We start from the raw sequence: 46,008 nt of genomic DNA, 5'->3' as shown, positions 1-46,008 counted from the left end.
CGTCACGGGATCGAGCGTCAATTCCGAGCCGGACGGCCGCGTGCTGCTCGGCCTGCGTTCGAAGTGACTCCGGCGCGGGGTAAGCGGAAGCCCTTGACGAGCGCATCGATCGCCGGAATGACGACGAGAGTCAGCACGGTCGAGGAGGCCATTCCGCCGATCATCGGCGCCGCGATGCGCTGCATGACCTCCGAGCCCGCGCCATGACTACAGAGGATCGGCAGCAGGCCGGCGATGATGGCCGTGACCGTCATCATCTTCGGACGCCCCCGCTCGACGGCGCCGAGCATGATCGCCTCATGCAGATCGGCGCGCGTGAAGGCGCGCCCCTGCGCGGCGAGCTCGGCGGCGATCTCCTTCAAGGCCTGATCCAGATAGATCAGCATGACGACGCCGGTCTCTGCGGCGACGCTGCGACGGTAATCGCAAAGGTTCGGCGCGAAACACATATTTGAGAAAATCCATCTGAATGTTCTTGCCGCAACTCCTGTCCGGCTGTCGATCGGCATCGCTGGTGTTCGCCCGGCAGAGCCGGCGCGGCAACTGTCCCCCCCGCTCGCGAAGGACGACGCAAACGCGCTGGCGGCGGCGCGACTTCTCGAAGCCTTCATCGGGGCGAAACCAAAATATAGCGCGATTGTCATCGGCGGGTCGCGGGCGGAGATTATCTCGCGAGCATTTTCAAAAAGGAGGCGACGTAAGGCCTCGATTGATGCGGAGTGTGTTTCGATGACGATCGACTCCAGCCGCGCGGCCCTGATCGACTTTCTTCTCGATCAGTACGACGATCTCAAGCGGCGTCTCGCCCGTCGATTGGGAGCGGAGGCTGCGGCGGATGCGTTGCAGGACACGTTTGTGCGGCTCAACGCGAATATCGAGATTGGACCTATTCGGAGTCCGCGAGCCTATCTCCTTCGCATCGCCGTGCGGCTCGCCGCCGAACGGCGCAAGAACGAAATCTCGAACATGCAATCCGACATGGATCTGCTGTCCGAGATCGTCGATGACGCGCCGGATCCCGAGCGCATCGTCGAGGCGCGTTCAGAAGTCGAAGCCTTGAAGGTCGCGATGAAGGAGATGCCGCAGCGGCGGCGCGACATATTGATCGCCGTCGCCATCGACGAGATTCCGGCTTCGGTCATCGCCGCACGTTTCGGGGTGACCAGACGAACCGTTCAAACGGAGCTGAAAGTCGCGCTGATCCATTGCGCGAAGCTGCTCGACCGCGAGCTTGCCATGCGCATGCCATCGAAGCGCGGCCGAACGGCGCCCCATCCGAACAATGGAAGTGAGGAGGGCCTTCTCGGCGGCGGATGATCTGTCCGATTCGATCGAACGGAGTCGTTCGATCGAATCGGAATTGGCTCCGACGAATGGAGGCTGAAGCGCTTTTTGATCCTACTGGATCGAATGGCGCTCCAGGGCGCGACCATTCGCGAATGGCGCGGCTATGCGCATGCTCACCCGCCGACGCTGGCGCGGCGCAGATCGCACCACTGGCTCCACAGACGCGACAATTCATTCGAGAGATTGTCTCCGAAGCGCGTTTGGTCATTGAGCGGCGACGCCGCGATTCGCATGCGCAGCCCCTCGCGCAGGACTGCGAGATCGCGAGGGCGCTTCGCCCAATCGACCGCCAATGCGACATAGTCGTCGATCGAATGGACGCAGAAGTCGGCAAGGCCCGCGGCGGTGAGATGCGTCGCCGAATGGCGGCCGGCGAACGTATCGCCGACGAAGGTGACCGTCGGCACGCCCATCCACATCGCCTCGAGCGTGGTGACGCCCGCGGAATAGGGAAAGGGATCGAGCGCGAGATCGACCCTCGTCGCATAGAACTCGAGCAGCTCACGCTGCTCGGTCCGGCCGACGAGCTCGACATGCTCGCGAGACAAGCCGCCTTTTTCGAGAACGGCGTAGAGCGCGTCCTGCGTGGCGCGCTCGTTCAGCCCGCCATAGACCATGAGAATGCGCGATCCGGGGAGCTGCTCGATGATCCGCGCCCAGGCGCGTCCGACCTCGGGATTGATCTTCGCCGGACGATTGAAGCAGCCGAAGGTGACGGCGCCAGTCTCGAGCGCCGGCAGCGGCGGCACGTCCGGAGCGTTGGTCGGCGGATGATAGCAGACGTAGCAGTCCGGCATGCGAATGACCGGCTCGACGTAGAACTCGTCGTCCTGCGGCGGAATCTCGACCGCGTCGGCGATGATTCCGTCATAGGTGTCGAGGCCGATGGTGCCGACATAGCCCGCCCAGCTCAATTGGATCGGCGCCGCGCGCTTGCCGAACACCGACAGGCGATTGCCGGCCGTATGTCCGGAGAGATCGAAGAGAATGTCGATCCGGTGCTCCTCGATGAGCGAAGCGAAGGCCTGATCGTCGAGCTCCGATACATCGGTCCATGATTTCGCCGCGGCCTTGTAGCGCGCGCTGAAATCATCGTCCTCGCGCCGCGCATCGGTCTTGTAGCAGTGGAGCTCATAGCCGAGGGCGGCGAGCTGCTCATAGGCGCGCAGCGTCAGGAAGGCGGCCGCATGGCGATGCATATCGCCCGAGACGAGGCCGATGCGGGGCTTGCGCGTCGGGTCCGGATCATTGGCGAAGTCGAGCCGACCGCGCGGCTGCGCCGGCCGGTAGAGCGCTGCCCAATTCTTATGCGCCTCGAGCAATTCGCGCTTGGTGACGCTCGGATAATGCTGCAGGGCGAACAGCAGAGTGCCGGCGGCGTCGGCGCTCTCGGGCGCGAGCTCGCAAGCGTGGCGATAGGCGGCGACGGCCTCGTCGATCCGTCCCTGGCCGAGCAGGCCGAAGCCGCGGCCGACATGATGCTCGGAGCGCAGCGGATCGAGCGCGATGGCGCGGTCGATATATTGCAGCCCATGCGCGAAGAAGCGCTGATTGATCAGGAACTGGCCGAACACATATTGCGGCAGGGCCACGTCGGGAGCGCTGTTCGCCGCCATCTCGAACAGCCGTCCGGCCTGCTGCTCGCGCCGCGCCGCGCCGAAATTCACGCCGAGATCGATCAGGGCGCGATAGTTCCGGCTGTCCAGCGCGGCCGCCGCCTGCATGTCGTCGATCGCCTTTTCGTGATCGCCCTCCATCACCCTGGCGAGGCCGCGCGTGCGATAGGCGTCCGCATAGGCGCCGTCCAATGTCAGCGCCGCATCGAGCGCCGCGATCGCCTCCTTGCGGCGATTTTCGCCGAGCAGCGCGAGGCCGAGGCTGTATTGCGCGAGCGGCAGATGCGGATTGCGGGACAGGCCGAGCTGCAAGAAGGGAATGCCCTGCTTGGCGCGCCCGGTCCGCGCGAGGCAGGTGCCGATCTCGGTCAGCGACGGCGGATGATTCGGCGTCACCGTCAGCTCGCGCTGGAAGGCGGCGATCGCCTCCTCGAAACGATCGAGCTGGCAGAGCGCGACGCCATGCGCATAATGAAAGCTCGGCTGATCGGGAGCGCGGCGCGCCGCGCTTTCGAACTCGCGCAAGGCTTGGCGCCACCGGTCGGCGCGCGCATGCTCCATTCCGCGCGCGTGAATTTTGCGCGCGCGCGCGAGCTGCTCAGGCGAGGCGGCGGCCTGCGCCGCGCCGGCGATGATCTGGGCGCCGCCGTTGATCTGGGGAGTCGCCGCGAGCTCCGACGGCGCGCGCGCGCCGTCGGCGGGCGGCTGAAAAAAGCCAATCGTATCGGCCATTTCTAAATTCTCCCGAGCGGGCAAATCGGCAAATGAGCGGCGCAACATAAAGAGTTTCGACGGCCGTTGCGACTCTATTTTTGGATGGAATTCAAATTTATTTTCTTCGCGATCGGCGAGAAATCGCCCTCTACCAAGTGTAGGGCGCCGTGACGGCGACAAATGGAGCGGCTGAAGTGGCTCGGTAAGCGTAGTTGTCGCGACTATAGCCATCTGTCTGTCGGATAATCGTTGCAGAACTGTCATTTTTGACAGGATCGACCCGACCTCCCTCGGGAGGCCGAGCCCTGTCGCGCGCCCTGCGAAGAGTGCTCAGGAGAAACTCATGTCTACTTTTTCTTTTGGCAAAACCCTGCGTGACGGCAGCTCGCTGCTCGCGCTGTCGACCGTTCTGATCATCGCCCAGCCGGCTCACGCCACCGACGGCCTCTTCGGCGGCGGCAGCACGCTCGCCTCGATCGCCCAGCGCCAGTCCGGCGACTGCTTCATCGGCGTCGGCATTGCTCCCAACACCGTGTCGACGCTCTGCGCGACGTACACGACTGTCACCACCCACGACCTGCTGGAACTCTATGCCGGCGCCGGCAGCGGCGCGGGCCTGCGCGGCTATATCTCCAACGACCCCAAGCAGCTGTTCCGCGGCAGCGTGAACACCGGAACGGCGTCGCAAAGCGTGCAGCTGCCCGCGGATCCGCCGAAATTCCTCGACAGCGCGCGCTCTGCTCCGTTCAACGCCTATCCCTATCCGCGCCTCGACTTCGGCGCCAGCGACTCGCCGCTGCCCTCAAATCTCGTGAGCACGACAGGGACCTACGGGACCTATACCTACAATGCGACGCCGGCTGCCAACTGGGCGCTGGGCACGACGACCACGTCGGTCGCCGTCACCCGCGCCAATACGACGTCGACGGTCGCCTTCAGCACCGCCAGCTTCGGCCAGCCGATCCAGCTGCCGCTGTTCGAGGCCGGCGTCGCCGTGGCGGTCAATCTGCCGGCGGTCAATGCGTCTACTGGCACGTTCACGAGCGGAACGACCACCTGGACCATCAAGTCGCAGTTCTCGACCACGGCCGCGGGCGGACGCATCCAGCTCTCGACCGCGCAAGTCTGCGCGATCTTCTCGGGCCTCGTGAAAAAGTGGGACTCCACCGACACCATCCCCTATCTCAAGAGCGACGGCACGACGGGCGTGGAAGACTTCCGGGCCGCCAACACTTGGCATAAGGATGCGGTGTCCCCGGCGGTCCCGGGCACGGGCGGCGGAACGGCCTACTTCGCCGACACCGCCACTCAACCCACCTCCGTGCCGATCACCATCGTCTATCGCTCGGACAGCAGCGGCACGAGCTATATCTTCACCAATTATCTGAAGACGGTCTGCCCGCTGCTCGATCCGGCCGACTATTATGGCTATAAGTCGATCTTCGGCACCACCGCGCTGCCCGACAACAGCTTCCAGAAGCTCATCGACAAGGTCACGAGCTTCGTTCCCGGCACTCGGCCGGCCCACAGCCTGACGCTCGTCGGCGCGTCCGGCAGCGACGCCGTCGCGGCGGCGGTCGGCCAAAGCGCCGCCAATTACGGCCGTATCGGCTATCTGAGCAACGACTTCGTCGCGCCCTATAATCCGGTCACGACGACGCGTCCGCACGCCGCGAGCATTCAGGACGACTTCCAGCGCTGGGCGGGCGTCTATCATCCCGGCCAGAGCGGCGTCACCAGCACCACCACCACTGTCACGGCGCCGCAGAACTTCATCGCGGCGATTCCGAGCAGCACCAATTTGGCCTTCGCGGTGCTCACCGCGCCGACCGTCAGCTCGACCTGGGTGGACTATAATATCTATGCCCAGGCCTTCCCGACGCTCACTTATCTGCCGGGCAGCGGAACGTCGGTCAGCATCACCGGTCTCTCCAAGCTTCCCTTGGCGCCGGCGGCGGGAGCCTATCCGATCGTCGGCACCGCCTATGGCTATGTCTATAGCTGCTACGGCAACGGCCGCGACGGCGTCGCCGCCGCGACCCGCGTCACCGATCTGGTGAACTACCTGAATTGGTATTACACCGACATCAAGTCTCAGAGCATCGTGACCACCAACGGCTTCAATCCTCTGCCGGCCGCCTGGACCACGCCCATCCGCAACGCCTATCTCGGGGTTGGGTCCACCTCTGGTCAGTGGATCACCGCTCGCAGCACGGGCGCGATCCAGGGCTGCACCAGCGTGACCGGCGGCGCGCAGTAAGCCGCGCTCGCCTTTCTCCCGACAATCATCGCCGGGCGCGTCGCAAGACGCGCCCGGATTTTCGATATCGCGGACGCGTATTTTTGGAGAATCTGATGTCTATTCTTTCCTTCAGCAAATCTCTGCGTGACAACGGCTCGCTGCTCGCGCTGTCGACAGTCCTGATCGCCGCCCAGCCGGCCCACGCCACCGATGGCCTCTTCGGCGGCGGCGGCACCCTCGCCTCGCTGGTCCAGCGCCAGGAGGGCGACTGTTTTTACGGCCACACCGTCACCGGCGACGGCTATAGCTTCAACACCAGCACCAGTTGGGCCCCTGGGCTCGGCTTGCTGCCGTCGCTCTGCACCACCCATACGACGGTCAGCACCTTCAACGTGCTGGAGCTCTATGCCGGCGTCGGCAGCGGCGCGGGTCTGCGTGGCTACATCTCCAACGATCCCAAGCAGCTGTTCCGCGGCAGAGTGAACACCGGAACGGCGGCGCAGCTCGTGCTCCTGCCTGCCGATCCGCCGAAGTTCCTGGAGAGCGCGGGCCCGGCTCCGTTCAACGCCTATCCCTATCCGCGCCTCGACTTCGGCGCCGGCGACTCGCCGCTGCCTGCGAACCTCGTGAACTACGGATACGGAACCTACGGAACCTACACCTACAACGCGACTCCGACGACCAATTGGCAGTCGGCTGCGTCGATCACCATCACGCGCGCCAATACGACGTCGACGGTCGCCTTCAGCACCGCCAGCTTCGGCCAGCCGATCCAGTTGCCGCTGTTCGCGGCCGGCGTCGCCGTCGGAGTCAATCTGCCAGCGGTCGATGCGTCGGGCTCCGCGACGAGCGGCGGGATCACCTGGAACATCAAATCGCAGTTCTCGACCACGGCGGCGGGCGGACGCATCCAGCTCTCGACCGCGCAGATCTGCGCGATCTTCTCGGGCCTCGTGAACGACTGGCGCTCCACCGCCACCATCCCCTATCTCCAGAGCAACGGCACGACCGGCACGGAAAGCTTCGCGGCCTCCAACACTTGGTACGCCGCGCACGCCAGCCATGGCATGGGCGGCGGCACGGCCTACGTCTACTCCTCCTCCTACTTCCCGATTAAAATCGTCTATCGCTCGGACAGCAGCGGCACGAGCTATATCTTCACCAATTATCTGAAGACGGTCTGCCCGCTGCTCGATCCGACCGATTATTACGGCTATCGGTCGATCTTCGGCACTACCGCGCTGCCCGACAACAGCTTCCAGAAGCTCATCGATCAGGTCACGAGCTTCGTTCCCGGCACTCGGCCCAGCCATAGCCTGAACACGATCGGCGCCGCCGGCGACGACGCCGTCGCGGCGGCGATCGGCCAAAGCGCCGCCAATTATGGTCGCATCGGCGTTCTGAGCAATAATTTCGTCGCGCCCTATAATCCGGTCACGACGACGCGTCCGCACGCCGCCAGCATTCAGAACGACTTTCAGCGCTGGGCGGGCGTCAAGCATCCCGGCGAGAGCGGCGTCACCACCACCACCACCACCACCACGGTCACGGCGCCGCAGAACTTCATTGCGGCCACGCCGGCGAGCGCCAATTTGGCCTGGGCGATCCTCACCCCGCCGACGTGGACCTCGACCTGGGCGGATTATGATATCTATGCTCAGCGCTACGCGGCAGGGGCGGATCTCAATTCGGGTAATTATGCTTCGACTGGGTGGGTCGACCGCTACACCACGACTGCGGCGTTTCTCAGCATCACCGGTCTCTCCAAGCTTCCGTTGGCGCCGGCCCCGGGGGCGTATCCGCTCGTCGGAACAGCCTATGCCTATGTCTATAGCTGCTACGGCAACGGCCGGGACGGCGTCGCCGCCGCGACCCGCGTCACCGATCTGGTGAACTACCTGAACTGGTATTACACTCGCATTGAGTCTGTAGCCACAGTGGTCTACAACGGCTTCAATTATCTGCCGGCCTCATGGACGGTGCCTATCCGGCAAGCCTATCTCGGGTTGGGGTCCACGAACGGTCAGTGGATCACCGCTCGCAGCGCGGGCGCGATCCAGGGCTGCACCGGCGTGACCGGCGGCGCGCAGTAAGCCGCGCTCGCCTTCACTCGCCAATCATCGCCGGGCGCGTCGCAAGACGCGCCCGGATTTTCGTTGCGCGGCGTCGACGAACGGTGATCGCGGCTGCGCGCTTCGGCGAGCCGGAGTGACCGACTTCGGCTAGGATGGCCGGGTCGCGCAAGACGAAGCGCCGGAGAGAGCGTTCCACCCTCCCCTCGACCGGGTCATACGGTTTCCGGCCGATCACTGCGTATCTCGGCAAAACCCAGAGTCCTCATCCTGAGGCGCTTTTTGCGGAACGCAAAAAGCCTCGAAGGATGCTCCAGAAGGCGGGGCGGCCCATCCTTCGAGACGGCCCCTTCGGGGCCTCCTCAGGATGAGGGGACTGGCTTTTCAAGCTGATCGCTCGCGAACCCCCGATGGGCGGCGTCATCCAATTCGAAGGTCCTCGTGAGCGAGCCTTCAGGCTCGCTCGTCAAAGGTTTCGAATTGAATTGATCCGCGCCGCGAGAAGCTCACCGTCTCCGGCGCTCTCTTTCGGTCTCGGCGCCGGCGTCGCTCGCCGGCGCGCCGCCGAGGCCTTCCGCGTCGCGCTCATTGCCGCCATAGCCCAGCACCTCCACGGTGATGATCGACGGCGCGTCGGAGGCGTTGTTGCCGGCGCGCGGCGTCTCCACCATTTTGGCGGCGGCGCCCGCCGTGTTGGAGGCCGAGGTCAGCGCGCCGACATTGGCGGCGGATGCAACATTGGGCAGGCCCGACACGCTGCCCTGCACCTGAATATTATAGGCGTTGTTGACGCGCGCCGCGACGATGGTGAGATTGCCGGCGACGCGAATGCCCGCCGCCCCCGCGTCCACCGTGCCATGCGGCGCCGACAGCACGGCGTTGGAGAGGCTCGGATCCTGCGTCGGCAGAGTGACGATGGCCCCGATGCCGGCGCCGGTGACGAGGCCCTGCGGATTGACCGCGCAATAGCCGGTCTGCGTTTCGCAGATCTCGCTCAGCACCGGATTGGAGGCATAGGTCTTCGGGCCCGAGCCGGCGTCGATATCGCCATTGCCGGAGAATATCTCCACATTGCCGCCCTGCTGGGTCATGATGCGGCTCTGATTCACCAGAACGGTCTGATCCGTGTAAATGCGGATCGAGCCGCCGCGCAAGGTCAAAATGCCTTCCTTGTTCGGCGGGAGCGTGTCGCGGCCGGCGGAGCCGACGCGTATGCCGCCGCTCGGCCCGAGAATATTGATGTCGCCGCCGTTCTGCGTCTCGACCAGGGAGAAGGGCATGACGAGGCGGCCGATCGCGGCGGGATCGGCGCCGCCGCTGCCGTCATTGGCATAGCCGAAGCTCGTCGGAAACAGCGTCCCGATCGCCTCATAGGCGCGGCCATATTTGCCGTAATAGACGCTCGCCGGGTCGCGGTAATCGAGCGAGACCTGCGTCAGGAAGGAGAGGAAGGCCTGATCGATCAGCAGATGCTGGCGCGTTTCCGAAAGCTGCTGAAAGCTCGCCCAGGCCGCGTCGCGCGGCTGGCCGAGCCTCTCGGCGATGAAGGAGAGGAAATCTATGCCATTGGCTCCGGCCGCGGTCGGATCGACATAGAGCGAGATCGCCGAGGCGTAATCGACGCCATTGGCGGCGCCATAGAGAAGATAAATATCGGCGCCCTTCTCGGGCAGATAATTGTGCGGAGTCGCGATGCCGCCTGCCGAGCCATTGCCGAAAGTGAGGACGTTGAACGCGGTGCTGAAATTGGACCCCACCGGCTTGCGCATGTTGCGTCCGGCTTCGAGCAGCAGGGCGCCGGGGCCATAGAGACGAAAATTCCCGTTGATGTCGCGTCCGGCGACGATGCTCGTCACATCGGCGTCGGTGAAATTGAGCCCTTCGAAGATGAAAGCGCTGTGGCTTCCGATGTCGCGGCCGACGCGAATCTGCGCCGGCCGCTCGACGATGTATTGGTCGTCGAGCTCCAGCCCTGCGCTGTCGAGGTCCAGCCCCGCGCTGATGACCACCGGCGTGGTGTTCGTCAGCGCCGTCGGAGCGTATGGAAGGGTCGAGAGGCCCAGCGGATCGAGGTACAGGGCATTGTCGTTGCCAGGGGCTCCGATATAGGACGTCGACGTCAGCGTCCTGATCGAGCCGCCGCCGCGGATGGAGCCGGCCGCCGCCAATGTGAGGCTCGCCGTATTGTGACCGCTGTCGTCGGTCGGAAAGCCGATGGCGGTGGCATTGAGCGCGATATCGCCCTGCGGCGCTGAGACGAACATGCTCGCGGCGGCGGCCTCCCCGCTTACGTCGCCGGCGACGCTGGTGAGAGAGAAGCCCGACTGCGAACCAATGCTGGTGAAGCGATTGCCCCAGAGGCCATTGCCGGCGAGATCGATGTCGCCTTGGCCTCCTGGCAAATATCCGGCGATCGACAGTGACTGCACATAGGAAGGAGCAGGGTTCTGATAGGGACCACCATTGCCTCCTTGCGCTGTCTTCGTCGGATCGAGCGTCGTCAGAGCAAGATCGCCCCGGGCGACCACGGAAATATAGCCCTGCTGCACCGCGAGCTGCAGCTGAGAGGGCGCCATATCCAGCCGATCGGTGATCGGATTGTCGGCGGTCTGCCGGGCGGCGCCGCCGACCTCGATGCGGCCCGCGCCGCGGCCGACGAGAAAGGCGCCGGAATTGAGATCGCCGCCCGCCTGCACGAGAAGATTGCCGCCGCCGAAATAGATCGCATGAGGAGGGTCCTCGGCGGTGACGCCGCCGGCCACGATCATCGTCTGCGGCAGGGCGGCGGCGATATCGGTGATGTCGCCGCCGGCGCGCAAGGTGATGTCGCCGCCGCCGAGCGCGCCGAAATTATGGAAGAAGGTGCCGTAATTGACCCAGGAGGCGGTTTGGCAGGTCGGGGCGTTGCTGCAATTGGCGAAGGGCGTGCGGCTGCCGTCCGAATAGCCGTAATGGATGAGCCAGTCGGCCCAGGTCGCGCTCGTCGCCACGCCGTCGACCGTCGCCGTGGCGCCGACGCCGATGATCGAGCCGCCGGCGCTCACCCGGACCGCGCCGCCGCCGGTTCCCCAGGCCGGAGTGGTGATGAGTCCGTTGGGATTGGCGAGATAGCCGGTCGTCAGAGTCGCTGCGGTGAAATCGGACGGCGTCGCTGCGGCGACGCCTGCCGTATAGACCGCGCCTTGAACGACCGTATCGACGAATTCGACATTGCCGGCGGCGGCGAGCGTGATCGATCCCGTCCCGGTGCGCACCAGAGTCGGAACATAAACCTTGAACGTGACGTTAAAAATGCTCCCGGTCTCCCAATCGAAATCCTGAAAGGGCGTCACGTATTCGTAGGTCGTATGCCCGTCGATCACCACGCTGCCGACCGGCGCCTTGGGATCGACCGCGTCGAGCGCGATCACCGCATCGGGATCGACCGAAGCCTTGCCGTCCGCGAGGAATTTCGCGCCGGCGACGAAATCATAGGAGAAGCTGCCGCCGAGGCTCGCCGGCATCAGATCCGCCGCCGAGGTGGTGTTGAACACGGGGACACCGCCATAGAACGCCGGATTATTGGCGATCATATCGGCGGGATGCTGCGGATCGCCGGCATTGTAGCGGACGAAGAAGCCGTCGGTGATCGTCGCATTGACATTGATATTATTGGCCGCGCGCAGCGCCAGGGTCCCCGGCTCGCCGCCATTGGCGGTGCGATAGGCGAGATTGATCCGGCCGGATGCGTCGACCGCGCCCGCGCCGAAATTCCAATTGCTGGCGACGGTGATATTGCCGCCATTCACGGCGGCGCTCGGATTATGAAGATCGATCTCCGGCCGCAGATGCAGCTTGCCGCGCACATTCTCGCCGAATTTGGCGGCGATCGCCGCGTTGTTGCCGCCGAACGGATTTTTGACGAAGCCGAGCAGCGTCTCCTGATAGAAGGCGACGTGATCGGCGTTCACATCGACGCTCGGCGTGAAGATGCCGGTGGCCGGATCGGTCGTTCCGTCGATCTTCGTCCCATCGGCGCGATACCAGCCGGCCGGATCGATGATTCCGTCGAAATGCTTCCCCGCTCCCGCGCTCGTCGGATCGGTCGTGCTCCAGACCTCATAGGCGTTCAGCGCCACGCTGCTCGCGCCGACGACGCTGTCGGAGGCGCCCTCGTAGAAGCTGACATTCACATTGCGCAGCCCGTTCACATCGGTGGTCACGGGGGCGCGGATCGACACGGTTCCGCCGACGCCGCCCTCGCCCGGGCTCACGTCGAGCACAGCGCCCGAAGCGACGCGAATCTTGCCCGAGCCTTCCGGCTTCACCTTCTCGCTGCCGTCGGCGTTGAGCGAGACGCCGTCCCAATGGCCGGTGACGCCGAGCGTGATCGACCCGCCGTTCGGGTTCAGCGCGGATTCGCCATTGGCATAGCCGGGATCATCGGCCGCCGCCGCCGCATAGCGGGCGAGCAGCTTCGCGCCCGCATTGATGGTGACGCCGCCGCTGGTGACGCCAGCCTTCGTCACGCCGGCGCCATAGAGCGCGATGCTGCCGCCGGTCGGCCCGCTGGCGTCGATGGTTCCGTTCACGATGACGCTGCCCAGATTGGCGACGAGCTTCGCCTCGATCGAATTGAGCGTCACCCCCGTCGGCACGACGAGATCGCCCGGCTGATAGATCGCCGCCTCGAAGCGCCGGGTGAAGCCGCCCCAGGGCAGCTCGCCGATGATCCGGCCCGTGCTCAGCACGAAGCTGCCGCCCGTGTCCTTATAGGCCGACGAGCCGTCGAGCGTTCCATGCAGCGTGGTCGCGCCATCCGCGCCCGTCGCGATGAGAATTCCGCCCGCATAGCCCCTGCCGGAGGCGGCGACGCTCACCCTGGCGCCCGCGGCGACGGTCACATCGCCATGTTGCGCGACCAGCTTCACCGTTCCGCCGGGCGTGTCCTGCACGACATCGCCGAGCGTGACCCGCGCGCCTCCGGCGTCGATCAGGGCGCCGTCCGACAGCGTGACATCGCCTTGCGTGGCGGTCAGCGACACTTTTCCCCCCAGCGCCCTGAGCGCGCCCGAGCTCGTTATGTCCGCCGCGGTCAGCGCCAGAGCGCCGCCGATCTCCGCCGCCGCCGCATCCGACGCGCCGGTCGAGCGGATCGTCAAAGCCCCGCTCGTCGTCAGCGCCTGCGTGCTTTTGGCCGCCGCAATGATGTCCGGCGCGGCAAAGGAGACATTGGCGGCGCCGGAGCCATTGCTCGCGGTCAGCGAGCCCTTGTCGACGAAGCGGATCGATTTTCTGGCCTCCAGCGCGATGCGCCCGAAGCCATTCGCCGTCATCGTCCCGGCGCCCTGCGTGATCGACTCGCCGGCGACGAGCGTCAGCGAGCCGTTCCGGCCCGAAAGCCCGTTCGCCGTCGTCGAGGCGCCGCGCGTGTTGGTGAGAACGATATTGGACGCGACGAGGCGCGTCGCGCCGCCGGCGCTGTAGAAGCCGCCGGCGTCGAGCGTCAGCGTGCCGATCGGATGGGCGGCGTCGCCGATCGCGAGGCCGCCGCCGTCGTAAAAATTGATCGCGGAAGCGCTGCGCAGGCCGACCGAGGCCGCGCCGGCGAAATTGGCGATGATGGCGTCGGTCAGCACGAGTCCGCCGGACGCGCCGTCGCCGCCGAAATCGATGATCTTGGCGGAAAGGTCGAAGGATTTGGCGATGAGCGCGACCTTGGCTGCGAGCCGGTTGGCGCCGCTCGAATCGAGGGTGATCGCCGCCGCCTCGATCCTCACGCCGGCCGCCTGGCCCGCGTCGACGAGCGTCGTCGTTCCCGGCGCGGTCCCGATGAGGATGCTGCCGTTCTGCGCCGTCGCGCCGCTGCGCGTGACGGCGACCGTCGCGCCGGTCGAGACGCGCAGCAGCGAGCCGTCGCCGGCCACGGCGATCTCCCGATCGTCCCCGCCCTGGATGGCTCCGACCGCGGCGATGGCCGAACCGTCGTCGACGACGATGCCGCCGCCGCCCGACTGGGTGACGACCAGAAGTTCCGGCGCCGAGAGCGGATGCGCGGCGTCGGTTTCGATCTCGACATCGGTGGCGATGGCGGTGACGGCGAGCCTGCCGGACGAATCGACGCTCGACGAGCCGCCGATCAGCAGAGTGGTCGCGCCGACGCGGCTGAGCTGATCGGCGTCGACGACGAGATAGCCGGACGAATCCGCAGGCGCGGTCCGATCCGCGGCGCGCACGAGAATCTTTGCGGCGCTGATCGCCAATTGGCCGCCGGTGCCGGAGAGATCCGCGGCGAGCGGGCTGGAGCCGCCGGAGAAGTCGAAGGAGCCCTCGACCGACAGCATGTTACGCGCGGCGAAGGTCAGCGCGCCGCCGTCGATCGGCAGAGCGGGAATGGCGGTTCCCGCTGTCAGCGCGCGATTGCGGATGAAGCTCGTTCCGGAGGTGATGTCGATCTGCGAATAGCGCGACCAGGTCGATTTCGACTGCAGCTGGAACAGAACCGTCTGCGACGAGCGCGTGCCGGCGATGACATTGGCGAAGCTGCCGGTCACATAATTGGAGCCGTCGGCGGTCGAGAAGCTCACCGCGGCCGCGGTCGGCGTCGAATTGGCCGCCACGGTGACGCGATAAGCGCCGGGCAGAGTGGCGTACATGCCGGGCATCAACGTATAATAGCCGGCCGGCACGCCATTGCCGCCGGTAATATAGATCGCAGTGCCGGCCGTGGCGTTCAGCAGGCTCGAATCGAAGACTGTGCCGGCGGATGCACCGGTGTAGGCGAAGGTCGGATCATAGGGGGCGACCTTGGCGGAAGAGGTCGGAACCAGCGCATAGACCGACGAGCCGGCGAGCACATTGTGGCTGCCGCCCGTGCCGGCGACGAATTCGCTGGCGTAGATGTCGCCGCCCCCGGACAGATCGAGCCGCGCGCCCTGCGCGGTGACGACATCGGCGCCATTGAGGGTGATCGCCTTCGCCGGGCTCGCCGTCAGCTGGAAGCCGTTATAGCTGCCGCTGCCATCGGCGGCGACGCTATAGAACGTATTACCGACGTACCAGACCTCGCCGTCGACCGTATAGCCATAGGGGACGACCGATCCGGCGCCCGAGACCGAGGTGAGGCTGCCGGCGCCGAGCGTCACTTTTTCGGTCGTCGTCGTATTGCCGAGCACGATCTGGCCGAAGGGCGCCCACAGCGTGCCGTTCTGGACGATCTCCGTCGCGTCGAGAATGAGCGTTCCGCCGGCCGACAAGGGCTGAGTGGCGACGCCAGTCTGCTCGATGGCGATCCTGCCGGTCGCCGCGAGCGTGAAGCTCGTGCCGCTGGTCGGATAGATTTCCGCCGCCTTCAGCGTCAGATCGCCCGCGACGGCGAGCGAGCCCACATAGTTATTGCCGGTCGACTGGGGATTGTCTCCGATCAGCCGGATCGCGTCGGCGCTGGCGATCGTGACAGAGCCGAAGTTTTGGAAGCTGACGTTGGCGCCCTGGTTATTAATCGAGGGATTCCCGACATCGATCCATTGCGCCGCGAGATTCAAGACGCTCGCGCCGGGCGTCGCATCCGGCGGAGGAACATTGGCGCCCTGCCGGAGCCAGATATAGCCGGCGGTCAGATTCACCGTCGCCGCGGCGCCGGGATCATCGCCGGCCGCCGGCAGCGACGTGACATTGCCGCCGAGGATCAACGAGCCGCGCAGATTGATCGACTGCGATCCGACGAAGGTGACGTTGCCCATCGTGATCGAATCGAAGCCGCTGTTGTTCAGCGTGTCGACGCCGATGAAAAAGCCGGCGCCCAGCGTCGAATTGTCGACGACGCCGACCACTCCCTCCGGCTCGACTGTCGCTCCGATGAGCACGAGCGAGCCATTGTTCGCCAGCGGCGAGCCGCCGCGGGCGCTGACCGTTCCGGCGAAATAGCCGCCCGCATCGATCGTCAGCGTGCCGCCGTCGCTCCAGATGTCCCGCCTCGCGAGCCGTTGCGACAGTCCTGCGCCCGAGGGAATATCGACGCTGGCCGTCGCGCCGTCGAGCAGGAGCGAAGCGCCGCGCTTCACATCGACGATGCCTTTCGCGTTCGTCAGGATGATCGATCCGCCGTCGATCACGCTGCCGGTTCGATAGGCGGTCTGCGTCGGATCGTCAACGAAGACGCCGCTCACATCCAGCACCGCCTCGGCGCCGATGGTGATGGCCGGCTTTATAGCTTCGGCGCCACCGTAGGTCCCGCGGTCCACGACCACGTCGATCTCGCCGCCGGGCGCGGTGACGCCGCCGAGCACCGTCACCGCGCCTTCCACGCCCTTCAGCGTGATCGTCGCCTGCCTGGCCGCATTCGCCTCCGCGACGATCCGGGCGCCGGAATCGACCAGCACGCCGGCCGCGAGGCCCGGCTCGTCGTAGATATAGGCGGTGTGCTGCAGGGCGAAGCTCACCGGATTGCGCAGCCCGTCCGGCGCGAGGCCGACGCGCGCGACGTCGCGCAGGCTCGCGCCGGTCGGCGCCGACAGCAGCGCCTCCGACGAGAGGTAATTCGCCTGCCGCAGCGCCACCGTCGTTCCGGCTGTCACCGTCGCGCTTCCATAAGTGCTGGTCAGCGAATAATTGGCGAATCCATTGTCGGTGAAGAAGCTCGCGGGCAGCACGATCTCGCCCGACCGCTCGCCGGACCTATAGGACGTGATCGCTCTCGTCTCGCCGTCGATCGTGATCGTCGGCGCCTGCAGCGTGAAGGTTCCGCCCGAGCTGAAGCCGTTGGAATAGATGGTCCCGCCGAGCACGACGGTCGCGGCGTTCGGTTGATTGCCGCCGCTCGGATAGTCGGTGCTGGATGGCGGAGCGCCGCGGGAGGGATCTGTCCAGACGCCCTGATAGGTGAGGAGAGAGAGGCTTCCGCCTTTGCCGACCGGCAATCCGTCCGATCCGCGCGCGAGCCGGCCGTTGGCGCCGATATAGCCGCCGCTCGATACGTCGATGACGCTGCCAAGCGACAAAATGATGCTCGATGTGGCGTCGATGCGGTCAGCGCCGGACGAGCCATTGCTCATCTTGACGGTGCTGATGCTGACCGATCCGCCATTCACAAAGGCCGAGCCCTGCAATCGATCGCCCACAGCGCCAGCGTCATTGATCCACAGCCCGCGAACATCGAGAACGGCATTTGTGCCGATAATGATATCCGGCGACGCCGAACCATCGGATGGCGGCAATAAATGGCCTGTGAGCGTGATCGCGCCGCTATGCGCGATGATCGAGCCGTCGATCGTCTCGACGCCGGCCAGGCTGACGGAGCCGCCCGGCGCGACTTTCAGCACCGCGCCTGTCGCCATGTTCACGGTCGGTTGAGTGTTGGCGTCACTGTCGGGGCCCTTGATCGTGATCGAGCCGAAGCCCGTCTCCGACAAGCGGTCGGTGAGCAGCGGCGTCGTCTCCGGCGCCGTATAGTCCGAGCCAAAGATGTAGGAGGCGAGACCAAAGGGATCCTCGCCCGCCTGCTCGCTCGATTCGAGCAAATATTTGCCGCCGCCGGTGATCGTCAGCGAGGCGGCGGCCGGCAATTGCTCGAGCGAGGTCTGCTGTTTCGACCCGCCGCCGATGGCGTTGGCGCGCTGGCGCAGGCCCGCCACCGTCTCCGCGACGATGGTTCCGCCCAGCAGCGGAGTCGCCGTGAACGACAGCGATCCGGCGCTGGCGCCGGCGAAATAGGACGCTTCGTAATAGGGCTTGCTCAGCAGCGGATTGGTGTAGGTCTCGCTCACGCTCCAGCGCGCATGATTGACCGTGAAGCCGCCCGCCGTGGCCGTGCCGACATAGCGGATGGTCGGATCGGCCGAGCCGATGTCGTAGAAGCGCCCGTCGGCGCCGATGAGGCGCGTCGTGTTGATCGCGCCGCCGGCATAGGAGACATAGCCGCCGGAGAGATCGACGATGGAGCCCTTCTGCTGAATGAAATATGTGCCGCCGACCGAGAGCGAGCCGCCGACCGTCAGCACCTCCTCGATCGTTTTCGGAATGAGGGCGGCGTAGCCGGACGCGTCGACAATCGGCGAGCCGACCCAGGACACGCCGTCCGCGCGCGTGCCGGACCGGCGCGTGTCGACCGTCACCGTCGTGCCGACGAGGGCGGCGGCCAGCGGCGAATCGGCGATCTCATTGGGCGTGACGATGAAGCTCACGAGGAATTTGGAGAGCGGAACCTCGACATCGGCGAGGCCGGAGAGATCGATCGTCGCGCCTGTCTCGAGCAGGACCGTGCTGGCGCCGCCGATGGTCACGGCGGCGCTCGGCGCCCGCAGCAGCGAGCCCGACTGGAAATCGACGTCGCCGTTGATTGTGATGCGCGGCTGCAGGCTCTCGGTGAAATAGGCGGATGTCGCGGTTCCCGACGGAACCGTTCCGCTCTCGTCGTCGGGCAGAATGGCGGTGACGCTGTCCGGGCCGAACACGGCGCTCCCGCTCATCGTGATCGAGCCCGGGCGCGTCACGCTGGTCGTCGCCGCCAGCACGCCGAGCTGCTCGATCTTCTCGCCGGAGACGGTCACCGCGCCGTTCGGCGACAGAAGCAGGCCGTCGTTTTTCGCCAGGTTCACGGCGCCGAGCGGCAGCGGCGTGAAGGTGGTGGCGGAGCCCGCGTCGATGGTGATGGCCGTATGCACGCCCGTCGAGGTCGGCAGCGGCTCGTGGAGCTCCACCGAGCCTTGCGCCGCGAGGATGATCTGCCCGTTCTTGGTCGTTATGCTGCCGGAATTGGCGACCTGCGCGCCGAGCAGCGCGACATAGCCGCCGTCGCCGGTCACATTGGTCGAGGTGGTGAGGGTCGCGCCCTTCTCGACGACGATCGCCGCGTTGCCCTCGCTCTCCGCGAAGCTCTGTCCGTCCTTCGACCCCAGGATGAAAACGGCCGAATTGCCCGTGGGGCTGGAGAATGCAGGTATTTTGGGAAACAGTCCCTGCCCCGCGGCGGCGCCGACGAAATTCTTATTCGCCGCTTCTTCATTCGGCGGCACATAGGCGGTCACCGCGCCGAGCCCGGCGACGTCGAGAGTGAGCTTGCTGTAGTCGGAAGCCCGGTTGAACACGCTCGCCGCCGCCGTCCCGTCGATGTCGAGCGAGGAGGCGATCAGCGAATGGACGTTGATCTGCGAGCCGGCGCCGAAGATGATCCCATTGGGATTGATGATCAGCACCGTGCCGTCGGCCTTGATCTGGCCGAGGATGCGGCTCGGGGCGCCGGTCGCGTCGATGCGATTGAGCGCCACCCAGCTCGTATTGCCGTGCTGATCATAGACGACGGTCGTGTCCTGCGAGACATTATAATAGAGCCAGGTCATCGCCGCCTGCGCGGCGGTCTGGTCGATGGTGACCGTCGTCTTGCCGTCCTTGGCGTTCTGCGTCGGCAGCTTCGCGTTGATCCAGAGATTGGGGTTGGTCGAAACGCGCGGATCGACCACGAGGCCCGGCAGCTTTCCGGCGCCGCCGAGCGACAGGCCGTCGGCGATCCCGACATGGGCCGCGCCGGCCGCCGCCGCGCGCGCCGCGGCCTGAGCGGCCTGCATCGACTGGATCGCCTGGCTCGCCCGCGTCAGCGTGCTCTGGCTCTGCCTGGCGATGGTCGCGGCCTGCCGCGCCGCCTCCGACGCCGCGTCGATCGCCACGCCCGGCGCCGGAGCCGCCGCTCCCGGGCCGAGCGGCCGCGCCGCCGCGCCGTCAAATCCATGAAAGACGATCAGCGTCAGAGCGAGCGCGCTCGTCCCCATCAGGAGACTCCGGCGCGAGGCGGCGCGGAATGCGGCCGCTCCGGCGGCGGCGTCGAGACGGGCGGCCGCGTCGCATCGACGTCCGCGCGATATCAGAGGGAAAGAGCAATGCTTCATGGCGCAGCCGCCTCTCTATGAAATATGGCCCGATCGGCGCGGGCGCGTCCGGGTTTGGCTTCGAATCGCGAATGCTCGGCGTCCTCGGCGCGCGCTGCGTCCTCATCGGCCGGCTTCGACTGTTCCGCCGTCCCGATCGGCGCGGCGACGCGCCGATCAGGCTGCTCCATCGCTTTACGATGCGGCTCCTCGAGCAGATGCGCTTTCGCCATCGCGGCCGCGATCTCGCCGTCGCGCCGCGCGCGCGCATGGTCCGCGGACGAGCACAGCGTCGCCGTCATGGCGATGCAAAACAATAGTGTGGCGAGGCGGAAGTCCCGACGGGCCAAGGCGCGCGCGAACGGAAGGCGGCGAGCGCAGCAGCGCAGGCGCGGGTCGATCACGACCGTCGTCATCGCCGGTCGCCTCCGGCGGGTGAATCCGGCCGCGACCATGCGAGAGGCGATGGCCCGGATCGCGTCGCGCTCGACGGAGCTCGCGGGAGTCGACGATCGCCGGCGGCGATTGCGGAAGGAAATGGATCCGCGCCGGCTGGCGCGCCCCTCCGGCCTCTCGACAAGCCCCGACACGAAATCATCCTACACCCCTAAATTACTGAAAAAACTTGGTGGCGATGTTTGGCTCGGCAGCGCCGAGCGAAGTCTCTGCTTGTAAGACGACTGCGCGACAGCCGACCCGAAAAATTTGTTCGGGAAATCTCGGAAATCGCGAGCAAGCCGAACGCGCGGCGATCCGACGCGTTCGCGCCCGGAGGAAAAATCATTTCGACATAGCCGGGCTCGCCGGCCGGGCTCGCCGGCCGGGCGCGCTGCGTCGCGCCGCGGATTACGGCGTCGCGCTTAGGTGAAGACGATCGCGGCATGCGGCGCGAAGCCGTGACAGGATGCGAATCGCCGAGCGATCGACCACGGATCTCATGAGACTGATTTTTCTGGCGACGGCAGCCCTGGCTTCGGCGGCGGCCGTTCGCGCTCCGCGCGCCGCCGAGCCGGCGCCCGCCTTCTCTTGGGAGGGCATGCATATCGGCGTGAACGCCGGCGCCGGATTTCCGGTTTCGAGCGGCGGCAGGCTCGACGGCTTCGGCGCCGACGCCTTCGGACTCGCCGCGCCGGCTCATGATCGCGCCGGCGCGAGCTTCGGCGCGCAGGTCGGCTATGACTGGCGCACGGGCGATATCGTCTATGGCGTCGAGACCGATTTGAATTTTCTCGGCCTGCGCCGCGCCGCGACCGGCCTGTTCGCGTCCCCCGCCGGTCCCTCCGGCCACGCCCTCGCCGCGGACGAGAACGGAAACTATTTCATGAGCCTGCGCGGCCGGCTCGGCTATGCGCTCGGCCCTTGGCTCGTCTATGGGACGGGCGGCGTCGCGACCGGCGGCTGGCGCGGGGCGTCCACCCTCCTGCGGCTTCCGTCCTTCGCCCTCTATCACGCGCCGGTCTCGCAATCCTCGCGCATGAAATTCGCGATCGGCGCCGGCGTGGAGCGCGCGCTCTCCGAACGATGGTCGGCGCGGCTCGAATATCTCTATCTGAACCAGCAATTGCAGACGCGGCTGTTCGAGAACGAAGCGGCGCCGCCGTTCACGGCGCGCCAGCGCAGCGAGGCCCATGTCCTGCGCTTCGGGCTGAACTGCCGATTTTCGCCGCGGGAGCAAATGAGCACGACCGAGCGCGGCGCCGGCGGCGCCGGCGCGCAGGCGCGTCGGAGCGACAATCCCGACGAAGCGCGGACGCAGGGCGGGGGCGAGAGCGAGCCGGCGGAAGCGAAAAAAGAGGAGGCGACGGCGACGGCGCCGGAGAATTTCAATTTTCACTGGCAGACGACGGCCGTTCTCCAGGGCTATCCGAAATTTCCGGCGCCCTATAGCGGATTTTTCAGCCTGCCGCCGAATGGCCGCGCCGATGTCGGCACGACGACGGATCTGTTCTTCGGCATGCGGCTCTGGGAGGGGGCGGCCGCCTATTTCAATCCGGAAATCAACGCCGGCCACGCGCTCGCCGATTCCGTCGGCCTCGCCGCCTATGCCGACGGCGCGGTCGCCAAGGTAGGAAGCTCCGCCCCTTATTTGCGTTTCCAGCGCTGGTTCCTGCGCCAGATCATCGGCCTCGGCGGCTCGGCGAGCGGGCAGGACCCCGAAACGGGCGGCTATGACGAGACGCTGCAGACCGCGCAAAATCAGCTCGCCGGCAAGGTCCCGAAGGATCGTCTGACCTTCACCATCGGCAAATTCGCCGTCCCGGATATTTTCGACGGCAATAAATACGCCCATGATTCGACCACGGGCTTTCTGAACAGCGCCGTGAATTCGATGGGCGCCTTCGACTATGGCTCCGACTGGTGGGGCTACACCTATGGCGCGGCGCTCGAATGGAAGCAGGACCGGTGGACCGCGCGGGCGGGGCTCTTCCAGCTCTCGCAATATCCCTCCTGGCCGGTGATCGAGCCGCGCATCGGCTATCAGTTCACCGCCGTCGCCGAGCTCGAACGGCGCTATGAGCTGTTCGGGCGTCCGGGCGCGATCCGGCTGCTCGGCTATGGCGACAATGGCTATTTCAACAGGCTCGACGAGGTCGTGAACGCCGCCCTCGCCTCTGGCGACCTGCCGCCCGACGCCTACGGCCCACGGCCGCGCAAGCGCCATTTCAAGCTCGGCGGCGGCGTCAATCTGGAGCAGGAGATTTCAAAGGACATCGGCTTCTTCCTGCGCGCCAGCATCGCCGATGGACGCTATCAGTCCATTGATTTCGCCGATATCGACCGATCTCTCGCCTTCGGCTTCACCGCCGAGGGCGGGCTCTGGGGCCGCGAGCAGGACGAAATCGGCGCCGCAATGGTGTTCTCGGGCCTCTCGAGCCCGCATATTCGCTATTTCGCGCTCGGCGGCATCGGAGTCTCCATCGGCGACGGCGCGATGACCTATGCTGGCGAGAAGGTGGTGGAGGGCTATTACCGATATCGCTTGCGCGACGGCGTCGACCTCTCGCTCGATTATCAGCTCGTCGGCAATCCCGCTCACAATGTCGCGCGCGGCCCGGTCAATATTTTTGGCGTGCGGCTGCGCGCGATGTTTTGACCGCGCGTCGTCATGAAACTGTTATCCCGTTCCAATGTAACGCTGGCGCTCGTCGTCGTGCAGGCGATACGACGCTCATGCAAGACGCTCATGCAAAATGTGATTCGCACCGACGATCGCCGACCTATGAAGCCTCATCATCTCATCACGGCGGCGCTGATAGCGGCCTCGAGCGTGATCGGCGCTCGGGCGGCGGAGCCGGCGCCGACCTCCACGCCGCCGGCTTTCACCTGGGCCGGGCTTCATATCGGCGTCAACGCCGGGGCCGGCTTTCCGGAGCCGAGCGGCGCCCGGGTGGAGGCCGCCGCCGGTTTCGCGCCCGCCGCCTATGGCCTCGTCGCGCCGAATCGCGATCGCCCGGGCGTGAGCTTCGGCGCGCAGATCGGCTATGACTGGCAGAAGGGACCATGGGTCTACGGCCTCGAGACCGAGCTGAATTTTTTGAAAATCCGCCGGGGCGACGACGGCGTCTTCGCCGGCTTCGGCCCCGCGACGCGCGCGCTGACGACCAATGAGAACGGCGATTATTTCGCGAGCGTGCGCGCGCGGTTCGGCTATGCCTTCGGCCGCTCGCTCGTCTATATGACCGGCGGCGTCGCCGCGGGCGGCTGGCGCGGCGCGTCGCTTCTCACCGTCTCGCCGGGAGCAGCCGGTCCGTTCCTTGCGCCGCTCTCGCAGTCCTCGCGCATGAAATTCGTGGTCGGCGCCGGAATCGAGCAAGCGCTGTTCGACCGCTGGTCGGCCCGTCTCGAATATACCTACGTCAATCAGCAGCTGCAGACGCGACTCTTCGACGACGGCGCCGCCTCCGCCTTCGCCGCGCGCCAGCGCAGCGAGGCGCATGTGCTGCGCCTCGGGCTGAATTATCGTTTCGACCCTCAGGAAGAGGCGGAGGCCCCCGCGCGCGACAGCGCGCGACACGTCGACGACGAGACCGGAAAAAACGGGAAGAAGACGGGACGCGAGAACGGACAAAGGAACGAGAAGCGGGACGAGGCATCGAAGGAGGAGCTCTACAGCTTCCACGGACAGACGACCGCCGTCGTTCAGGGCTATCCGAAATTCCCGGCGCTCTACAGCGGCGAGCGCAGCTTTCCGCCGAACGGGCTCGCCAACGCCGGCTCGACCAGCAATCTCTTCTTCGGCCTGCGCCTCTGGGACGGCGGCGCCGTCTATCTCAATCCCGAGATCGATGTCGGCTATGGACTCGCCAATTCGGTCGGCGCCGCGGCCTATGTGGACGGGGCGGTCGCCAAGGTCGGGCGGGCCGCGCCCTATATGCGCTTCCAGCGCTATTTCCTGCGCCAGATCATCGGGCTCGACGGCGGCGGCAAGGTGAGCGATCCGGAGACGGGCTCCTTCAACGAGGTGCTCGAATCGACGCAGAACCAGCTGTCGGGCAAGGTCGACAAGGACCGCATCATCCTCACCATCGGCAAATTCGCCGTGCCGGACGTGTTCGACGACAATAAATATGCGCACGATCCCACCACCGGCTTCCTCAACTTCGGCGTCAATTCGATGGGCGCGTTCGATTACGCCGCCGACTCCTGGGGCTATACCCATGGCCTCGCGATCGAGTGGAAGCAGGATTGGTGGACCGCGCGCGCCGGCGCCTTTCAGCTCTCCGACATTCCGAACAGCCCGAATATCGAGCCGCAGATCGGACGGCAATTCATGGGCGTCGTCGAGCTCGAGGCGCGCTATGACCTGTTCGCCCAGCCGGGCGTCATCAAATTTCTCGCCTATGGCGACAATGGCAATTTCGCCAAGGTCGACGATGTCGTGAATTATGCGCTGCTCACCGGCGCGCTGCCGCCCGATGTGAACCTGCCCTGGCTGCGCCGGCGCCATCTCAAGCTCGGCGGCGGAATCAATGTGCAGCAGCAGATCTCGAAGGAGATCGGCTTCTTCCTGCGCGCCAGCATGGCCGACGGGCGATTCGAGACGGTCGACTTCACCGATATCGACCGCTCGCTGGCGACCGGTCTCACTCTGCAGGGCGCGCTCTGGGGCCGCGACAAGGACGAGATCGGCCTCGCCGGCGTTTTCTCGGGCCTCGCCGGGCCGCGCATCCGCTATTTCGGCCTCGGCGGCCTCAGCGTCTATATCGGCGACGGCGGCATCTCCTACGCCGGCGAGAAGGTCTTCGAGACCTATTACAAATATAATATGCGCGACGGGATCGAGCTGACGCTCGACTATCAGTTCATCGGCAATCCGGGACATAATGTCGCACGCGGGCCGGTAAATGTGTTCGGACTGCGCTTGCACGCCCAGTTCTGACTTGGAGCGGCGCCGTATCACTATTTGCAGCCGAACCAGTTCTGTGCGAATTTGCGGGCCCGCTCGCGTCGACGCCAATGACGCAGCGGCAGGGATCATCCGCATATCGCGGGCGCCCTTAACGAGCGTCGCCTACAATCGCGCGTCTGGATGATCGAAGCTGCGCTGCAATCGCGTCGCCCTTTCTCAACTCCCCTCGCGTCTGCCATCGCCGCTCATCGCAATCACAAATCGAATGGGAGTAGAAACGTGCTTCAGCTCGTAACGAAAGCCGCCGTCGCGCTCGTCCTCATGAGCGCGCCGGCGCTGGCCGAGACCCAAAGCTGGAATGTCTCGGAGGAGAGCAATTCCGGCATCAAGAGCTCGACCGGAACATGGGCCGTGACCGTCGACGGCGACAAGCTGTCCGGCAAGGCCGAGATGCAATCGGACACCGGCGCGCCGACCGCTTACACCTTCGAAGGCACGAAGAGCGGCGATGTCTATACGGTCACGCTCGGCGACAGGGACGACAAGCTGACCGGCTGCGTCTGGACCGGCGCCGCCCCCGAGAAATCCGACCCGAAGCACTTCAAGCTCATCGGCAAGGTCAAATGCTCGAGCGGCCCGGGCTTCGTGATCCGCGCCTCGAAAATGTAACGACCCGCCTTCCCGCGCGTTCCGACGGCTCGCCGCTCGGAACGCGCGGCCCCATCACGCCTCGCTGCCGTCCCCTCCGCCGCCCCAGCCGCCGCCGCCAGAGCCGGACTCCGAGCCGCCGCCGCCGACCGGCCAGGACACGCCGACACCGCCGCCGGAGGACGGCAGGCGCGCGGCGATATGGCCGACGAGACGCGAGAAGGGCATGGACTGCAGCCACACATGGCCGGGTCCGACCAGCCGCGCGAAGAAAAAGCCCTCGCCGCCGAAGACCATGGATTTGATCCCGCCGACCGGAACCACGTCGAAGGAGACGCTCGCCGTCTGCGCGACGAGGCAGCCCGAATCGACGTGCAGCTCCTCGCCCGGCGCGAGCTCGCGCTCGACCACCGTGCCGCCGGCGTGGACGAAGACGATTCCGTCGCCCGAGAGGCGCTGCATGATAAAGCCCTCGCCGCCGAAGAGGCCGGTCATGATCTTCTTCTGAAAGGCGATGTCGATGGCGACGCCGGGCGCGCCGGCGAGAAATGTGTCGCGCTGGCAGAGCAGCTCGCCGCCGAGGAGGTCGAGCCGCAAGGGCAGGATCTTGCCCGGATAGGGCGCGGCGAAGGCGACATGCGCCGGGCCGTAGCCGTTATTGGAAAAGCGCGTCATGAACAGGGAGGAGCCCGAGAGCGCGCGCCTGGCGCCGCGCCAGAGCTTGCCGAGCAGCCCCGAATCCTCTTGCGCGCCGTCGCCGAAGATCGTCTCCATGCCGACCACAGCCTCCTTGAACATCATGGCGCCGGCTTCGGCGACGCAGGCGCGGCCTGGATCGAGCTCGATCTCGACGAATTGCATCTCATGGCCTTTGATCTCGAAGCGCAGCGCTTCGGCCGGCGATCGATTCGCCCCGGGCGCGACCGACGGCACCGATGAATAAGGCCCCAAAATCCCGCTGCCGCCGAGAAAACCGCCTTCGCCCGAGCTCATCCCGCGTCCCCTGACTTCAGTTGCGACGCCCGAGCTTGCCAGACATTCTCGACCTTTTCAAAGCTGCGAGTGTCGAGGAGGCCGCGCTCCTCCTTTGGCGAAATCCGCCCGTGTTGTAGACTCCCCTCATGTCCTCGCCGCTGTCCCGCGACGCTTGCGCCGTCTCCTTCCTGCCGCAGGCCGGCGCGCCGCCCGCGCAATGGGTCGTCGCGCCCGGCCTCGTCGATTATCAGGACGCTGTCGTGCAAATGGAGACGCTCGCCGAGCGCATCGCCGCAGGCGAGGCGCGGGAGCGCGTGTGGCTCGTCGAGCATCCGCCGATCTATACGGCGGGAACCTCGGCCGAGGAGGGCGATCTTCTCGATGCGCGCTTTCCCGTCCACCGGACGGGACGCGGCGGGCGGTTCACCTATCACGGGCCGGGCCAGAGGGTCGCTTACGCGATGCTGGACCTGTCACGCCGCCGGCGCGACGTGCGCGCCTATGTCTGCGCCCTCGAGGCGTGGCTGATCGCGACGCTCGCGGCCTTCGGCGTCGCCGGCGAGCGGCGCGAGGAGCGCGTCGGCGTCTGGGTCGCGCGGCCGGACAAGCCCGCGGGTCTTTCGGGCGAGCCTGCCGAGGACAAGATCGCCGCCATCGGCGTGCGCGTCCGGCGCTGGGTGAGCTTTCACGGAATCGCGCTCAATGTCGCGCCCGACCTCACGCATTTTTCCGGCATCGCGCCCTGCGGCGTGCGGCAGTCGCATCTTGGCGTCACCAGCCTCGCCGATCTTCGCGTCGACGCGGATATGGCGCGGGTCGACGTCGAATTGCGGCGCGCCTTCGAGACGATCTTCGGCGCGATCGAGGTGCGGTGACGCCGTTCCGACCTTCACGCGTTTTCGAGCGCGTCGGCTCTCGCGCTGGCGCTCGATCGGCTGGAGCGCCAGGCGGCATAGACGACGAGCGCCGCCGAGCCGATGAATCCCACCGTGACCGCCGTGAAGCTCAGCCCGGCAATGAGCGGGAAATGCGGCTCGACCGGCGCCGTGATCGTGGCCGGATCGACCTTCGGCCGAAGGGCGCGCAGCAGAAAGCTCGCCGGATTGTAGAAGGCGCCGGAGCAGCTCGCGACGAGGATCCAGAGCGGCGGCCGAATCGCGTACTGCCGAAACATCAGCGCGAAAATAAACAGAAATTGCGCCATCATGAGATAGTCGATATGCGCGCGGATCAGATCGGCGCGCTCGACGATGTAGCTCGCGATCACGCCATTGGGAAAGAACAGGCTCACGCCCAGCGCCCAGGCGATCGCGAGCGCGAGCGTCAGCTCGAATGTCGCGAATGCGAACAAAAACGTGACGCGCGACGGCGCGCGCGCGGTAATCGCCTGCAGGCTCATGCTTTCGGCCTCCGTTTGGTTTCGCGAACAGCTTGCCCTCGGCCGGGGGGCCTCGCCCAGGGCGCGCCGCCCCGGGCGCGCCGGGCATTTTTCCCGATCTCATGATCTGCGCCGCGCGATCGCATTGGCGCGGCTGTGGATTGCTGGTACGGTTCCGTCGCCCTCGCTCGAGCGTTTTCCGATCGAACGGACTCGTTCGATCGATCAGAATTCGCTCCAAAACAAAAAAGCTGGAGCCGTCGCGCATCCGCCGGGAAGGAATCGAACTATGCAGCTGATCGTCCGTCTCCTTCTGCGCCTCGCCGGCGTCGTGCTGCTGTGCCTGTCGCTCGCCATCGGCTGGGTGATGCTCGACGCACACCGGATGATCCGCGCCGAAACCGCCGCCTCCGCCGAGCGCGTCGCGCACGAATTGGAAAATCTGTTCTGGCGGGAAATTCTCTGGCGCGGCAGCATGCGGCGCGACAAAATCCTGCCGATCCCCAATTGGGAGTCGCTGGCGACGCTGAAGCTCGTCTCCCCCGGGGTCTGCATCATGTTCGCGCCGGGCGCCGAGACGCCGCGCGAATTATGCAGCCAGACGGAAGGCGTCGGCGCGCCGGAGCCGCAATGGTTCGCGCGCCTGTTCGACTTCCTGTTCGGTCCGCCGGCGCCGATCGAGCGCGCTCTCACCGTGCGCCAGCCGGAGACCGGAGTCGTGATCGCGCGCGCCGATCCGGAGGCCGCGGTGCGCCAGGCTTGGCGCGAAATATCGATCGTCGCGGGCGTCGCGGTGTTCATGGCCATCGGCGTTTCGCTGCTCGCCGCGCTCGTCATCATCCACGCGCTCGCGCCGACGCGCGTCGTCATCGACGGGCTGCGCCGGCTGGAGAGCGGCAATTATCGCCACAGGATTCACACTTTCACCTGCGGCGAGTTCGGCCTCATCGCGCGCGCGGTCAATGATCTCGCCGAGCGTCTCGCGCAGACCACCGCCGAGCGCGTCGCGCTGACGAAGCGCCTGTTCGAGGTGCAGGAGGAGGAGCGCCGCGCGCTGGCGCGCGACCTGCACGACGAATTCGGCCAATGCCTCACGGCCACCACCGCCTTCGCCGCGGCGATCGAGGCCGGCGCGCAGGATCGTCCCGATCTCGCCGCCGACGCCCGCTCGATCGGCAAGGCGGCGCGGCGCATGACCGCGACCTTGCGCGAGGCGCTGGCGCGGCTGCGCTCGCAGGATCTCGACGAGCTCGGGCTCGAGGCCTGCCTCGTGCAGCTCGTCGCCGGATGGAATGCGCAGACGGCGCCGCGCGCGGTGGTGCATCTCGATCTGATGGGCGATCTCGCCGCCGTGCCGCCGTCCGTCTCCACCAGCGTCTTCCGCATCGCGCAGGAGTGCCTCACCAACGCCATGCGCCACGGGCGGCCGCACGACGTCTATCTGCGCGTCGAGCGCCTCGCCTCCAATGACGGCGTCGTCGCGCTGACCGTCGAGGACGACGGCGGCGGCGATCCGACGCGCATCGATGTTTCCGCCGGCCATGGCCTGCTCGGCATGCGCGAGCGCGTCTCCGCCTTCGGCGGCAGCCTCGAGATCGGCCGCGCCGCGCGCGGCGTCTGCGTCGCGGCGCGCATTCCGCTCGTCGCCGCCAACGCCAATGCCGCGATGGGGCGCAAGGCGGCATGACCTCCATCTCGGTTCTGCTCGTCGACGATCATCCTGTGGTGCGCGAGGGCTATCGCCGCCTGCTCGAGCGCCAGAGCGGCTTTGCCGTCGTCGCCGAGGCCGAGGATGCAGCCGCCGCCTATCAGGCCTATCGCGATCATTCGCCGGACGTCGTGGTGATGGATTTGTCGCTGCGCGGCGGCGCCGGCGGGCTCGAGGCGGTGCGCCACATTCGGCAATGGGACAAGCGCGCGCGCATACTCGTCTTCACCATGCACAGCGCCGCCGCCTATGCGCTGAAGGCCTTCGAAGCCGGCGCGAGCGGCTTCATCACCAAGGGCGGCGAGGCGAGCGAGCTGGTGCGCGCGGTGGCGCTGGTCGCGCGCGGCGGACGCGCGCTCGGCGACGATGTCGCCCGCGAGATTGCCGCCGAGCGTCTCGCCGACGGACGCTCGCCGCTCGCCGATCTCGGTCCGCGCGAAACGGAAATTTTGCGCCTCGTCGCCTCCGGCCGCACCACCGAGGACATCGCGCAGGCGCTGCATCTGAGCCCCAAGACGGTGCAGAATTATCATTATCAGATCAAATCCAAGGTCGGCGCGCGCACCGACGCGCATCTCGTCTGGCTCGCGCTCGGCGCGGGACTCGTCGCCGCCGACACGCCGCCGCTCTAACCGCCTGCGTCGAGAGCGAGCCTTCAGGCTCGCTCTTTCTGGCGCAAGCCAGTAGCGCGGGAATTTTTCCCGCGCCGCGCCGGGAAAGATCGACTGGCCGGCGCCCCGCTTGGCGCGCATCTTCACGCCGAACGGCAAGGCAGGAGGCGTGTCATGACCCGAATTTTCCCGATCATTGTCCTCGCGGCGGTCGCCTTCTGCGCCTCGCCGTCGCGCGCGGCGGCGCCGCTGAAGCTCGCCGTCTTCGATCTCGAGCTCGATGATTTCAGCGCCGGCGGCCCGCTCGCCGGCGAGAGCGCCGAGGAGACCGAGCGGCTGCGCAAGATGACGCGCCTCGCGCGCGAACTGCTCGCCGCGTCGGGCCTCTTCGAGATCGTCGACATCGGCCCGAGCCAGGAGCCGAGGGTCGCCCAGCATTGGCTGCGCAAATGCAACGGCTGCGAGGCCGACGCCGCGCGCGCGGCGGGCGCCGATCTCTCCTTCGTCGGCTTCTTTCGCAAGATCAGCGTGATGTTGCAGGGTCTCGAATTCCGCATCCGCGACGCGCGCAGCGGCGAGCTGGTCAATATCTCGCAGACGAGCCTCCGCGGCGAGACGGACGAATCCTGGCGCCGCGCGCTGACCTATCTGATCCGCCATAATCTGGTCGAGCCGGAGCTGGCGCGGCGGGGTGGGAAGGTGGCGGAGTAGAAGGATGGGACGCACGCCATTCAGCCGGCCCATACGCTGCGGGCACAACCGTCGATGGCGAATCCGTCTATATACAGCTGCAATTTTAACGAAGTTTGTTATTGTGCATATGAGGTCACTATAGCGTCGAGCGGAGCGCCACATGCATCATAGAAAGGCTTATGTATCCGCATGCTATTGCTAACACTGGCAAAAAATCAAGTAATTTACGATTTATTTGCCTCAAAATGCCTTTTTTGTCTTTCGAATTATTTGGTCATCGGTGAAGTCAGGGTCGAAAACTTCGGCGCATGGCTACGACAGAGCAACGCCGCGAGGGACTTGAGGACAAGAAGTCGAAGCATTGAAGAGTGGAGACGAGACGTGCGATTCGAGCATTGCCGCCCCTTGAATGCCTCGTATGGATTGATCCTGCAGCAGGCGGATCAGCTCAGCGTAATTGATTTACTTGGTATAATTGGAGAGTATCCGCCGGTGATCATCACGAGGGAGGAAGATGAGATCATCACGAATGGAGGATGCCGTAATTCGGGGGCACCGGCAGACCGCTATGCACATCCCGGTTGATTTTCCTCTGAGGGCGCCCCTCGAGCCCTCGACGATCGAACGGGTGATCAATGCTTCGCGCGTCGTCAATTGGCCGAACCGTGACGCTGGCGACGCTCCAATCAATGCATGAAGAGCTTCGCGAAAATCGCCACTTGAAACGCCAGAACGAAGCCCATCATCCATTTGATGACGAGCAGCTCGCCTTTGATCGACGATACCTCGTCGTCACGCTTGCTGAGCGCCGTAGCAGCCTTCAAAGCCTTGTCCTCGGGAATGTCGATGGCGCGAAACGCCTCGAAGACTTCCGACTGCAGATTGCTCATGAGGTCTACATAGCACGAGAGCGACCGACGCGGAAGTTCACGTTCGACTCGAGCGTTCAGATGAACGCTCGCCTTCTTCGACTGCGAGGCGGCGCGCGACGCCCCTCGCCGCGGCCATGCCGGTCGAAAACGCCGCCTGCAGCAGATAGCCGCCGGTCGGCGCGTCGAAGTCCAGCATCTCGCCGGCGACGTAAACGCCCGGCAGGCGCTTCAGCATAAGATCCTCGTCCAGCTCGTCGAAGGCCACGCCGCCGCTCGTCGAGATCGCCCGCTCGAGGCCGGCCGTCGCGATGATCGTCAGAGGCAGATTCTTCACGAGCGCGGCGAGCGCATGCGCGTCCTCGGGCGGCGTCGGAGCGGCGACGCGCAGCAGCGCCACCTCGAGCTTGGCGAGCCCCGCCGCCTTGCGCAGAAAATTGGCGACGGACTGCTTTCCACGCGAGCGCGCGAGCTTGGCGGCGAGCGCTTCGATCGAGAGCGAAGGACGCAGGTCGACCTGCATCGTCGCGGCGCCGTCGCGCTCGACGGCGCGCCGCAGAGCGGACGAAAGCGCATAGACCGGCCCGCCCTCGAGCCCGCCGCGCGTGACGACGATGTCGCCGGCAATGCGGGCGTCGCCATGGCGAAGCGCGATCGTCTTCAGCGGCGCGCCTTCGAAGGAGGCGCGAAACGACTCGGGCCAGTCGATCGCCACGCCGCAATTGGCCGGGGCGAGCGGCGTCACCGCGACGCCGCTCGCCGAGAGAACGCCGCTCCAGGCGCCGTCGGAGCCGAGCCGCGGCCAGGAGGCGCCGCCGAGCGCGAGGACGACCGCACCGGCGCGAATCAGCGTCTCGCCGCCGGCGCCGGTCAGCCGCAGCGCGCCGTCATCGGCGAAGCCTTCGAAGCGATGGCGCGTCGCGATCGTCACGCCATTGGCCGCGAGACGCGCGAGCAGCGCGCGCAGCAGAGGCGAGGCTTTGAAGCTCTTCGGAAACACGCGCCCGCTGGAGCCGACGAAGGTGTCTTCGCCGAGCTCCGCGCAAAATGCGCGCAGCGCCTCCGGTGGAAAATCACGGAGATAGGGCTCGAGCCTCGCCGTCGCCGCGCCATAGCGTGCGATAAATTTATCCAGGTTCTCGCTATGCGTGATATTGAGGCCGCCGCGCCCGGCCATCAGCAATTTGCGCGCGGGGCTCGGCTTGTGCTCATAGACGGTCACCTTCGCGCCGAGCCGCGCGAGACGATCGGCGGCGATGAGGCCGGCCGGCCCGGCGCCGATCACGGCGCAGCTTCGATGTGCGGATGCAGGGGCGATGACGGCGGCTCCGGCCTGTGGGGAACGACGCTCCGTTAGCACGCCGATAACGAGACAATCGAAGGGATTCCATGCGCGAAGCGGATGACGAGACGATCGAGGACATTTTGTTCGCCTTCGAGGTTCCGCCCGAGGCGGCGGGAACGCGGCTCGATCGCTTCCTCGCCGAGCGGCCGGAGATCGTCGCTGCATCTTTGTCGCGCACGCGGCTGAAAGCGCTGATCGAGGACGGACGGCTCACCATCGGGCCGGCGCCGACGCGCGACGCCGCGCGCAAGCTCGCCGCCGGCGACCGGGTCTCTCTCGCCGTCCCGCCGCCCGAGCCTCCCGAGCCGCAGCCCGAAAACATTCCGCTCGATATCCGCTTCGAGGACGCGCATCTCATCGTCGTCGACAAGCCGGCCGGGCTGGTGGTGCATCCGGCGCACGGCCATGAGACGGGCACGCTGGTGAACGCCCTGCTCGGCCATTGCGGCGACAGCCTCTCCGGCATAGGCGGGGTCAAGAAGCCCGGCATCGTGCACCGCATCGACAAGGACACGTCCGGACTTCTGGTCGTCGCCAAGACCGACGCCGCGCATAGGGGCCTCTCGCGCCTCTTCGAGGATCATGGCCGCAGCCTCGGCCTCATGCGCGAATATCTCGCCTTCGTCTGGGGCGTTCCCGAGCGCGCGCGCGGCACGGTGGAGGCGCCGATCGGCCGCCATGCGATCCAGCGCGAGAGAATGGCCGTGGTTTCGGAGGAACGCGGCCGCGAGGCGATCACCCATTGGGAGCTGATCGAAAGCTTCGGCGTCGCCTCGCTGGTCGCCTGCCGGCTGGAGACCGGACGCACGCACCAGATTCGCGTGCATATGGCCCATATCGGCCATCCGCTGATCGGCGACGCCACTTATGGCGCAGGCTTCAAGACCAAGACGGCGCTGCTCGCGCCCGCGGCGCGCGCCGTCGTGGAGGCGCTCGGCCGCCAGGCGCTGCATGCGGCGACGCTGGGGTTCCCGCATCCGGCGACGCGCGAGGAGCTGTTGTTCGAGAGCGAATTGCCGGCGGACCTCATGGGGTTGCGGGAGGCGTTGGCGGGAGGGTGACCAATCGCGAAGGGGACGCGAGCCATGCCCATTCCAATGGAATATCAGCACGCATCCGAGGCATTCGACCGCTTCTTACGGCTCGTGATCGAGCGTACGGGACTGACGACGCGCAATCAGGCCTATACAACGGCTCAGGGCGTGCTGCTCGCCTTTCGCCGCCGTCTCGACATTCACGACGCCATTCGCTTCGCCGGCGCGCTTCCTCCGGTGCTGCGGGCGCTGTTCGTCGCCGATTGGGATACGCGGGAGGAGGCGTGCGACTTCGGCTCCAGAGCGGCGCTGCTGGAGGAAGTCAAGTCGCTGCGCCGCGACCATAATTTTTCGCCGGCGAGCGCCATCGCCGATGTCGCCCACGCCCTGCGCGACTGCGTCGACGTGGCGGAATTCGAGCGTGTGCTGGCGACGCTTCCCGCCGAGGCCGCCGATTTCTGGCGCGTCGATCGATGAGACGGACGCCTCACGGCCGCAAACGGGGATCGGCGCTAATGCAATCGGCGAGAAAATCCATGACCGCGCGAACCGCCGGCGAGCGGCGCAGGTCCGGATAGGCGATCAGCCAGAGGTCGCGCTTCGGCGGCGGCTCGACCGGTAGTCGAACCAGCGCCTCGTCGTCATCGCCCATGAAGCTCGGCAGCACCGCCGCGCCGGCTCCGGCGCGAACGGCGGCCTGCTGGGCGAAGAGGTCGCTGGACTCGAACGCAAGTCCCCGTTCACCCGCGAGCTTTCGCAGCCATACCTGCTGCGACAAATGGCCGAGCGACTCGTCGAAGCCGACGAACTCCCATTCCTCCGCCGGCCGCTCCGCGACATCGCGCCGGGCGTAGAGGGCGAAGCGCATCGAGCCGATGCGGCGCGCGACAGCGTCCGGCTCTTCAGGCCGGCTCATGCGGATTGCAATATCGGCTTCGCCGCGATCGAGCGCCGCGAAGGTCGCGGTCGCGAGCAGCACCAGCTTGAGCCGAGGGTGGATGTGGCGAAGCGTCCCCATTCTCGGTGCGACGCAGAACGTCGCCAGGACCGGGGGAAGCGAGACGCGCACCGCGCCGGACAAGGTCAGCGTCGCCCCGCGCGAGCGCCGAAGCGCCTCTTCGGCGAGCGCGTCCATGCGTTCCGCGGCGGCGGCGATCGCGGCCCCGTCCTCGGTGAGCGGCCGGCTGCGCGGAAGCCGGTCCATCAGCCGCAGACCCAGCGACGCCTCCAGCGCGGCGATGCGCCGCCCGACCGTCGCATGGTCGACGCCGAGCTGGCGCGCCGCGGCCGACAGCGAGCCGCAGCGGGACAACACGAGAAAATAGCGGAGGTCCTCCCAGTCCATAGGTGAATTATTGCACAGATCGGGTGACGCCTCGCCGAATTTTCGCCGGATCGACGGAGCGCTAGGGTCTCTTCAAACAGGAGGCGCCTATGACGCGCATTGTTCGCTTTCATCGTCTCGGCGGCCCGGACGCGCTCCAGATCGACGATTTGGACATCGGAGCGCCGAAGGCCGGCGAGATCCGCATCCGCGTCCGCGCGATCGGCCTCAACCGCGCCGAGGCGATGTTCCGCTCCGGCGGCTATATCGAAGCGCCGCGCCTGCCCTCCCTGCTCGGCTATGAGGCATCGGGCGAGATCGAGGCGATCGGCGAAGGAGTGACGGGATTTGTGATCGGCGACGCAGTGAGCACGATGCCGGCCTTCTCCATGACCGAATATGGCGTCTATGGCGAGGCCGCGATCGTTCCGGCGCATGCCGTCGTCAGACATCCGAGCTCCCTGACCTGGAGCGAGGCGGCGGCGGTCTGGATGCAATATCTCACCGCCTATGGCGCGCTGGTCGAGATCGGCGGCGTCGGCGAAGGGGATGCGGTCGTCATCACTGCGGCGTCGAGCAGCGTCGGCCTCGCCGCCATTCAGATCGCCAACGCCGCCGGCGCGACGTCGATCGCCGTCACGCGCACGCGCGCCAAGCGCGAGGCGCTGGAAAAAGGCGGAGCGCGGCATGTGATCGTGACCGAGAGCGACGATCTCGTCGCGGAGACGCTCCGCATCACCGAAGGGGCAGGCGCGCGCCTCCTCTTCGATCCCATCGGCGGGCCAGGCGTCGAAGCGCTCGCCGAAGCGGCCGCGGTCGGCGGAACCATCTTCCTCTACGGCGCGCTGGCGAGCGCGCCGACGCCCTTCCCTTTGTTCTCCGCCATTCGCAAGCAGCTCACGCTACGTGGATATACGCTGTTCTCGGTGACGCGCGATCCGCAAAAGCGCGAGCGCGGCGTTCGCTTCGTGCTCGACAGCCTCGCGGCGGGGAGCCTGCGGCCGATCATTGCACGCAGCTTTCCGTTCGAGCGCATCGTCGAGGCGCATCGCTTTCTCGAGTCGAACGAGCAGATCGGAAAGATTGTCGTTACTGTTTGAGCCTATGACTGGACGCGGACCTCGGCGAGGTCCGCGCGCCACGCCGATCGGTCGACGACTTCGGCCGGAGAGGGAGATGTCGCGGCGGCGGAGCGCTCTAGTTGAGAGCGAATCCGTTGTCCGCGCGTTACGGAGATTTAACCTCGGCGTTATCGGCCCCTCAGCAAAAAGCCATCTTTCAGCCATTCTTCGATCGGTTTATATTGATGCGTTGCGGCCGGCGCTTGCGGCCGACCATTGCGGGCTCGCCTCATAAGGGGGCCCGCCAGGAGGTGAACATGGCGAACGCCCTTCCCACCCTCTCCGGCGAGAGCGGCCTCGCGCGCTACCTTTCCGAAATCCGCCGGTTCCCCATGCTGGAGCCGGAGCAGGAGTATATGCTCGCCAAACGCTGGCGCGAGCATCAGGACCCCAACGCCGCGCAAAAGCTCGTCACCTCGCATCTGCGGCTCGTGGCCAAGATCGCCATGGGCTATCGCGGTTACGGCCTGCCCATCGGCGAGATCGTCTCCGAGGGCAATGTCGGGCTGATGCAGGCCGTCAAGCGCTTCGAGCCCGAGCGCGGCTTCCGCCTCGCCACTTATGCAATGTGGTGGATCCGCGCGTCGATTCAAGAATATATCCTGCGCTCGTGGTCGCTCGTCAAAATGGGCACGACGGCGAGCCAGAAGAAGCTGTTCTTCAACCTGCGCAAGGCCAAGAGCAAGATTTCGGCCTTCGAGGACGGCGATCTGACGCCCGAGCATGTCGACGAGATCGCCCGCCGCCTCGGCGTGACCAAGCAGGATGTGATCGAGATGAACCGCCGCATGTCCGGCGACGCCTCGCTCAACGCGCCCTTGCGCGAGGAGGGCGAAGGCGAGTGGCAGGACTGGCTCGTCGACGATGCCTCCGATCAGGAGCACGTGCTCGTCGAGCAGGAGGAGGCGGGCAACCGGCTCGACGCGCTGCGCGGCGCGCTCGGCGTGCTCAACCCGCGCGAGCGCCGCATCTTCGAGGCGCGCCGGCTCTCCGAGGATCCGGTCACGCTCGAGGATCTCTCCACCGAGTTCGGCGTCTCGCGCGAGCGCGTGCGCCAGATCGAGGTGCGCGCCTTCGAGAAGGTGCAATCGGCGGTGCGCGCCGGAATGGCGCGGCTGGAAGCGCTGCCCGCGCCCATGTGACGAATTGAACGGAACGCATGACGAGCGCCCGGGCGAGCGTTTCGCCCGGGCGCTTTCGTTTTCACGAGGCCGTGACGTCAAACATAGGCGTATCCCGCGAGCGCGATTCCAGCCGCGGTCAGGGCGAGGCCCGCATGCCACGGCCATTTGCGGCCCTTGGTGATGATGGCGATGGTCGCGATGGCGATCGCGGCGTGCAGCAGCGTCACCGCCATGGTGAGAATATGATGCCGATGCTCGTGATGCTCGGCCTCGTGCAGATGCTCCTCCACCCGATGCTCGAAGCCTTCGGCGTCGGTCTTGATGGCCTTGCTCTCGTCCTCATAGCGCCGAGCCTCGCGCGAGAGCGCGTCGGCCTGCGGGCCGCCCTGGCGGGAGCCGACCTCATGCACGCTCTTCTTGATGCTCTTGGCCTGAAAGAACGCCCATTGATCGCTGGCCTTGCTCTGGCTCAGCGCGGCGGCGTTCTGCGCGCCGAGCGTCGCGGCGGTCTCGATCGTCTCCAAGCTGCCGATGGTCGCCGCGACCACCGCCATGATGGCGATCGACATGGAAACCTGAATCAGGAAGGGCGTGCCTTCATGCGCGACATGCTCGGCGTGCTCGGCATGCTCGAGATGCTCGGTCGTCATTGCTTCGGACATAGTCGTTCCTTCATAAAAAATGCGTGCGGACGCGGCGTTTCGGGCGAGCCTGAAGGCTCGCTCTCAATCCGGCTGGGTCTGAAGATAGGACTTGATCTTCGCCGTCGCCAGATCCCAGGCCTCGCGCTCGACGGGGCCGGCCGTCTTGTCGACGGCGATCTGCAGATAGGCGAGCTCTGTGTCGATTTTTTCGCGCGGCAGCAGGCCGAGGCGCGTCGCGAGAATAGCGGCTTCGACCACCGCCGCCTGAGCGCGATTGAACCCCAGAAACGGCGCATGAGAGACGATTTTTCTCACATGGCAATAAAAGCGCGGCCGCTTCGGATCGGCCTCGTTGCGAATCACTTCCAGCTCGGCATGGGAGAGGGCGGCCGCGAGGCGCGGCGTCGACCAGCCGGGGACGGGCGCGAGCGGCCAGTCGGTCCTGCCGCACACGCAGCCGACGATGATGCGCACGTCATCGATGAAGCTCGCTGTGGCGAATGGCGCCGCCTCGAGATTGGCGAGAGTCGTCGAGGGACGGAAAGGCGCGATGATCCAGTGCTCGCCGTCCTCGATCAGCCCGAGCGGCGCGAGATGCGGCTGGCCCATCGGCCCGACCGTGGTGACGACGCATTCGCGGATCATCGGCATGGGAAGCTCCTGTCGGCCTGCGCCGTTCAACTCGAAGGCTGCGGAATGCGAGCCTTCAGGCTCGCTTCTCGAAGCGCATCATTCGTTCCGCGCCTTGCGCAGCGTGTGACCCGCCTCGCGCAGGCGCGTCTCGTCCTCCTGCGTCGAATCGATCGCGCAGCCGAAATCGAGCGGCTCGTCCTGGCGATAGCGCTTGCCTAAGCGAAACGCGATCTCCGCCTTGGTCAGCTCGCTCGCGAGATAGAAGGCGTGGGCGCCGTCCTTCTCGACGCCGAGCTCGGGGAAGAGCGACATGGCGTCCCGCGCGACGCGATGAAAATCGCGCGCATAAATGTGAATGCCGTCCGCGGCGACCTCGATGCGGAAATTCTCGTCGCGCAGCTCGCGCGCGAGCTCGGCGATCTCGTCGGGCGTCGCGGCATAGGGACGCTTGTCGTGAATCTGCAGCAGCGCGTCGCTGTAGCCTTTCGGCAGCGCGCGGTCCGCGCGCGCGGCGTGGAGCATGCGGCGCGCGGCGTCATGCTCCTGCACGGTGCGGCGCGTATGCGGGCTCACCTGCACGGTGAGGAGATGGCGAATGTCGAGCTCCGAGCAGAGGCCGAGCAGCATCGCCGTGACGCCGGAGGAATCCGCGTCGGTCAATTCGGTGAGATTTCCGGTGCCCATCATGATCTCGGCCGCAGGCTCGCGCCGCCTCGTTTCGACATAACGCTCGATCGAGGCGGCGAGGCCGAAATGAATCGGATCGAGAATGGGATCGAGGATGTAGGCGATGCCTCTGCTTTCGGCGAGGCGCGCGGCGCGCTGCAGCGAATCGAGATCGCCGTGCGGATTGGGCACGAGAATCGGAACGAGCGGCGAATGATCGGGCAGGACCCCGAGCGTATGCTCGTCGAGGCTCAGGAGATGATCGGCGCCGGCGCGCGCGCCGCGCTCCAGCTCGTCGCGCCGCGCCGAGTCGAGGCTCACCTCGAAGCCTTGGCGCTTCAGCGCGGCGATCGTCTCCTCCATATGCGGAAACGGCGTATCGGGCAGGCAGCCGAGATCGATCACATCGGCGCCGACGTCCTTCAGCGCCTGCGCGCGCGCGACGACCTGATCGACGCTCATGATGGAGGCGTCGACGATCTCGGCGAAGATGCGCATATCGAAGCGCGTGAGATCCGCCTTGCCGCCGCGCTTGCCGAGAAAGCCGGGCAGATCGGCGATCTCTTCCGGCCCGCGCTCGAAGGGCGCGCCGAACGCCTGCGACAGAGCGCGAAGATCGGCGCGGCAGCGCCCCGGCAGGATCACGCGCTCGGCCTCGAGCGGACGCGGCAGCCGGCGCAGGATGATCTCCTGCGTCATCAGCGCCGCGACCTTCACGCCGATGTCGTGGACGCGCCAGTCCCTCGCCTCCTCGCCGAAGCTCGCCAGCATGCGCTCGAGGCGCGGCAGGGCGAGATGGCCGGTGAGGAAGAGGACGCGCTCAGACATTCCCCAACGGCTCCGGCGCGGCGATCTCGCGGCGCCGGCGCTCCACCGCCTCATGCAGCGCAGCCAAGCTCTCGGCGACCTGCGTCGATTCGAAATTCTTCAGCTTGTCGGTGTTCTCGAGATCGATGCGGCGCGGATAGACCATCACCTTGCGATCGGGCGCCTGCGTCTCCAGCTCCGGCGCCGTGTCGCAGGCGAACACCACCGTCGGCACGCGGCATTTGCCGGCCTGCGCGAACACATTGGTCGCGAGATTGTCGGAGATGCCATAGACGAATTTGGCGACCGTGTTGGAGGTCGCCGGCGCGACGATCAGCGTGTGATAGAGGCTGTGATAGAAGCCGCCGACAGGCGCCGCGCTCGCCGTCGTGTCCTTGAAGATGCGGACATGGTCCGGCATGTCGTCGAGGCGATGCTTGTACATGCGGATCACCTCCGCCGCCGCCTTGCTGACGAAGAGATCGACATGGTCGAGCGAGCGGATGATGTCGAGACATTCGGTGAAGAAATGGCCCGAGCCGGTGAGCGCCCAGCCCCACCGCGGCGAGACGATCTTTTTCATGCGATGTGTTGCTCTCGTGTGAGGACTTCGAAGGCCGCGCCGGGGATCGCGCCGCGGCTCGCTCTTTCGCCCGCCGTCTCGAGGTCGGCAGGGCCGGCGAGGACCACGGCGAGGCCCCGCGCATAATGTGCAAAGCAACGGTCGACGAGGCTAGCTCCACCCTCCCCTGGAGGGGGAGGGTCGGACCGCGAAGCGGTCCGGGGCGGGGTGCTCCCGAGACTCGGGGAGTCACCCTCTCCCGAGCGCCTGCGGCGCTCGACCTCCCTCCTCGAGGGGGAGGCGGGCGCGCCGGTTCCGTCGCTGACGTTCGCCCGAGCGCTGTGGATCGCAACATCGACGCTCTTGATCAACAGCAGCGCCTCCGCGCCGGCTTCGCGCGCATGCCAGGCGGCGAGACTGTCGGACGTCATGTCCCAGCTCGCCGGAATTTGGGGAGCCGAGCGCGTCATCGCAACAGGGCGCCAGAGCGCCGCGGCGCCGCGGCGATGGGCGAGCGCGGCTTCGCGCGGCGTCGACACCATGACGAGGCCGGGCTCGAGATCGGCGAGGGCGAGGGCGTATTGCTCCATGCCCATGATCGCCATCTCATGCGCCGCCGCGTCGGAAAAGCGCAGCTTCGCCTGCGCCTCACGCACGGCGTCGGCGAAAGGGCCGCCGCCCGGCACGATCGTCAGCGGCCCCGCATAGCGCAGCAGCGCCGCGAGCCAGCCGCGCAGCGCGTCCGGCTGCGTCCACAGGCTGCCGCCGAGCTTGGCGACGAGATGTCGCGGCTCAGGGCTTGGGCTGCTTGTCGGCGGCATCGACGAGCCCGGGAAGGAGATGGTGGACCTTTGCCGTCTCCGGCTGCCGCTCGCGGCGGATTCTCACGCCCACCGCGCCGGGCGCCACGTCGAGCTTCTCGACCTGCACGCTGATCGCCTGGGCGCGCTCGTGGCGCAACACCATTTCGGCGAGACGCTCGGCGATGGTCTCGACCATGTCGATATGCCCCGAGGCGAGAATGATGCGAATCGCATCCATGATCACGTCATAGGAGAAAACCATGCGCATGTCGTCGCCGCCGCTCGCGCGCGTCACATCCACATCGACATTGAAGCGCACGCGCTGCGTGCGGCCGCGCTCGAAATCATAGGCGCCGATCTCGACCGGAATGACGAGATCGCGCACGAAGACATGATCGATCTCGCGCATCCGCTCGCGGCTCTCGAGGAATCCGCGGCCGACCACCAGCGACCAGTCGACATTGGCGGCCACGCCCGCCGCCTGCGTGCGCGGGCCGCCGGGGATGAGGTCGCGAATCAGCGCCACGGCCGTCGGATCGACGGCGGCGCGACGGTCGCGGCCGACGCAGAGCGCGCCGCGAAAGCCGAGCACGTCGGGCTTCGTCACCAGAAGGCGCGGCACGTCGGGCGATTCGAGCGAGCCGGCGAGCCCGGCCTCGAGGCGGAGCCCATGGCACCGGCCGACGAAAGCCGCGAGCGCGCCAATGTCGAAATGATCGATCAGCCGGCCCTTGCCCTTATGCGCCGTGTCGAGCAGCGCGCCGGAAAAGCCCGCGGCGGCGAGGCGCGGCAGCACGTCGAGGTCGGGCCCCTGATCGGCGAACAGCACGGCGACGAGCCGCGTCGTCGCGGCCAGCGGCGCCAGCGCCTCGACGAGGCGGTCGGCGTCGGGCGTCGCCGGCAGCGCGAATTTGACGAAGGAGACGCCGAGCGCGGCCGTGCGCTCGATCGCCGCCCGGGCCTCGGAGAGATCGTGCGGCAGCTCCACCACCGCGCTGACCGGGCGACGGCCGCCGATCGCCGCGACGATGGCCGCGACCTCCTCCAAGGGGAGCGCGCCGAGCGCGCCGCGCGCCGCGTCCTTGCAGTCGATGAGGTCGGCGCCGCCGGCCAGAACGATCTCGGCCTCGGCCACGCAGGCGACGCTCGTCAACATCAGGGTCATTCGCTTCGCTCCGGCCACGCCACGCGCATCGAGCGCGCTTGTGGATCAAATTCGGCCCGAATCCAAGTAGGCTTGCGCAGGCGCCTCCTTTTTCGGGCGAGCGCGGCGGCCCCGCCGAGGGAGATCGCCGGGCGCGATCTCGGCGAGCGGATCAGGGCGGAAGCGGGCGCAGCCCGCCCCTCACCGCGCGCTCGCGGCGAAATGGTCGCGGATGCGGGCCGCGAGGCGGACGGCCGCCGGGGTGGCGCGGCCGTCCGGCGCGCTCAAGAGGCAGATCGTCCGCAGCGGCGGCGCCGGCGACAGCCGCGCGAAATGCAGGGCCGACACGCCCGAGACATGGCGCACGTCGGCGGGGACGATCGACGCATATTCGCCGGTGGCGACCACATTGAGGATCGCGGCGAAAGTGTTGAAGGCGAGGATGCGGAGCGGCGTCACCTTCGCCTCGGCGAGATAATCATCGGCCGCCGCCCGCGTGCGAAAGCCATGGCCGAGCAGCGCCAGGCTCTCCGTCGCGATGCGGCTCGCCGGGACCTCCTCGGCCTCGCCGAGCCGGCTCTCGCGCGCGCAGACCAGCATCAGCGTGTCGGCGTAGAGCGGCTCGGCGCGGCTCTTCGTATGGGCGCGCGGAAGGCCGACGCCGAGATGCAGCGTCCCCGCCTCGACGCTGGCGTCGATCTCGTCATTGGCGAGCTCGAGAATCTCGAGGTCGATGGCCGGATAGTCGCGCGCGAAATCGGTGACGATGCGCGGCAGATAGAGCGCGTTGAAGGTCTGCGTCACGCCGATGCGCAGCCGGCCGCGCTTCAGCCCGCGGTGCTCCAGCACCGCCTCGCGCAGCCCCTCGACCTCGGCCAGCACCCGGCGCGCGCAGTCGATCGTCAGCAGGCCGGCTTCGGTCGGCTCGACCTTGTGCGCGCTGCGGACGAACAGGGTCACGCCGAGCTCGGCCTCGAGATCCTGGATCTGCTGCGAGAGCGTCGGCTGCGACACATTCAGCGACCGGGCCGCGCGCGTAAAACTGCGCGCCTCCCCGACCTGGATCAGATAGCGAAGCCGACGGAAGTCCATGGCGGCCTTCTATCATAGGCAATCCCTATTTTCAGTATCGAAAACAAGTCTTGGACCTATTCTCGTCTTTGCGTGATGAAAAAAGCGTCACAACGAGACGGGAGGGTGCCATGTCCGCCCAGCAGACTTTCCATTCCGCAGATTTCGACAAAACGCCGCCTACATTCGAGGTCCGGCTGCCCGAGCGGCTCGCCCATCGCGGCGTCGAGAAGGACGACGCGCGCGCCGCTTATTCGGCCGAGCGCAAGCACCCGGTGCATTTCATCGACCTGCCCTCCCACGCCATCAGCCTCACCGTCGGCGGGCTGACGCCGGGCGGGCGCTCCAACCGCCATCGCCACACCTATGAGACCATCCTCTATGTGCTGGAAGGCTGCGGCTATTCGCTGATCGAGGATCGCCGGATCGATTGGGAGGCGGGCGACGCCGTCTATATCCCCGTCTGGGCCTGGCACCATCACGTCAACGCCGATCCCGACAAGCCTGCGCGCTATCTCGCCTGCGAGAACGCGCCCATGCTGCAGAACGCCGGCCGCCTGGCGATCCGCGAAGAAGCGAAGTGAGGACCGCCATGACCGATATGCTCAGAGGAATCGTCGCCTATCCCGTCACGCCCTTTTCCGATGAAGGCGGCATAGACGAGCGGGCTTTTCGCCGCGTGACCGAAAATCTGCTGCGCTCGAAGCCGGCGGCGATCGCCTTTCTCGGCAGCGCCGGCGAGAGCGCCTATCTCACCGAGGAGGAATGGCGGCATGGCGCCCGTCTCGGCGTCGAGACCGTCGCCGGCCGCACGCCGGTGATCGTCGGAATCGCCGAGCTGACCACGGCCGCGGCCGTCGCCAAGGCGCGCTTCGCGAGCGAGATCGGCGCGAACATGCTGATGGTCATTCCAGTGTCCTATTGGAAGCTGACCGAGGCCGAGATCTTCGATCATTACGCCGCCATAACGGCGGCGACCGATCTGCCGATCATGGCCTACAACAATCCCGGGACCAGCGGCGTGGACATGTCGCCGGAATTCCTGGTGCGGCTCGTCCGCGAGCTTCCCACCGTGCGCTTCATCAAGGAGAGCAGCGGCGATCTCAACCGGATGCACGCGATCCACAGGCTGTCGAACGGGACGATCCCCTTCTACAACGGCGCCAACCACATGGCGCTGGAGGCGATCGCCGCGGGCGCCTCGGGCTGGTGCACGGCTGCGCCCAATCTGCTCGACGACCGGCCGGCGCGGCTGTTCGAGCTCGTGCAGGCGGGCGACATCGCCCGCGCCCGCGCGCTCTTCTACGACATCCTGCCGGTGCTGCGATTCATCGTGTTCGGCGGCCTGCCGACGACGGTGAAGGCCGGCCTCGCCCTGCGTGGCCTTGCCGCCGGCGCGCCGCGGCCGCCGCTGAAGCCGCTCGTCGAGGCCGAGCGCCGCAAACTCGCCGATTATCTCGCCGCGCTGAAGGTGGAGCCGATCCCGGCGTGAACGCTGCTCCCGACCGCGCCGCGCCCGCGCGGAAGGGAGAGGAGGCGGCGATCCGTCGCCGCCTCCTCGTCGCGCCGAGCGCGTCCTCGAGCGCAGGGCTTCGAATTCGGGTTAACGAGCAGAGAGTTTTCAGCGTCATGGCCGCGCTTGTCGCGGCCATCCACGCCGTGACGGCCCG

General features: G+C 66.7%; 32 protein-coding genes. 16 read left to right on the top strand and 16 right to left on the bottom strand.

The window, feature by feature from the left end:
* Positions 1-17: 17 nt before the first annotated feature.
* The gene (locus K3F48_RS19330) at positions 18-509 is read right to left on the bottom strand and encodes an efflux RND transporter permease subunit (RefSeq protein WP_255609412.1); all 492 of its coding nucleotides are present in this window, start codon (positions 507-509) and stop codon (positions 18-20) included.
* 220 nt (positions 510-729) lie between these two features.
* Between K3F48_RS19330 and K3F48_RS19325 the strand changes: the two genes are divergently transcribed.
* Positions 730-1,317, top strand: a complete 588-nt coding sequence (locus K3F48_RS19325) for an RNA polymerase sigma factor (RefSeq protein WP_222577079.1) — start codon at positions 730-732, stop codon at positions 1,315-1,317.
* Between the two features lie 143 nt (positions 1,318-1,460).
* On the opposite strand, the gene K3F48_RS19320 is transcribed toward K3F48_RS19325, so the two are convergent.
* Positions 1,461-3,695 carry a tetratricopeptide repeat protein gene (locus tag K3F48_RS19320; protein WP_370631455.1) on the bottom strand — a complete coding sequence of 745 codons (2,235 nt, stop codon included), beginning with the start codon at positions 3,693-3,695 and terminating at the stop codon, positions 1,461-1,463.
* 325 nt (positions 3,696-4,020) lie between these two features.
* On the opposite strand from K3F48_RS19320, the gene K3F48_RS19315 reads away from it, so the two are divergent.
* Together K3F48_RS19315 and K3F48_RS19310 are read left to right on the top strand one after the other, a co-directional pair.
* Positions 4,021-5,937 carry a substrate-binding domain-containing protein gene (locus K3F48_RS19315; RefSeq protein ID WP_222577078.1) on the top strand — a complete coding sequence of 639 codons (1,917 nt, stop codon included), beginning with the start codon at positions 4,021-4,023 and terminating at the stop codon, positions 5,935-5,937.
* A 95-nt stretch (positions 5,938-6,032) separates the two neighbouring features.
* A complete protein-coding gene (locus tag K3F48_RS19310) occupies positions 6,033-8,012 on the top strand; it encodes a substrate-binding domain-containing protein (protein WP_222577077.1) in 1,980 nt (659 codons plus the stop codon).
* Between the two features lie 485 nt (positions 8,013-8,497).
* Here the strand turns inward: K3F48_RS19310 and K3F48_RS19305 are convergent, their stop codons facing one another.
* Positions 8,498-19,732 (bottom strand): filamentous haemagglutinin family protein, encoded by an 11,235-nt coding sequence (locus K3F48_RS19305; protein ID WP_222577076.1) that lies wholly within the window; start codon positions 19,730-19,732, stop codon positions 8,498-8,500.
* Between the two features lie 113 nt (positions 19,733-19,845).
* The gene (locus tag K3F48_RS19300; RefSeq protein WP_222577074.1) at positions 19,846-20,244 is read right to left on the bottom strand and encodes a hypothetical protein; all 399 of its coding nucleotides are present in this window, start codon (positions 20,242-20,244) and stop codon (positions 19,846-19,848) included.
* Between the two features lie 521 nt (positions 20,245-20,765).
* Here K3F48_RS19300 and K3F48_RS19295 point away from each other — a divergent pair.
* From K3F48_RS19295 to K3F48_RS19285, 3 genes are all read left to right on the top strand, one after another.
* A complete protein-coding gene (locus K3F48_RS19295) occupies positions 20,766-22,922 on the top strand; it encodes a carbohydrate porin (protein WP_255609410.1) in 2,157 nt (718 codons plus the stop codon).
* Positions 22,923-22,934: 12 nt separating this feature from the next.
* Entirely contained in the window at positions 22,935-25,208 is a 2,274-nt protein-coding gene (locus K3F48_RS19290; RefSeq protein ID WP_255609409.1) for a carbohydrate porin, read from the top strand.
* A gap of 249 nt (positions 25,209-25,457) precedes the next feature.
* A complete protein-coding gene (locus K3F48_RS19285; protein WP_222577072.1) occupies positions 25,458-25,847 on the top strand; it encodes a hypothetical protein in 390 nt (129 codons plus the stop codon).
* A gap of 54 nt (positions 25,848-25,901) precedes the next feature.
* On the opposite strand, the gene K3F48_RS19280 is transcribed toward K3F48_RS19285, so the two are convergent.
* A complete protein-coding gene (locus tag K3F48_RS19280) occupies positions 25,902-26,819 on the bottom strand; it encodes a TIGR00266 family protein (protein ID WP_222577071.1) in 918 nt (305 codons plus the stop codon).
* Positions 26,820-26,947: 128 nt separating this feature from the next.
* Between K3F48_RS19280 and lipB the strand changes: the two genes are divergently transcribed.
* Entirely contained in the window at positions 26,948-27,676 is a 729-nt protein-coding gene (gene lipB / locus K3F48_RS19275; protein ID WP_222577069.1) for a lipoyl(octanoyl) transferase LipB, read from the top strand.
* Positions 27,677-27,690: 14 nt separating this feature from the next.
* Here the strand turns inward: lipB and K3F48_RS19270 are convergent, their stop codons facing one another.
* Complete coding sequence (locus tag K3F48_RS19270) at positions 27,691-28,200, bottom strand: hypothetical protein (protein ID WP_222577068.1); 510 nt, start codon at positions 28,198-28,200, stop codon at positions 27,691-27,693.
* A gap of 268 nt (positions 28,201-28,468) precedes the next feature.
* Here K3F48_RS19270 and K3F48_RS19265 point away from each other — a divergent pair, with 268 nt between their 5' ends.
* From K3F48_RS19265 to K3F48_RS19255, 3 genes are all read left to right on the top strand, one after another.
* Positions 28,469-29,866, top strand: coding sequence for a sensor histidine kinase (locus K3F48_RS19265; protein ID WP_222577067.1), 1,398 nt, complete (start codon positions 28,469-28,471; stop codon positions 29,864-29,866).
* Positions 29,863-30,519 carry a response regulator transcription factor gene (locus K3F48_RS19260; RefSeq protein ID WP_222577066.1) on the top strand — a complete coding sequence of 219 codons (657 nt, stop codon included), beginning with the start codon at positions 29,863-29,865 and terminating at the stop codon, positions 30,517-30,519. The genes K3F48_RS19265 and K3F48_RS19260 overlap by 4 nt, the downstream gene beginning before the upstream one ends.
* 153 nt (positions 30,520-30,672) lie before the next feature.
* Complete coding sequence (locus tag K3F48_RS19255) at positions 30,673-31,209, top strand: DUF3280 domain-containing protein (RefSeq protein WP_222577064.1); 537 nt, start codon at positions 30,673-30,675, stop codon at positions 31,207-31,209.
* Between the two features lie 668 nt (positions 31,210-31,877).
* Here the strand turns inward: K3F48_RS19255 and K3F48_RS19250 are convergent.
* Together K3F48_RS19250 and K3F48_RS19245 are read right to left on the bottom strand one after the other, a co-directional pair.
* Positions 31,878-32,081 carry an integrase gene (locus tag K3F48_RS19250; protein WP_222577063.1) on the bottom strand — a complete coding sequence of 68 codons (204 nt, stop codon included), beginning with the start codon at positions 32,079-32,081 and terminating at the stop codon, positions 31,878-31,880.
* Between the two features lie 37 nt (positions 32,082-32,118).
* Positions 32,119-33,345: an NAD(P)/FAD-dependent oxidoreductase gene (locus K3F48_RS19245; RefSeq protein ID WP_370631454.1), complete on the bottom strand. Its 1,227-nt coding sequence runs from the start codon at positions 33,343-33,345 to the stop codon at positions 32,119-32,121.
* A gap of 104 nt (positions 33,346-33,449) precedes the next feature.
* Here K3F48_RS19245 and K3F48_RS19240 point away from each other — a divergent pair, with 104 nt between their 5' ends.
* Both K3F48_RS19240 and K3F48_RS19235 read left to right on the top strand, forming a co-directional pair.
* On the top strand, positions 33,450-34,466 hold the full coding sequence (locus K3F48_RS19240; RefSeq protein ID WP_222577060.1) for an RluA family pseudouridine synthase: 1,017 nt from the start codon (positions 33,450-33,452) through the stop codon (positions 34,464-34,466).
* A gap of 24 nt (positions 34,467-34,490) precedes the next feature.
* Positions 34,491-34,916 (top strand): DUF2267 domain-containing protein, encoded by a 426-nt coding sequence (locus K3F48_RS19235; protein ID WP_222577058.1) that lies wholly within the window; start codon positions 34,491-34,493, stop codon positions 34,914-34,916.
* 10 nt (positions 34,917-34,926) lie between these two features.
* Here the strand turns inward: K3F48_RS19235 and K3F48_RS19230 are convergent, their stop codons facing one another.
* On the bottom strand, positions 34,927-35,784 hold the full coding sequence (locus tag K3F48_RS19230; protein WP_222577057.1) for a LysR family transcriptional regulator: 858 nt from the start codon (positions 35,782-35,784) through the stop codon (positions 34,927-34,929).
* Between the two features lie 89 nt (positions 35,785-35,873).
* Between K3F48_RS19230 and K3F48_RS19225 the strand changes: the two genes are divergently transcribed.
* Both K3F48_RS19225 and rpoH read left to right on the top strand, forming a co-directional pair.
* Positions 35,874-36,863, top strand: a complete 990-nt coding sequence (locus tag K3F48_RS19225; RefSeq protein ID WP_222577056.1) for a zinc-dependent alcohol dehydrogenase family protein — start codon at positions 35,874-35,876, stop codon at positions 36,861-36,863.
* A 278-nt stretch (positions 36,864-37,141) separates the two neighbouring features.
* Positions 37,142-38,026 carry an RNA polymerase sigma factor RpoH gene (rpoH, locus tag K3F48_RS19220; RefSeq protein WP_222577055.1) on the top strand — a complete coding sequence of 295 codons (885 nt, stop codon included), beginning with the start codon at positions 37,142-37,144 and terminating at the stop codon, positions 38,024-38,026.
* Between the two features lie 77 nt (positions 38,027-38,103).
* Here the strand turns inward: rpoH and K3F48_RS19215 are convergent, their stop codons facing one another.
* From K3F48_RS19215 to K3F48_RS19185, 7 genes are all read right to left on the bottom strand, one after another.
* On the bottom strand, positions 38,104-38,670 hold the full coding sequence (locus K3F48_RS19215) for a DUF4337 family protein (RefSeq protein WP_222577053.1): 567 nt from the start codon (positions 38,668-38,670) through the stop codon (positions 38,104-38,106).
* Between the two features lie 63 nt (positions 38,671-38,733).
* The gene (locus K3F48_RS19210) at positions 38,734-39,303 is read right to left on the bottom strand and encodes a DUF447 domain-containing protein (RefSeq protein ID WP_222577052.1); all 570 of its coding nucleotides are present in this window, start codon (positions 39,301-39,303) and stop codon (positions 38,734-38,736) included.
* 78 nt (positions 39,304-39,381) lie between these two features.
* Positions 39,382-40,779: a DUF6513 domain-containing protein gene (locus tag K3F48_RS19205; RefSeq protein WP_222577051.1), complete on the bottom strand. Its 1,398-nt coding sequence runs from the start codon at positions 40,777-40,779 to the stop codon at positions 39,382-39,384.
* Entirely contained in the window at positions 40,772-41,341 is a 570-nt protein-coding gene (locus K3F48_RS19200; protein ID WP_222577049.1) for a flavoprotein, read from the bottom strand. Before K3F48_RS19200 ends, K3F48_RS19205 begins: the two co-directional genes overlap by 8 nt.
* Positions 41,338-42,141 carry an aspartate kinase gene (locus K3F48_RS19195; protein ID WP_222577048.1) on the bottom strand — a complete coding sequence of 268 codons (804 nt, stop codon included), beginning with the start codon at positions 42,139-42,141 and terminating at the stop codon, positions 41,338-41,340. Before K3F48_RS19195 ends, K3F48_RS19200 begins: the two co-directional genes overlap by 4 nt.
* Entirely contained in the window at positions 42,113-43,288 is a 1,176-nt protein-coding gene (locus K3F48_RS19190; protein WP_222577047.1) for a (5-formylfuran-3-yl)methyl phosphate synthase, read from the bottom strand. Before K3F48_RS19190 ends, K3F48_RS19195 begins: the two co-directional genes overlap by 29 nt.
* A gap of 180 nt (positions 43,289-43,468) precedes the next feature.
* Positions 43,469-44,359: a LysR substrate-binding domain-containing protein gene (locus tag K3F48_RS19185; protein WP_222577046.1), complete on the bottom strand. Its 891-nt coding sequence runs from the start codon at positions 44,357-44,359 to the stop codon at positions 43,469-43,471.
* A gap of 110 nt (positions 44,360-44,469) precedes the next feature.
* On the opposite strand from K3F48_RS19185, the gene K3F48_RS19180 reads away from it, so the two are divergent.
* Both K3F48_RS19180 and K3F48_RS19175 read left to right on the top strand, forming a co-directional pair.
* Positions 44,470-44,922 carry a cupin domain-containing protein gene (locus K3F48_RS19180; RefSeq protein ID WP_222577045.1) on the top strand — a complete coding sequence of 151 codons (453 nt, stop codon included), beginning with the start codon at positions 44,470-44,472 and terminating at the stop codon, positions 44,920-44,922.
* A gap of 8 nt (positions 44,923-44,930) precedes the next feature.
* The gene (locus tag K3F48_RS19175; RefSeq protein WP_222577044.1) at positions 44,931-45,830 is read left to right on the top strand and encodes a dihydrodipicolinate synthase family protein; all 900 of its coding nucleotides are present in this window, start codon (positions 44,931-44,933) and stop codon (positions 45,828-45,830) included.
* Positions 45,831-46,008 lie beyond the last annotated feature (178 nt).

It is taken from the genome of Methylosinus sp. Sm6 (genome assembly GCF_019802345.1).
Lineage (GTDB): Bacteria > Pseudomonadota > Alphaproteobacteria > Rhizobiales > Beijerinckiaceae > Methylosinus.
This window is presented reverse-complemented; position numbering and strand designations above follow the sequence as displayed.

Coding starts and splice junctions, on each gene's coding strand:
- K3F48_RS19330 (WP_255609412.1), bottom strand. CDS start 509: ATGCCGATCGACAGCCGGACAGGAGTTGCGGCAAGAACATTCAGATGG.
- K3F48_RS19325 (WP_222577079.1), top strand. CDS start 730: ATGACGATCGACTCCAGCCGCGCGGCCCTGATCGACTTTCTTCTCGAT.
- K3F48_RS19320 (WP_370631455.1), bottom strand. CDS start 3,695: ATGGCCGATACGATTGGCTTTTTTCAGCCGCCCGCCGACGGCGCGCGC.
- K3F48_RS19315 (WP_222577078.1), top strand. CDS start 4,021: ATGTCTACTTTTTCTTTTGGCAAAACCCTGCGTGACGGCAGCTCGCTG.
- K3F48_RS19310 (WP_222577077.1), top strand. CDS start 6,033: ATGTCTATTCTTTCCTTCAGCAAATCTCTGCGTGACAACGGCTCGCTG.
- K3F48_RS19305 (WP_222577076.1), bottom strand. CDS start 19,732: ATGGGGACGAGCGCGCTCGCTCTGACGCTGATCGTCTTTCATGGATTT.
- K3F48_RS19300 (WP_222577074.1), bottom strand. CDS start 20,244: ATGACGACGGTCGTGATCGACCCGCGCCTGCGCTGCTGCGCTCGCCGC.
- K3F48_RS19295 (WP_255609410.1), top strand. CDS start 20,766: ATGAGACTGATTTTTCTGGCGACGGCAGCCCTGGCTTCGGCGGCGGCC.
- K3F48_RS19290 (WP_255609409.1), top strand. CDS start 22,935: ATGAAACTGTTATCCCGTTCCAATGTAACGCTGGCGCTCGTCGTCGTG.
- K3F48_RS19280 (WP_222577071.1), bottom strand. CDS start 26,819: ATGAGCTCGGGCGAAGGCGGTTTTCTCGGCGGCAGCGGGATTTTGGGG.
- lipB (WP_222577069.1), top strand. CDS start 26,948: ATGTCCTCGCCGCTGTCCCGCGACGCTTGCGCCGTCTCCTTCCTGCCG.
- K3F48_RS19270 (WP_222577068.1), bottom strand. CDS start 28,200: ATGAGCCTGCAGGCGATTACCGCGCGCGCGCCGTCGCGCGTCACGTTT.
- K3F48_RS19265 (WP_222577067.1), top strand. CDS start 28,469: ATGCAGCTGATCGTCCGTCTCCTTCTGCGCCTCGCCGGCGTCGTGCTG.
- K3F48_RS19260 (WP_222577066.1), top strand. CDS start 29,863: ATGACCTCCATCTCGGTTCTGCTCGTCGACGATCATCCTGTGGTGCGC.
- K3F48_RS19255 (WP_222577064.1), top strand. CDS start 30,673: ATGACCCGAATTTTCCCGATCATTGTCCTCGCGGCGGTCGCCTTCTGC.
- K3F48_RS19250 (WP_222577063.1), bottom strand. CDS start 32,081: ATGAGCAATCTGCAGTCGGAAGTCTTCGAGGCGTTTCGCGCCATCGAC.
- K3F48_RS19240 (WP_222577060.1), top strand. CDS start 33,450: ATGCGCGAAGCGGATGACGAGACGATCGAGGACATTTTGTTCGCCTTC.
- K3F48_RS19235 (WP_222577058.1), top strand. CDS start 34,491: ATGCCCATTCCAATGGAATATCAGCACGCATCCGAGGCATTCGACCGC.
- K3F48_RS19230 (WP_222577057.1), bottom strand. CDS start 35,784: ATGGACTGGGAGGACCTCCGCTATTTTCTCGTGTTGTCCCGCTGCGGC.
- K3F48_RS19225 (WP_222577056.1), top strand. CDS start 35,874: ATGACGCGCATTGTTCGCTTTCATCGTCTCGGCGGCCCGGACGCGCTC.
- rpoH (WP_222577055.1), top strand. CDS start 37,142: ATGGCGAACGCCCTTCCCACCCTCTCCGGCGAGAGCGGCCTCGCGCGC.
- K3F48_RS19215 (WP_222577053.1), bottom strand. CDS start 38,670: ATGTCCGAAGCAATGACGACCGAGCATCTCGAGCATGCCGAGCACGCC.
- K3F48_RS19210 (WP_222577052.1), bottom strand. CDS start 39,303: ATGCCGATGATCCGCGAATGCGTCGTCACCACGGTCGGGCCGATGGGC.
- K3F48_RS19205 (WP_222577051.1), bottom strand. CDS start 40,779: ATGTCTGAGCGCGTCCTCTTCCTCACCGGCCATCTCGCCCTGCCGCGC.
- K3F48_RS19200 (WP_222577049.1), bottom strand. CDS start 41,341: ATGAAAAAGATCGTCTCGCCGCGGTGGGGCTGGGCGCTCACCGGCTCG.
- K3F48_RS19195 (WP_222577048.1), bottom strand. CDS start 42,141: ATGCCGCCGACAAGCAGCCCAAGCCCTGAGCCGCGACATCTCGTCGCC.
- K3F48_RS19190 (WP_222577047.1), bottom strand. CDS start 43,288: ATGACCCTGATGTTGACGAGCGTCGCCTGCGTGGCCGAGGCCGAGATC.
- K3F48_RS19185 (WP_222577046.1), bottom strand. CDS start 44,359: ATGGACTTCCGTCGGCTTCGCTATCTGATCCAGGTCGGGGAGGCGCGC.
- K3F48_RS19180 (WP_222577045.1), top strand. CDS start 44,470: ATGTCCGCCCAGCAGACTTTCCATTCCGCAGATTTCGACAAAACGCCG.
- K3F48_RS19175 (WP_222577044.1), top strand. CDS start 44,931: ATGACCGATATGCTCAGAGGAATCGTCGCCTATCCCGTCACGCCCTTT.